This window comes from Umboniibacter marinipuniceus (genome assembly GCF_003688415.1).
Taxonomy (GTDB): domain Bacteria; phylum Pseudomonadota; class Gammaproteobacteria; order Pseudomonadales; family DSM-25080; genus Umboniibacter; species Umboniibacter marinipuniceus.
This window is the reverse complement of the sequence record NZ_REFJ01000001.1, coordinates 710,405-768,075: the sequence shown is the minus strand read 5'-3', so window position 1 is coordinate 768,075 and position 57,671 is coordinate 710,405. Positions and strand designations below refer to the sequence as shown.

Genomic DNA, 57,671 nt, shown 5'->3' with positions numbered 1-57,671 from the left:
CATCCGGTAGCTGAATTTCCGTGACATAGCGTTGGAAATATCGAAAACTCAGATTAATCCTACCAATTTCGGCTCGTTCATACACCCCCTCCTCGTTGGTACTCACAAGATGAGCTACCAGTTCGCCACGAACAACTTGATGCTGGGTAGCCACTTGGTGCACCATCGCCGATAGCGTCCACGAGCCATCTAAGGCGGGCCGAAGCTCAGCGTTACCGAAGTTCACCCCGGAATTACTGCTGGAATCCATGAGACTGCGATAATAATTGACCAACTGCGATAGCTCTGAAACCTCAGCCTGAAGCTTAACCATTTCCTCACGTGATTGCTGATTGGCTGACTCGGCCACTGACCTAGCTAAACTAGCCGCCGCAGCGCGCTCCTGGGCTACCTGCAATTTAGCCTGCTGTTGCTCTAAGGTTGTTGTCAAGGTCGCCACGTGTTGTTGCGACTGAGTCAGCGCGGCATCTGAGGTCTGGTAGCCGGTAAAGAAAGCCAACATCAGACACGCTGAAATAATGACTAAATACACTATATACCGCCCCACCTCAGCCTTGAGCGAGCGAGCAGTCACTAAGGGCTTGAAAGGCTTTCTATTTCGTTTGATCACTGTCAGTGTCCTACGGCATCAGAGCTGCAGCTTCCAGCCCCTCATTTTCAGGAAGGCCAAAACGAATATTCATACACTGAATTGCCTGTCCCGCAGCGCCTTTGCAAAGATTATCAATGACCGACATGACAACCAAGGTGTTTCCTTCGGGCGCCCTGTTTACCGCAAGTCGACAGGTATTGGTGCCTTTAACTGAACGAGTCTCAGGGTGGCTTCCCGCGGGAAGAACATCAACGAAAGGCTCATCCGCGTAAGCCTCACTGTACACCTTCTGAACATCAATTTGACGAGTTAGACGCACGTAAATAGTCGCGTGAATACCGCGCGCCATGGGCAGTAAATGAGGCACGAAGGTCAGGTCAACATACTCGCCAGCCATATCCGACAAGCCCTGCTTAATTTCGGGAAGATGGCGGTGTCCGGTGCTTCCGTAGGCTTTGAATGAGTCATGAACTTCCGTGAAGAGGTTCGCTACCTTTGCACTGCGCCCTGCACCGGTGACACCGGACGCCGCATTGACAATAATATTGTCCAGTTCAATAGCACCCTGCTCTAGAAGTGGCTTCAGCCCCAACTGCACGGACGTTGGATAGCACCCCGGACAGGCAATAATATCTGCCGTACGAATATCTTTACGATTGAATTCAGGGAGGCCATAGACTGCCTCTTTTATAAGTGCTGGCGCACCATGCGGTTGCTGGTACCACTGTTCCCAAACCGCCTGATCGCGAATACGAAAGTCCGCTGAGAGATCAATGACCACTACATCGTGTTTGGCGATGTCCGTCATCATGGACTGTGCAACCCCATGTGGTGTAGCGAAGAAAACAACATCCAGTAAGCTAATTTTTTCCGCGGTGGGAGCTTCAAAAACCAGATCGCAGTGCTGGCGGAGATTGGGATAAAGCTCCGCTACGGGCTTACCTTGCTCTGCTCTGGAGGTGATCAGTACAACTTGAACCCCATTGTGGTTTGATAGAATTCTTAATAATTCAGCTCCGGTGTATCCCGTAGCACCTACAATTCCAACTTTAAGCACAGCAACCTCGAAATATTTCGCTTCTTATTTGTAAGCTACCCTTTATAATCAGGGGAGATTAATTTTAATGAGTCCTATCATAACGTGAGCACCGCTAATATTTTAAGCTTTTTCACACGAATGAGCGCTCGATTACGAGATGTTCAATCGTGGCCTCAGCTTTTAATATTTGGCCTCATCAGCGGTATAGCCTCTGCCGCTATTATCATTGCCTTTCGAAGTTTAGTCGACTATTCACTGTTAATTAGCAACAACACGGACACGCACTTCGCCGAATACAGCCGCGAAATCGCCGCGTTGATCCCATTAATTGGTGCCATATTGATTGGGCTGGTGTTCCATTTTGTGCCGAAAGATGCCCAAAAGGTCAGCGTTGGCTATGTATTAGAAACCCTCGCGCATCGTGGCGGCGTGTTTAGCTGGCGCAACACCTTCGTACAATTATTCGGTGGTGCCGCTGCCATCGCAAGTGGTCAAGCAGTAGGCCGAGAAGGTCCTGCGGTTCATCTCGGGGCCGCCACCAGCGCCGGGATTGGCCGCTGGCTTATGCTATCGTCACCCCAACTTCGCTTACTTGCTGGGTGTGGTGTGGCGGCAGCCATTGGTGCGTCATTTAATACGCCAATCGCGGGGGTCATTTTCGCTATGGAAGTGATTCTCATGGAATATACGGCCGCGGGTCTATTCCCCATCATTGTCGCGGCTACTTCAGCCACCGCACTATCTCGGCTTGTGTACGGTGACGATCCGGCATTTCTGGTTCCCGTCCTAACCAGCGTAGAAATGGACGATACCCTTTGGTTACTCCTCGGGGCCATTTTGGCGGGGATTATCTCAGCCGCTTTCGTCGCAATTCATCGGCGAGCACGCGAATATCACCATTACACACCTATCGCTCGCTTCACCTTCATCGGACTCATCACCGCTGCGGTGGTCTACTTTTACCCTCAGGTGACGGGTGTAGGTTATGACGTGGTGCAAGCCAACCTTGATGGCTTCTTACCTATTGCCCTGCTGGTTGGTTTATTACTTGGAAAGTTACTGCTAACGCCGTTGGTTACTGGCTTAGGGATGCCCGGCGGACTTATAGCGTCCACCCTGTTTATTGGTGCCTGCCTCGGCGGCATTCTTGAGCAGTTGAGTGGTGGCGGCGCCGATATTGCGGTTTCAAGCTATGTAATTATTTTTATGGGCACGGTGATGAGCGCGGTTCTCAATGCCCCCTTATCCGCCTTGACCGCCGTACTCGAACTGACCTACGCACCCGATGTACTCATGCCAACCATGGCCTCCATTGTGGTAGCCAATATTGTTTGCCGCGAAGTACTTAAACAACCCGGTGTATTCGAGCGCCCCGCCAAAGAACAGACACCTTGGCGAAGGTGGGCACTGGCTACGCCGGCAAGCCGGGTGATGTCACGTAAATGCAGCTCAATTCGGCTGGAGGATTTTCGCGACGAGAACCATTCCGCAACCCTGCTACAACAATTTAGCGAAGATAAACCAAAGTGGATTGTCATGACGCTCGCCGGTGAACCTATTCATGTGATGCGCCGTAATCTATTTGAACCACTGCTGGAAAAACATGATGGTCAATCGGACATCAGTTCAGCCTTACCAAAACAGAATATTGTGAACACTAACATTACCGCCTCCGCTTGGGATATCCTCAAGGGAATGAAAAAGCATGATGCCGACATCGCACTCGTTCGCCGCTTGCACGGTAAGCTGCGTGGCGAAGTGCTTGGTATCATCACTAAATCTGGCATCGAATCTAAATTTAAGGAATAGTCGTGACGGCTTATTTAAGTTACAAAGCGTTGCACCTCATCGCCATGGTTTGTTGGTTTGCAGTGCTGTTTTACCTACCACGTTTGTTCGTTTATCACGCCGCGGCGGAAGACGAAGTGGGCAGAGAGCGGTTTAAGATTATGGAGCGCAAACTCTATCGCGGCATCGGTACGCCATCAATGATTGCCACACTGGTGTTCGGCATTGCTATGTTGATGGTGAACCCCGCCTGGCTTCAACAGGGATGGGTTCATGCTAAGCTGCTGTTAGTATCATTACTCGTTATTTATCACTTCAGCTGCGGCTACTTCATTAAGCAGTTTGCCGCCGATAAAAACCAGCGTAATCACGTGTTCTTTCGTTTCTTTAATGAAGCACCCGTATTGGCGCTAATCGCCATTATATTTCTAGCTGTCATAAAGCCCTTTTAGCGCTGAAGGCAATGCCCATCGCACTAAATCTGGCACTTATAAACTCGGCTAGCAAAGCAGGTTTTTACAGGCGATAATGCTAACTATTAACTCACGTTTCTTACTCGTTTTAGGATTTTTATGTCTCGTTCTGACAGTCTATTTAGCTCGGCCCAACGCCACATTCCCGGTGGTGTAAACTCCCCCGTTCGCGCCTTTAAAGCCGTTGGCGGCACGCCCGTTTTCTTTGAGAAAGCTGCTGGCGCTTATGCGTATGATGCCGATGGCAAACGTTATATTGATTATGTTCAGTCTTGGGGCCCTATGGTACTAGGTCACGCTCACCCGGCGGTGATCTCGGCGGTCATTGAAAAGGCCCAAGATGGCCTGTCCTTTGGCGCTCCAACGGAAATTGAGACCACCCTAGCCGATAAAGTCTGTGAGATTTTCCCTGGCATGGATATGGTTCGTATGGTCAGCTCTGGCACTGAGGCCACCATGAGCGCCATCCGTCTTGCCCGTGGTTATACTGGCCGAGATAAAATTGTTAAATTCGAAGGCTGCTACCACGGCCACTCAGACTCGCTGCTAGTTAAAGCGGGCTCTGGAGCTCTTACGCTAGGCGTTCCTAACTCGCCGGGCGTGCCCGCCGACCTCGCTAAATACACCCTCACCCTGGAGTACAACAATATTGACGCAGTGCGCACCTTGTTTGCTGAACAGGGGAACAGTATTGCGGCAATTATCGTTGAACCCGTAGCCGGTAATATGAACTGCATTCCACCAATTCCTGGCTTCCTAGAATGCCTTCGTGAAGTGTGTGACGAAACCGGAGCAGTATTGATCATTGACGAGGTGATGACGGGATTCAGGGTGTCGCTAACCGGCGCTCAGGGACACTACGGCGTTCAAGCTGACCTCACGTGTTTAGGTAAAGTCATTGGTGGTGGTATGCCAGTTGGCGCATTCGGCGGTAAGCGCGAAATCATGGAGCACATTGCTCCGCTTGGCCCGGTCTATCAAGCGGGAACGCTCTCGGGCAACCCCGTTGCCATGGCGGCAGGACTAAAAACACTTGAGCTGATTGCTGCCGAAGGCTTCTACGATGAACTGAATCGTAAAACGCAGCGTCTCGTCGCTGGTGTACAAGCCGCTGCCGACAAACACGGCATCCCGTTCACAACCAACTCAGCTGGCTCAATGTTTGGTTTCTTCTTCAACGAAGCCGATAAGGTCACTAATTACCAGCAAGTCATGAGCGGCGACAACGATCGCTTCAACCGTTTCTTCCACGCCATGCTAGAGGAAGGTGTCTACTTAGCACCTGCCTGTTTCGAGGCTGGTTTCATGTCACAGGCTCACACTAACGAAGATATTGACGCCACCATCGCGGCCGCAGACAGAGCAATGGAGCGAATCTAAAATGGTACAGTTCACCCGCGGTCCTTTTCCAGCAACTCGACCTCGTCGATTAAGAGCGAATGCCTTCAGTCGTCAGCTAATGCGAGAGAACACGCTAACGCCACACGACTTGATCTTTCCTGTGTTTGTACTGGAAGGCACCAATCAACGCGAAGCCATTGCCTCAATGCCAGGCATTGAGCGTTTAAGTATTGATTTACTGGTGAAGAAGGCAAAACACCTTCACTCCCTTGGCGTTCCTGCACTGGCGTTATTTCCCGTGACACCTAGCAAGGTGAAAAGCCTTCACGGTGATGAAGCGTTCAACAAAGACGGACTAGCACAGCGCGCAATTAAAAGCCTCAAGGATGCCGTTCCTGAACTGGGCATTATGACCGATGTTGCACTTGACCCTTTCACCACCCATGGCCAAGACGGCATCATTGATGACAGCGGTTATGTACTCAATGATGTCACCGTTGACGTGTTGGTAAAGCAGGCTATTTCACATGCTGAAGCCGGTGCTGATGTGGTCGCGCCGTCGGACATGATGGATGGTCGCATAGGCGCTATTCGTGGTGCTTTAGAAACTCACGGTTTTTGTAATACCGCCATCATGGCCTATAGCGCCAAATATGCCTCGGCCTATTACGGGCCATTCCGAGACGCCGTGGGTTCCGCGGCAAATTTGAAGGGTGGAAGCAAAGCCAACTATCAAATGGATCCCGCTAACCTCAATGAAGCACTGCATGAATGTGCTTTGGACCTTCAAGAAGGCGCGGACATGATTATGGTTAAGCCGGGAATGCCCTATCTTGATGTAGTGCGTCGCGTTAAGGACGAACTAGCGGCACCAACGTTTGCCTATCAGGTTTCCGGTGAGTATGCGATGCACCAAGCCGCCGCCGCAAATGGTTGGCTAAATGGCGAGGCTGTTATGATGGAGAGTTTGATGGCATTCAAACGCGCCGGCGCCGATGGAATTCTCAGCTACTACGCCGAAGCTGCCGCTGAACTGCTCAACCGCTAAACTAGGGCTTAGCGTGTGCTCGCGGATGAATCGCCCAGGACGGCGCTTGAACCGCGAGCGTTCTGGCCTTTATTCCTCAACCAGTTGAATCACACTGGCCGCGGCTAGCTTCGCCACCAATGCATACTGCTCTTCCTCGGCTAAACCCGGAAGGTCCGAGGCTACAAATTGCTCGCTGCGAAGCACCTCGTCTAGGGCGGCACTCGCAGATAGCTCAAAATGCATATGACCACCGGGCGATACCAATGTTAGCCGATCCCCGTCTTCAAAATACTGCGCCAGATAGTTGTCACGAAGCTTGTAGTGTTGCGATGGTTTCACCTTATCTGGCGCAAAGACGGCATCCAGCAGTCCACCTCGAATATCCGGTTTTTGTCGCTGAATAAAATCGCCCGCAAAGTAATCCAATGCGTGCTCCAAATTGGCTTCTTTAGCGATAATATCAATCAAGGTTTTAAAGTGAGCTTTCGCTTCCGTATCATCAAAGCCCTCGGTAGCGAAATGAGGCGGTAACGCCTGGCGAAATTCTGGATGCTTCACCGCCACCTCGGAAACGGCCTCAATCACTAAATCGGCCCAATTCTTAGTAATCAGTCCAAGCGTGATGTGCAGTGACGGCTCGTCGCCATTGTTCGAAGCATCGTGCATTACACCCTTGGGGATATAGATGGTTTCCCCCGCATCCATGGTGAATTCTTCCGTTAACTCACCGGGTTTATGTACGTTTGAATTAAATCGTTCGCCACGATAGGCCAATTTCACTGGATGATCATAGAGCTTCCATGCCTTCGAGCCCGAAACCTGCATAACGAAGACATCGTGGGCGTCAAAGTGAGGTCGAAAACCCTGATAGCCTGGTGGCGTTAGATAGATATTGGTTTGCACATGGCAATTAAAGACCGCCTCAAACTGACGACAGAGATCCGCCAACTTGGTATCGGCTTCATGAAGCTGAGAGAGGATTAAGGTTGCCCCAGCACGGTATTCACGAATCACCGCACGTAGATCAATTGTGCCATTGTCGTAACAGAACTCAGCACGTTTCATTCGCCGATCTGCTCTAGCCATATCAATCGAAGATGCTGGCATTTGTGCATTGGCCAGTAATTCATCCAGCGTGGCAATATCTAAGACCGCATTCAGCGCGCTGAGACTTGCCTCAGAGGCAATAAATCGCTGGTGTTCAGCTTGATACTTTCCAGAGAGAAAGCCTTCAAGGTCTTTCGCGTTAGGGAAAAGGCTGTTGAAGACTGAACTGGTGTTAGCGACCATGAATTAAACCTGTAGTGTGAGTTATTTGGAGCGGTGATAAAAAAGGGGATCAGCGCTAGACACCGTTACGGTCTCAATCGCTATCCCCTCTTATTAAATATCGGGCCTACTAGAAGGTTGAGCAGCGGCCGTCGCCTGCATCGTCATTGGGATCGCTGTCAGTACAACCTTGCTCAATCTCTCCGCCTGAACAGCTTCGGCCATTACCAACGGAATCCGCACTGCTTCCCGTGTCTGAATCGCTACAGCCTGATTGGCAGTTACGGCCATTGCCCGCGTCATCGGAGTTGTTGCCAGTGTCCGAGTCAGTACAACCTGATTGGCAGCTACGGCCATTACCCGCGTCATCGGAGTTACTGCCAGTGTCTGAATCTGTGCAGCCTGATTGCGACTGGCAGTTACGGCCATTGCCCGCGTCATCGGAGTTGCTGCCAGTATCTGAATCAGTGCAACCTGATTGGCAGTTACGGCCATTGCCCGCGTCATCGGAGTTGCTACCAGTGTCCGAGTCAGTACAACCTGATTGCGACTGGCAGTTACGGCCATTACCCGCGTCATCGGAGTTGCTACCAGTGTCCGAGTCAGTACAACCTGATTGCGACTGGCAGTTACGGCCGTTACCCGCGTCATCGGAATGCTTGCCCGTATCAGAATCCGTACAGCCAGACGTCGTTTCACAGTGGCGACCATTATTGGCGTCATCGGAATTCTTGCCCGTATCAGAATCAGTACAACCGGTTTGATTTCCTCGACCACGATTTGATCTATCTGCGCTTGAACCGGTGTCCGAATCGGTGATGCCCGTGACACCTTCCCCCACGCCGTCGCTAGGATCGCTATCAGTAGCCGCTTTAGCCTTTGGAGTGACGGAGATTGCAGTGGTTGCTACGGCTCCGGTAACAAGACCTAGGAAAGATCTACGCGTTAGATTTCGTTTCATTGTTCACTCCGCAAGCTATTTTCGACACCGCGATCCTAATGACCTTATATGGTGATTATATTGGCCACAATACTACCGCTATCACAACAGGTGACCGAGCCTAAATTAGTATTTCAGTGTACCCACTAGCAGAAAAAATCTCAACACGAGCCAATGCTTTGACTATCCTTGATAGCGGTAATTAATGCCACCTTCGAGGCTTATACGGATGACGAACAGCTCGATTTCTGTTAACTTCAATCGCGGTTTAGACATCGTTTGAGCGCGATAAAAACTGATTAACGTGCGCCCAAACCCACACACTCATTCTAAGGAGCTCTAACCAATGAAAGTTAGTACCCTTTTCCTGGCCATCGCCGCAGCAGCTTCTATTACTGCCTGTGACAATGCCTCTCAAACTGCCGGTTCTACTGGCGATTCTCAGGCAAAAGCCGACTTCGCTCGTCTTGATGCATTCCCTAGCCAGTACGTTGCACCCGAATCAGCGCCTGTATTGATTACCAATGCAACGGTACTCGACGGCCTAGGCGGTCTTTCCGAGGACACCAGCGTGCTACTTAGTAACGGTAAGATCGTTGCCATTGGCACTGACCTTACCGCGGATGAGGGCACTCAGATCATCAACGCTGAAGGTCGCTGGGTAACCCCTGGAATCATTGACGTACACAGTCATCTTGGTAACTACCCTGCGCCATCGGTTGACTCATCTCAAGACGGTAACGAAATGACGTCACCCAACACCGCGGGTGTTTGGACTGAGCATTCGGTTCACCCACAGGATCCTGGTTTCACGCGGGCTATCGCAGGTGGTGTTACAGCACTGCAGATCCTTCCTGGCTCTGCCAACCTTTTTGGTGGCCGAAGCGTGGTCTTGAAGCCAATCATTGGTCGTAATGTTATGGAAATGAAATTTCCTGACGCGCCTTACGGCTTGAAGATGGCCTGTGGTGAGAACCCTAAACGTGTCTACGGCAACCGCGGTGGCCCCATGACCCGTATGGGCAACGTCGAAGGATACCGTAACGCCTGGTTAGCCGCGCAGGATTACAAAGCAACTTGGGACGACTACGCTGCCAACGGTGGCGATGAACCTTCTCGAGACCTCCAGCTAGAGACGCTCGCTGGGGTATTAGCCGGTGATATTCGCATTCACAACCACTGCTACACCGCCGAAGAAATGTCGATCATGATCGACCTTTCCAAAGAATTTGATTACCAGATCACCGCCTTCCACCATGGTGTTGAGGCCTACAAAATTGCTGACCTCCTTGCTGAAAACAACATCGCCGGTGCGCTTTGGGCTGATTGGTGGGGATTCAAAATGGAAGCCTATGACGCATCGCTTTCAAACATTGCATTAATGGACAAAGCCGGTGCAGATGCCATTGTTCACTCGGATGATGACATGGGCATTCAGCGCCTTAATCATGAGGCCGCTAAGGCGATGGCAGCCGGTAACCGCCATGGCATGGATATCTCTATCGAGCACGCCTGGCGCTGGTTGAGTTACAACCCGGCTAAATCACTCGGCCTTGAGCAGGTAACTGGCTCGCTGGAAGCGGGTAAAAACGCGGACGTGGTAATTTGGAGTGGTAACCCATTCTCCGTTTACACACTTGCCGACCAGGTCTTTATTGACGGCGCAATGCGCTACGACCGTTTTGACGAAGCGAATCAGCAGACCGCTGATTTCGAAGTCGCACAACCTGCCTTGGAGGATGCCCAATGATCCGTTCAACTCTGGCACTAGCCCTAATTGCTAGCAACGTAGCAATGGCCGATAACATTGCCATTATCAACGCGAAGGCCGTTACACAATCCGCGCAAGGCACACTAGAAAACGCAACCATTCTGATCCGCGGTGACGAAATTGTCGCCATCGGTAATGGCGTGAATATCCCGGCGGGAACCGCCGTAATTGATGCCGCTGGCCAATACGTAACACCAGGGCTAGTGGGTACCGCCGTGAACTGGGGTTCAGTGGAAGTCAGTGCTGAATCTAGCACGGTAGACGCCTACTCAGATGAATCTGGTGCGGCTACCTCTATGCAGTATGCCATCAACCCAGACTCTACTCGTCTCCCGCTAGCTTATCGCTTTGGTTTTACTAGAGCGGTTGTTGCGCCAGGCGGAGGAAGCAAGGTCTTCTTAGGCCAAGCTGCTGCTATCAAGACTTATGGCGATGACATCGTCACCGCTGCTGACATTGCCCAGTTCGTGGATGTTGAAGAATTTGGTAAAGACGTTTCTGGCGGTACGCGAGCGGCGCTCTGGGTCAATCTTGAGCGTGTCATGGCTGACGCTAAGCACTATGCCAACAACCCACGTGATCGCTACAGTAATGCGGGTAGCTATGTACTCTCGTTGGACAGCTTAGAAGCACTTCAGGCGGTAATTAGTGGCGATGTACCGCTGGTCTTCGATGCAAATCGCATGAGCGATCTGCGTCTTGTGATGGACTTTGCGGAGCGCCATAACCTTAAAGCCGTTATTCGTGGTGGTGCCGAAGCTTGGCGCGTTGCTGACGAACTGGCTGCGGCTGACATCGCCGTCTTAGTCGATCCATATCTTAATCTTCCCTATGGCTTCGACCAGCGCGCAGCTCGCCTAGATAACGCGGCATTGCTCAATGCGGCCGGGGTGACTATCGCTTTTTACAATGGCGAGCCATACACTGGTCAAACGTTGACCCAGGCCGCCGGATTGGCGGTGGCACATGGCTTACCTTGGGAGAGCGCCGTGGATGCGCTAACGGTTAACCCAGTCGATATTTTCGGGGGAGCTTACTCTGCGACCATGGAAATCGGTCAGACCGCTGATGTGGTCATTTGGAGTGGTGATCCGCTTGAATTAACCAGCGCTCCAACCACCGTGATTATTGATGGCGAGCAGGTTGATCTGACCACGCGTGAAGAAGCGCTAGCTAAACGATACTTTGATATCAATCAAGCCGAGCCATTCTCATACAACTAGTGGCTCAAAGCGGATTGCTTAAGGCTTTTTGAAGCCTGAGCAAAGCTGGTGTCTAACAAGGCGTTGACTACCTAAAAGTTCTTCAAGAGCTTTGGTATCACCGCCTTTTTTAATGGCCGAGCAAAGTGCCTAATAGACCGTGTCATCTTCCTCATTTAACACGTCTCGGACGGCGACAATGAAAAGCGCTAGAGGTGAAGCCGTTCGGCTCAGCAGTAACTGTTGATTCGCCGAAGAGAGCTCCTCGGGAAAATTGACATAGACCACCGAATAGTCGCTACGCCGTAGCTGAAGGCTTTGATAATATTGGTAGACCTCAAGCGTCACCAGAAACTGTTCTTCAGACATCAACTCGATAGGAAGAATAGAGAACAAACGTAACACTCGTGCTTCATTGAGTGCACAGCGCTCACCTAACTCCGTCTGACCATAAAGTGATTCACAGCGCGCCACCTGAAAGCCAAGCCACGCTATCTTTTGAGTTTCATCAAGGCCCGTTCGGAACTCAGTGAAGGATTCACGACCCTCTAAGTTAGGAAGCTCCGCGGAAAAATCTACTCGCTGGCTGAAATCGTAATCCATTTGTGCCGTTTGATTAGCTGCCATATCCACTTTATTTGCGCAACCCATTGCGAATACTACAAAAATGATAAGTACAGCTTTCATACACCCACCTAAAATGATTATTGATCATTTAAATTTTAGTTAACCACGTCACATTTTGTATTTTTTTTGCCTAGGTTTTATCCGTAAACCCCAAGTAGCAGAAAAAATCCCCTAGGATAGAATGCCATTTTCAACTATCAGTGAGCAGCAGTGACGAATGAAGAAATTATTGGCCCTAAGCCTTGGCATATTTGTTTCCGTGGGCGTAATTTACAGTGCAAATAGTTTTATAGCCGAACTGGTCGCTGAGCAAATGACCTCATTGGTAAACCAACATAATGTCACTGCGCATGCTAACGGAGATCCTCATCGGCTTCAGGCACAACGTACCGATCAATTTTTCGGCGCGCACTATCGCTTCAGCCTGTATCACGAAGACGGCAAGGCCAGCTTAATTCAGTGTTTTACTGGTGAGGCCTCCATTCGTCACACCCCCCTTGACTGGGTTCAATTAACCGCCGCCAGCGCTCGTATCGAAATCAATTTTGAAGACACTAACAACTGTCCCGCTTTCGCCGAAGACACTATTGAGCAGCAGCTCCTCGATCTATTTGGGAACCAACTAATTGTAGGTAAATTATCCTTAGGCTTTCGCCAAACACTCTCGGGGGAGCTATCAACGCCTGGGGTCAATTTTGTTGAGGATAATATCGCGCTCACTTTCGCACCCATCCACTATCTATTTGCCATTGAGCAACAGGGCTTCGAGCAACACCAACTGAACTGGTCTGGCTTCGAGTTTCTGGATCATAGAACCCGCGCAAGTGCCTATGCGAAGGGCATTCACTATCAAAGTAGTTTAAGTTTCAACGGCCGGTTGCTTACGGAAGCACACAGCCAACTCACCTCTGGAGATATTTGGTACAGCGACGGCCAACGTCGCAGCGGCCTCAGCACCTTTAACAGTGACTTCTCTGGCGTAGTGAGCAACGGTTTCATGCACGGAACTGGGTTGGTTCACGCTGACGGCTTGATGCTCAACAACCTGCCGCTGGGTAATTTCACAGAGGCCCTTAAGCTTGCTGACTTTCCCTATCAGTCATTCCAGACCCTAGCACTTTACGATGGTCAATTAGCTCCAACTGACTGGCAAAGCCAAATGCTTGAGACCTTAGCTGGCACCCAGCTTTATATCGAAACCCTCTCACTAGAACAAGGTTCCGCAAAGCTAAACGCTATGGGAGAAATAAAGCTCGTCACAACGCCAGAGAACCCGCTGGAATTGCACCTAGATGTGGCAATTAATGAAGCATTCATTAAACATTTAGCGGACATCCAGACTATTACCAGCCAGTCTTTCATCACGCCAAGCTCCGCCGCCTTTGAAACTGAGAGTGCGCGAGCCCGGAGGCAACTTGAACAGCTTTTCGAGCAGTATGCCGAAGCTGGCTTTTTGAACCGAGATGGTTCTCAAGGATATGAAAGCCCGCTTTCGTTACAAGCAGGCAGTTTGCTACTCAATGGAATTCCGCTAGCGCCAGCGGGTAATTAGAACCGCTAGCGCTAGCTGAAGCGCTTAGTTAAGACCAAGCACGTTGGACATGGAATAGAGGCCATTAGGCTGGCCTTGCAACCAGCGTGCTGCTTTTATCGCCCCCTTAGCAAAGGTATTTCGACTCGACGCTTTATGGGTTATCTCTAAACGGTCGCCATCGCCAAGAAACATTACCGTATGATCGCCTACTACGTCGCCGCCGCGAACCGTAGCAAATCCAATTGTCTCGCTATCGCGTTCACCAGTGAAGCCCTCACGGCCATAAATTGCCACATCATTGAGGTCACGACCAATGGTCTCGGCAATCACTTCTCCCATTGCCAATGCGGTGCCAGACGGTGCATCCTTCTTAAATCGGTGGTGCGCCTCTAGGATCTCAATGTCGTAGTCATCCGCCATGGCCTGCGCGGCCATAGCGAGTAGCTTATGAGCCACGTTCACACCAACGCTCATATTAGCCGAAAAGACAATGGGAATACGTTGCGCAAAGTGGTTGATTTGTTCGCGCTGCTGCTGGTTGAAACCAGTGGTTCCCAGCACTACCGCCGCGTTCATTTCAGCACAGACCCTTAGGTTTTCAAGACTGAGTTCAGGCTGACTAAAATCAATAAGCACATCAAACTGCTGGTGCGCCAATTCGTCCGAGCTTACGACCGTGACATCCAATTTACCCACGCCCGCTAACTCACCCGCATCCACCCCCAACAGCGAGCTGCCTGCTCGTGCCGTGGCTGCGCTTAGGTTCATATCGGCGCTCTCGGTCACAGCGCTAATCAAGGCGCGGCCCATGCGACCGCCTGCGCCTACTATGGCAATTGTTGTCATGATACGTGCTCTTTATCTATTTGCTAGCAGTCTACACCCAAACCAAGCTTAGGTAAAAATGGATCCCCTATAGCTCCTATACCAAGGCGGAATAGTAACTTAGCTAGGATTCATAGGGGCTTAATTCCTCACACCCAAATTACAGCCAAAAAAAAGGATGCTAAATAGCATCCTCTTTTCTAGTTGGCTTATTCGCCGGCGAAGAAACTCTTCACATCGTCAAACCAGCTCTTTTTACGCGGTGAGTTTTTATCACCTTCCAAGCTATCCCGGAACGCCTCCAAGATCTCAACCTGCTCCTTGTTGAGCTTAACCGGTGTTTCCACCTGCATCCGACACATCAAGTCACCAGCCGATCCGCCACGAAGGTCTACCACACCTTTACCACGGAGACGGAACATTTTACCTGACTGAGTTTCCGATGGAATCTTAAGCTTAACCTTACCATCTAAAGTAGGTACTTCAATCTCGCCACCTAGGGCGGCATCAACAATACTTACTGGAACGTTACAGTAGAGGTTCTTGCCATCGCGCTCAAAGATCTTATGCTCGCGAACATGGACCATAACATAGAGATCACCCGTTGGGCCGCCATTTGGAGAGGCTTCACCTTCTCCCGATAGACGAACGCGCGCACCCGTATCAACGCCGGCCGGAATGGTAACAGAAAGCGATTTCTCAACTTCTTTCTGGCCCGTTCCTCGGCATGAGTAACATGGATCTTTAATGACGGAGCCACGGCCATGACAGCTTGGACAAGCTTGCTGAACCGCAAACATACCCTGCTGCATACGAACCTGACCATGCCCATTACAGGTACCGCAGGTCTCCGGCTTAGAGCCATCCTTTGAACCTGAACCATCACAGGTATCACAGTCTACATCCGTTGGAATCTTAATGGTCTTCTTAACACCATGAACCGCTTCTTCAAGCGTTAGCTCAAGGTTATACTGAAGATCGCGCCCTGGCTGTGGACCACGCTGACGACGACCGCCACCGAAAATATCACCAAAGACGTCGCCGAAGATATCGCCGAATCCAGCGCCACCGCCACCGAAGCCGCCACCACCTTGACCGCCCTGTTCAAACGCGGCATGACCGTATTGATCATAGGCGCCACGCTTCTGTGAGTCGGAAAGGATTTCATAGGCCTCTGAAGCTTCTTTAAACTTCTCTTCAGCTTTTGGGTCATCGGGATTACGATCCGGGTGATACTTCGCAGCAACCTTACGATAAGCTCGCTTTAGGTCTTTCTCGGTTGCGTCGCGCCCTACACCAAGCACTTCATAATAATCTGTTTTTGACATCAAATTTTGCCTTTATCCAATAACGCAAAAGGCGCAAACAAGAAAGTTTAACTTCTTGATGCGCCCTGCTTTAGCTCACGCCTAGGCGCTTACTTCTTTTCGTCTTTCACTTCTTCAAACTCTGCGTCAACAACGTCGTCGCCTTGAGCTTGTGTGGCGTCGCTTGCCTGGCCTTGCTCGGCTTCAGCTTGCTCTGCGTACATCTTCTGTGCCAGACCTGAAGTGGCTTCAGTCAACTTCTGAGTTGCTGCTTCCATCGCTTCCTTGTTGTCGCCTTTGGCGGCTTCTTCTGCTTCAGTGATCGCCGCTTCAATAGCTGCTTTCTCTTCATCAGTAGCCTTATCACCGGCTTCTTCAAGTGTCTTCTTCGATGCGTGTGTTAGACCTTCAAGCGCATTACGTGCTTGAACAACTTCTTCGAAGGCCTTATCCGCTTCAGCGTTAGCTTCCGCATCTTTGACCATTTGTTCAATCTCTTCATCGCTCAAACCAGACGAAGCTTTAATCACAATGGACTGCTCTTTGCCGGTTGCTTTGTCTTTCGCGCTAACGTTAAGAATACCGTTTGCATCGATGTCGAAAGTTACTTCAATCTGTGGCATGCCACGCGGTGCTGGCGGGATGTCAGCCAAATCGAAACGTCCCAGTGACTTGTTCTGTACAGCTTGCTTACGCTCACCCTGAACAACGTGGATCGTTACCGCTGTTTGGTTGTCATCGGCCGTTGAGAAAACCTGCGACTTCTTAGTAGGAATCGTAGTGTTCTTCTCAATCAACGGTGTTGCAACACCGCCCATTGTTTCAATACCTAGCGATAGTGGAGTCACGTCCAAAAGCAGGACGTCGGTAACATCACCAGAAAGTACCGCACCTTGAATTGCAGCACCCATTGCTACTGCTTCGTCAGGGTTAACATCTTTACGTGGCTCTTTGCCGAAGAAAGCAGTTACCTTCTCCTGAACAAGTGGCATACGAGTCTGACCACCAACCAAGATAACGTCATCGATCTCAGAAACGCTTAGATCTGCATCATCAAGTGCTTGGCGAACCGGCGCTAGTGACTGCTCGATAAGCTTCTCTACCAGTGACTCAAGCTTTGAACGAGTCAACTTAACAACCAAGTGCTTAGGACCCGTTGCGTCAGCAGTGATGTACGGCTCGTTGACTTCAGTTTGTGAGCTAGAAGACAACTCAATTTTCGCTTTCTCAGCAGCAACCTTCAAACGCTGCATTGCTAGCGGGTCACCTTTCAGATCAATACCAGACTGGTTCTTGAACTCGTCAGCCAAGTAGTTGATTAACACTAGATCGAAATCCTCACCACCTAGGTGCGTGTCACCGTTAGTAGAGAGTACAACAAACTGAATGTCGCCATCGGCTTCATCAATTTCAATGATCGAGATATCGAAAGTACCACCACCAAGGTCGTATACCGCAACTTTGCGCTCGCCCTTTGCTTTGTCTAGGCCGTAAGCCATTGCTGCCGCAGTAGGTTCGTTGATGATACGCTTCACTTCAAGACCAGCAATCTTACCGGCATCTTTGGTAGCTTGACGCTGTGAGTCATTGAAGTAAGCCGGAACGGTTACCACAGCTTCGGTTACGCTTTCACCAAGGTAGTCTTCAGCTGACTTCTTCATCTTCTTCAGCACTTCAGCAGAAATCTGCGGCGGAGCTTGCTTTTCGCCTTTCACTTCAACCCATGCGTCACCGTTGTCGGCCGCTACGATACCAAATGGTACTAGGTTAAGATCCTTCTGAACTTCGTTATCCGTAAACTTACGGCCGATCAGACGCTTAATGGCGTAAACCGTGTTGTGTGGATTAGTTACTGCCTGGCGCTTTGCCGCTGCACCAACTAAGGTCTCGCCGTCTTCAGCGTAACCAATAATAGATGGCGTAGTACGGTCGCCTTCAGCGTTTTCAATTACCTTAACCTTGTCGCCTTCCATTACCGCAACACAAGAGTTAGTAGTACCTAAGTCAATTCCAATGATTTTGCCCATAGTGGCCTCCAATCAAATTTCGGTTGGTGTATTGCTACACCGTTTATCAATCTATGTAACTTAAATGGGGTTTAGAAAAACTTTTTCAACCCTCATGTGAATCTTTTTTTTAACCCGCTGCCTTTGAAACAACCACCATTGCAGGGCGAACGATACGTCCATGCAAGGTGTAGCCTTTCTGCATCACATCCATAACGGTGTTCGGCTCTAGATCCGGGTTAGGCACCATGGTCATTGCCTGGTGTAGGTTCGGGTCAAACGGTTCGCCCACTGGGTTAACCGCTTCAACCTTGTGCTTGGCCAAGTTATCAATGAAAGACTTCAAGGTTAATTCAACCCCTTCAGCCAGTGGCTTAACCGCTTCGTCATCGGCATCGATGGCGCTCAGCGCGCGCTCTAAGTTATCGGCAACCTGAAGAAGGTCTTTAACCAGCTTTTCCTGGCCGTACTTATGAGCGTTCTGAACATCAATCTCCGAACGACGGCGAATATTGGCCGCTTCTGCCTGAACACGAAGCATCTGGTCTTTCAACTGACCAACCTCTTCACTCAGCGTTTCAATCTGCGCTTCCAACATTTGCTCAGTGGAAAGCTCAATGTTTTCCTCCGCAGCAACTTCCTCGTTGACTGCTTCTTGCTGTGCTTGATTCTCTAAATCTTTATCGCTCACGATTTACTCCGTTGCAATTTCCTATCGATGTTAGCTATATGGATGCTACAAATTATTTTTCAAGCCCCGCTTGCCAAAAAATCACCAACAGGATACTGTATATAAAAACACTGTATGGAAACACAGTTATGTTAAGTGAACTATCTATCTCGCAATTCGCCTTGGTCGAATCACTCAATCTAGAATTTAGCCCAGGGCTCACTGTCATTACAGGCGAAACCGGCGCCGGTAAATCCATTATGTTGGACGCCCTCAGCCTAGCACTTGGCGCCCGATCTGACGCTGGCTATGTGCGCCATGGCGCCAAGCGCGCTGACATCTCGGCCTGCTTTGACATTCGTGAAAACCAAGCCGCTATTGATTGGCTAAACGCCCATGAGCTCATGGATGAAGATCACTGTATTCTTCGCCGTGTGGTCTCCGCAGACGGTCGCAGCAAAGCATTTTTAAATGGTCGCCCTGTTGCCGCCTCACAGCTCAAGCAGCTCGCCCCCCTTTTGGCAGAAATCCATAGCCAACACGGCCATCAGGCACTCCTCAATACTAACCATCAATTAAACTTGGTGGATGAGATTGGGCAACTGAGTACCCAAAGAGCCAGTGTTGCTCGTTACGCGGCTGAATGGCGCAAGTATAAGAAGGAGCTAAAACTTCTAACCGCCAACCCAGAGGAAGGCATCGCTCGCAAGCAATTACTCCAGTACCAAGTGTCTGAGTTGGATGCCTTGGCGTTAGCGGAGGGTGAAATTGAAACGCTGGAAGCACAGCAGCAACTGCTATCGCACGCACAGGCATTGATCACTGCCGGTGAGGAGGCGAGTTCCTTAATTGACCGCGATAAGGGCATTCGGACCCAGCTACAAAACGCGCTCAACGCCCTGACTTCCATGCCCGTTATCTCCAATGCCGCTGAATCGGCTATCGAGCTACTCAATACCGCATTGATTCATACTGATGAAGCCACTTCCGAGCTCCGTCAACACCTCAGTGACGTGGAACACAACCCCGAGGCACTTCAGTCCGTGACTCAGCGCCTAGAATCAATTTATGCCGTTGCACGAAAGCACAAAGTGATGCCCGAGGCGTTACTGTCGCTGCACCTTGAACTGAGTGATGAGCTATTGGCACTCTCGGGAATAGATACCCAAGTTGAGACGCTGCAGCGCGCAATGGCGGAACTGGAAGATCAGTACTATCACGCCGCAGACAAGCTAGCTAAGGCACGCGTCAAAGCGGGACAAACGCTATGCAGCGCTGTTAATAAACTTTTCGGCGAACTAGCTATGGATGGCGCGCAACTCAAGGTTGAATGGCAACCAACCAACTTAAGCGATCTCTCACCAACCGGCACTGAAAGCGTTAACTTCATGGTACAAACCAACGTGGGGCAACCCTTTGGACCGCTTAATAAAGTGGCCTCGGGTGGTGAACTCAGCCGTATCGCTCTGGCAATATCAGTGGTTACGGCAAGTGTGGCAACCGTGCCAACACTCCTGTTCGATGAGGTCGATGTTGGTGTGGGGGGAACAACTGCCTCGAAGATTGGTCAGCTCATGCGTAAATTAGGGGTTAATCTTCAAGTACTGAGTGTGACCCACCAACCGCAGGTTGCCGCGCAGTCGCATAATCATTGGCACGTTTCCAAAGCCACCAAGAAAGGCAACACACATTCAACACTTCGTTATTTATCACCGGAAGAGCGCACCGAAGAGTTAGCAAGAATGCTAGGCGGTAGTGAAGTGAAGGAACAGACAAGAGCGAACGCTCGTGCATTGCTCGAAGAGGTCGAAGACCTTAGTGAGCTAATGCATTAAATTCTTTCCAGCGCTAGTGAGCCAAAGAGTTGTTAGCTCTTTGGCTTGACGTAAAGTACCAAGGAGTGATCACTAATTTCGTATCCGTGTGCGGCGGCAATTTCTTCCTGTAGTCGCTCAATTTCCTCTGAGTGAAATTCAATGACCTTCCCAGTATCCACACATACCATATGATCATGGTGATCACCGTCATCCAATTCGAAGACTGATTGGCCACCGTCAAAGTTTAGCTTCTGAACCATGCCAGCCTGTTCAAACTGAGTTAATACCCTGTAAACCGTTGCAATACCAACGTCATCACCCGCATCACGGAGTTGCTGATAAACATCTTCTGCACTTAAATGACGGTTCGGGGAACTTTCGAGTACTTGAAGTATTCTAACGCGGGGATGGGTAACTTTAAGACCCGCTTTTTTTAACTCGATATTTTCGCTAGGCATTTATGGACCTTTTGCTCTTCTATGTTGGCTTTAGCTTAGGTATTATCACAACTCACTTGAAGTACTGGATAACCGAATAATGAAAAAGTATACCTTTATTGTACTAGCTCTCGCTACCATATTAGCCGTGAGCGGCTGCTCGCGCTTTCGGGTGTACAAAATTGACATCCAGCAAGGCAATGTCATTTCGGCGGAAAAAGTTGAACAACTTGAGATAGGCATGGACAAATCGCAGGTTCGCTTCGTTTTAGGCACGCCACTGGTGGCGGATACCTTCAACGCGAATCGCTGGGATTATTTCTGGAGCCTTAAGGATGCGGATGAGGTAACTCGAACCAAGCGCCTTAGCCTCAAGTTCGACAATGACCTGCTAGTAGAAATTGACAGTCAGCTAGACGCACAAATTAGTTCTGACGAATAACGCTTTAAGGCACTCCGCCATGCGCTATCAATGCGAATGGCGGACTACTCAGCCGCCTTCTTCTCTGCACGCTTACGCCGCGCCTCTTTAGGGTCAGCTATGAGTGGACGATAGATTTCAACTCTATCCCCCGCTTTAAGTTCATAGGCATCAGGGCCTTGTTTCGCACTAAAGGCTTTACTGAAAATTCCCATTTTATCCGTTTGCAGATTGATCTGCGGGTATTCCTTGGTAATCCCGGACAGCTCAACCGCTGCTAATGCTGTGGTGCCCACAGGTACCGACAAACTCTTTATGGTTTGTTTATCCGGCAATGCATACGCCACCTCAACGGTGATTGTATCGCTCATGACTTTCCTAACCTTTCATTTGCCCGCTTCACGAGGGCGTCCAACATTTCATTTGCAGTGTACTCAAATAGCTTAGAGGCAGCAGCCTGCAAAATACCGCTATTCATTTCAAACTCAAGATTCAAGTTTACCTTACTCGCCGTCTCATTCAGCGGCAAAAATGTCCACTCACCCGAGAATTGCTTGAACGGCCCATCTACCAACGTCATCACCATTTTAGTTGGTTTAATAAGTTGGTTACGCGTGGTAAAACTTTGCTTCACTCCCGCCCTACTTAAATGGAGCCGAGCCTCCAAATGATCCTCACTGCGCGACAGCACATCCACGCCTACGCAGCCCGACATATACTGAGGGTAGTCTTCCACTTGGTTGACGAGCTCGAAGAGGTCGTCAGCGGCGTAAGGCAATAGCGCCGAGCGTTCAATTTTGGGCATGGTCATCTCATAGGTTCCTAAGGCTAGCAAAGCATACCAATGCCTCCAAGCAATTGCGACCATCACGAAGGCATATCCTTATAGCCCAACGATTAAGTCCGTCCTGCGTCTACGGCTATCCACTGCGAAAAATTCTGGCTATTTTCAACGCTGCGTTTAAAATGCGAGCCATGGCAAAAAAGAAACCCAAAGCACAATCAGGAACCATTGCACAGAATCGCCGTGCGAAGTTCGACTATCACATTTCCGACAAGCTAGAAGCGGGTATCTCGCTCCAAGGTTGGGAAGTAAAAAGTGCGCGTGAAGGAAAGGTCCAACTGACCGATACCTACGTAGACTTCCACAATGGGGAAGCCGTGCTGCTTAACGCTCACTTTAACCCGCTAAACACGGTGTCCACGCATTTTGTTGTTGAGCCGAATCGGGTCCGCAAATTACTGATGCATCGCAAAGAGATTGAGCGTTTTCGTGACGCCGCTCAGCAAAAAGGCTACACCATTGTTTGCACGGCAATGTACTGGAAGGCTCACCTTATTAAGGTAGAAATTGGTCTGGCGAAAGGTAAGCAACTACACGATAAGCGTGAAACTCAGAAGGATCGCGATTGGGATCGTCAGAAGCAACGCTTGGTGCGCGAAACCAACTAAGCGCACGATGATCTAGTTTTTCACCGCCTGCTCCATTAGAGTAGTAACAAAATAATAATTAGAGGTTGTTGTATGGCTGCTCGGGGTCAATTTTCATCACGTTTAGGCTTTCTTATGGCCGCAGCGGGTTCAGCTGTCGGACTTGGCAATATCTGGGGATTTCCTACTCAAACGGCCAGTAATGGCGGCGCCGCATTCGTTCTTGTTTATCTTGCGCTAGCTTTTTTACTCGCCTACCCGGCACTCATGGCAGAGCTAACCATCGGACGCGCAAAACGCGCCAACGTGGTTGATGCGCTGGGCAGCGTCAGTACCGGCAAGACGGCCCACTATGTGGGCGCTACCGTAGGCTTAGCCGGCGTATTAACCGCCAGCTTAATCCTCAGCTTCTATGCCATCCTCGCCGGGTGGATGATGTCTCATATGATCGAGCCCATCGCAACCCTAGCGGGCGCAACCGAGACCGGAACGTGGCTCACCACCCAGGGCCCCGGTAGAGATATTATTTTCACCATACTTTTCTCCATCCTAACTATGTTGATCATTGTAGGTGGTGTGCGCGACGGCATTGAGAAATGGTCAACGCGCCTTATGCCAAGCTTAATCACTATTCTGATTGCTTTGATTATCTACGTGCTCATGCAACCTGGCGCAATGGATGGCTTGAAGTTGTACCTCGTTCCTGATTTCTCGGGCATTACTAACCCCGACCTACTGTTGAGCGCAATGGGACAAGCCTTCTTCTCCTTGAGCCTTGGCGTGGGGACAATGCTGATCTACGGCTCCTACGTTAGTGAAAAAGAAAACTTGCCAAGACTTGGCGCCTCATTAACGCTAATTGATACGGGAATTGCCTTTACTGCCGGCTTGTTAATCATCCCCGCAATGTTTGTGGCGCAGGAGTACGGCACCACCATTTATAGTGAGGCCGGTGAGTTAGCGGCAGGACCAGGACTTATCTTCGCCGTGCTTCCTTCGGTATTTGATGGTATGGGTGCCACGGGTAGCTTCGTTGCTATCGCCTTTTTCCTACTGATGAGCATTGCGGCATTAACTTCGTCAATCTCAATGCTAGAAGTACCCGTTAGCTTCGTAAGTGAACACTTTAATATCGAACGTAAAATTGCCACCTTCGCAACGGGAACCGCGATCTTAGCGTTCAGCATTCTTATTGCACTAAACTTCGATACCATGTTCGGCTTTGTCGCCGACCTCGCTACCGTTTACCTTGAGCCGCTAATTGGCCTAGCCTTCTGCATCTTCGCAGGCTGGTTGTGGAATCGCAATGAAGCGATGAAAGCCATTGCAGCAGGCCACCCAGACGGTGAGTCTGCTTGGTTCGTCAAGGTGTGGCCATGGTACGTTAAAGTGGTCTGCCCGGCGCTGATCATCACTATGTTGTTCCCAACCGTTCAGAAACTATTTTCCTAAGACACTTCTATTAAATAGAACGCTAAAGTAGCTAAGCGCACATAGGCTTAGCTACTGTTTTAGGCGTAGCTACTGTGCTATCTCACTTGCTTAACAGACCACTTTGCTAGACGATGCGAAGCAGAAAAACAGCACCCCCGCTCCAATTCCAACATTTCTAATCACTCAGCTAAAAAAATGTGACTTGCATCACACTTTTTAACGCGATATATTTTTATTAATTCGAAAAAAATATGCGATTAATAAGAACAATAACGCCAACTCATAATGTATTGAGAAGTAGTCAGTGATTAGACAACTTCAACAAGACAAGAAGAGTTCTGTTTGCGCTAAGGAATAGCTACTCATGGTAACGTTTGCTCCTTCACCTGATGAAGGCTTGTGTCATAACGAGCTCAATCATCTTGATAATCTGGACGACTTCCTCTTTCGCTTACAGCGTAAGGCGATTGATTCCGAGGAGATGATCCAGGGACTCACCTTATTTGGTGAAGAAATCGGCGCATCTAAGGTTGATTTAATCACCTACTCTACACATCGCAACAGCATCAAAGAGCATTGGCACACCCACGCATCGGGCATCCGCGATTGGCTTTATCGCTGGCCCTACGGCGCGTTCCGCTTTCAGCCCATCACTGACGCCCTAAAGTACGCCAGCCTAAACGTCTCAACGCTCACACAGTCTTTGGAACTTCGGGGTTTAGAGGCGCCTTCAGGGCTAGAAAAAGCCTATTTGTCTTGCCTTAATATTTCGGACTATTGTTCCATGTCCTTCAATATTGGTAACGACCTGCGCGCTATTTTAATTTTCTCCCGCAGCGCCATAGAAGCTAAATTCGATGCTCACGTTGTAAGATCACTAGAGCGCTTAGCGGTCAAAGTTAAACAGAGTTTTACCGCCTATTGGCTAGAAGACGGCGCGGACACCAAGTCATCCGTTCACGGCGAGGCCATTCAGGGGAAAACTCAGCCCTGTGTAGTATTAAACTCAGACCAATCATTACTGTATAGCTCACGGAGCTTTGCGGAATTTAGCCAAAGCTCGCAACTGATTCGTGCTACCGACAAGGGCCATCTAGTATGCAGCGATCAAGACTTTTGCGATAGCCTACGTCAGGCTTCGGACCTTGCTTTGAGCACGCCTGAGTTATCGGAGCTTAATGCACTGCGGGTTGTCCCCGTACCCAATCAGGAGGGACTGTTCGCACTGGTCTCACGGGCTGAATTTCAAAACCTAGACGCTACTCAAATTGAGTTTTACCAAGGCGAACTTATTCCAGAACTAACAACCTCTGATATCACAGAAAACCTGCGTTCAACCCCCAAAGAGGCAGAACTCTGCCGTGAATTGGTACGATCCGGCGATCTGGTGAGCGCCGCTCACCGCTGTAATATGAACTTGAAGGACGCTAAGCTCTTTTTAAATTCCTTACTAACTCGCAATCGCCTCAACAATATCAAGGAACTCCAACAAACCATCTATCAGCTTTTCCGTTAACGGCTCTAGTTCTCAAACGCTCCCTCAAACCCCACCGGTAAGCTGTACCCGTGCTTAGGCATGGGGTAATCTAGAGGAAAAGTTTGAGAGCTCAATATGAATCCCGTTAGCCACTATACTCAGTCCGTTTTTGGACGATACGCTTCTAATCGCCTATTAAGCCTTGATGTCCTCCGTGGACTGGCAGTGGTTGCCATGATTGTGGTCAACACCCCAGGGGACTGGGGACATGTGTACGCGCCCTTGCTACACGCAAGTTGGAATGGCTGGACCCCCACTGACGTGATCTTCCCGGCTTTCCTGTTTATCATGGGCATGTCCATAGTAGCCAGTGGTTTAGATACCAAAACGCCAGACCTAAAGCTTTATGCCAGTATTGCTTCGCGCGCGCTCAAACTATTTGGTTTAGGGCTGCTCATTGCCGTGTTCTACTATCCCTTTGGCCAAGAGGGCTTCAACTGGTGGGAGTCTCAGGTTGAAGAGATCCGAATCATGGGCGTATTGCAGCGGATTGCCCTTGTTTATATTTTCTGCACCGTGATTGTGCTCAACAGTAAACCGCTAAGCTGGTTAGTTAGCGCGGCTGCACTGTGTGCCGCCTATTGGGCGATGATGATGTTGGCACCCTATAGCGTGTTGGGTGTGGATATGGCGGGCACTTTGGCCCACGGCAATAGCTTCGCGGCCTTTATTGATGACTTCTTCCTGGGCAGGGAGCATGTGTACTTTGATCTCATTGTGCCCTTCGCCTACGACCCCGAAGGACTACTAAGCACCTTAAGTGCCACCAGCACCGCACTGCTGGGTGCCGTATGCGCTAAATTCTTTATCAACAAAGAGGCCAGCAGTATTTTCTGGGTAGCGCTGTCAGGCATTGTACTCTTTGTGCTAGGCGATTTTCTGAGCGAACAAATCCCCATTAACAAAACCCTCTGGACACCGAGTTTCGTGTTGGTGACCGCTGGGGTGAGCTTGGTGATTACTGCCGCCTTTATGCTGATTCTGGATCAACTTGAAGTCCGCGGTTGGTCAGCGCCACTGGTAGTCTGCGGTACCAACGCCATTGCCATCTATGTCTTGGCGGCACTACTCAGCCGATTACTGATCATGATTCCAGTAGCTGACACCTCACTTCAAGGCTGGCTCTACAGCACCCTATTCCAACCCGCATTCGGTGATAAGCCAGGGTCGCTGGCGTTTGCATTGGTATTTCTCGTAGTGTGTTATCTGCCAATACATGCAATGTATAAGCGCGGCATCTTCTTAAAGGTCTAAAACCATGGAATCCAAGAAAGTACTCAGCAAACAACAGATTGCCAGTTGGCTAGTATTTCTTGTAGCAGCCCTCGTGGTAGCCTGGACCCCATGGTTTACGGATGCGGCTCACGCGCTTATTAATATCACCATGCTGGACGCCTTTGGCATCTTTGCTACCGCAAAGCTCATCAACGGTGCCATCTCAGTGGTGCAAAGTATTAGCGTATCCGTGAGTGTATTTGCCGGGCTCGCTATTCAACCAGGTGAATTTCTAGACCCCCTTAATGACTTAATCGAAAGCTTCTCCTGGATGAGTTTGTTAGCACTTGCTTCGCTTGGAATGCAGAAGCTATTGCTACTAATCACCTCAGGAAAATATTTCAACGCATTACTAAGCCTAGCGGCTATAGCATTGGCCTTTAGTTTACTGCCCCGATATAGGCATCACTTTGAGTTCTCCAGAAAGCTGTTGGTGTTCGCCTTTGCCTTACGATTTATAGTACCCACCACCCTACTATTAAGTGAAGCAACCGATTGGCTGTTACTCTCTGAGTTTCGCTCTGCCTCACATGACGAGCTAATTCAAAGTCAGGCCGTACTCACCAGCATCAGCAACACCTACAAAGTACCCGAGCCACAACCCTCAGCCAGTATTGAGCCGGTGGAGTCCACTCAGCCTAACGATATTCCGTCACCGGCAACGAACGCCAACGGAACACCTGCACCCGCTAGCCCAACGCTGCCAAATCCCGCCACTACTCGCCCGGCCTTTACTGAAGATCCCATTGGCTATTGGAACTGGGAGCCACCTAGTACTGAAGTAGATCCTCACGATAGAAATTGGCAGCAAATAGCACAGGAATTGGAGGCATTTTTGAGTGACGAGGATGCTTTGAATCAAAGCCTTCAAGCCACTACCGTTTCCGTGGTTGATCTGACAGTGATCTTCCTTCTACAAACCCTACTAATCCCCCTCTTGTTTCTGTTTGTAGTGTGGCGGCTAATACGAAAGTGGTGGGCTTAATTAAACCTCCCTCTGAGTAGAAGCCACCTACTTAAACGCTTCCACCTAGCACAGCAATTAGCTATACTGCGCGGGTTCAAGAGAACATTTGGGGCCGACTTGGATTCGACGACGGTAACAAAGTTTTCTGGTGCATGCCGTGATGACAGCCAATCACGTTAATCCAAAGCTGTATTTGTTATAGTTGCAAACGACTCTAACTATGAAGGTTACGCACTAGCTGCATAAACCTTTAATAGCGGTTCGCCCGCTATCGGTCATCAGCAAGGTGCCAGTATCGCGCTGCTGACTGTCATATAGAACTGGATCGTAACAAGGTTTGCTTGAGGCTGCGTTACTAAACTTTTATCAAGATCGCCAATAACGTCCTGTCCCTCGGGCTGTTTGCGGTTAACTTAATTGAGGGAGACTAAGCATGTAGAGCCGAAAATGGCGTACTGGCGGACGGGGGTTCAACTCCCCCCGGCTCCACCAATTTCTTCTTTCGAAGCGAGTCAACTCGCTTCAAATCTCCTCAAATCAAACCTCAAAAACACCGATACCACTGGGCTCTAGTGCATTTTGCGAAGTCAGCTTGGCTCAAATCTCCTCATCTTGGCTCATTTAAGCGCAGCTATTTTTTACACACAAAATACACACATGCGTTACACACAACCTACACAAATCACCACTCTCGCTATGCCAGTAAATATGTGCCGCCGAGGGACTCTGATCACTTTTCAACCAAGTTATATCCACCAAGATCAGCCGATAGCATATCGCCACAGGCCTTACCAATACTAAGCAACGGCGTTTTTACACACATTCGAAAAATATTCTATTACGTGGCGTACCGGTCGGTTGCTCAAATCACCTCATTTCTCCTCAAATCATACTTTATCTACTCACCCGCTTTTTGGGGTATTGACAAGTACTCATACGTGTTCGAATTTACTAGCCAGCAGGGAGCATATTATTGATGAAAAAATTCAAACTAACACATCGAGAAGTATCGACAGCAAAGCCCAAGGCGAAGGCCTATACGTTACGCGATGGCGGAGGATTAATCCTCCGCATCATCCCAAGCGGTGCGCGCAACTGGGTATTAGAATACAAACGTCCGGATGGAAGGAGATCAAGTGCCGGACTAGGCGGTTTTCCTAGTCTTGGTCTAGCCGAAGCCCGGCAGGCCGCTAGTAACTTTCTTGCGCGAGTCGCCGAAGGCGTTGACGTTGTTCTTGAATCGAAAAAGTCTCGTGCTGCTGAGCTCGAAGCACTTAACACCTTTAAAGATGTCTCGCTTAAGTGGATGGATTTTAAACAACATAGTATTTCGGCCGACCACCTCGTCGATATCCGTCGACGATTAGAAATGCATGTCTTTCCGGCGCTTGGCAATATTCAAATTACGGAGATTAACGCACCCCTGGCAATTAATTCGTTAAGGAAGCTTCAGCGCGACGGTAAGCTAGAAACCCTTAAACGTGTCATCCAAATCATCAATCAGATCATGCGCTATGCCGTAAATAGCGGCGTTATTGAACACAACCGACTCGCGGAGATTTCAGCGATTTTCCCGCCTCCAACCAAGACGGCTATGCGATCGATTCGGCCAGAAGCGCTGGCGGATTTCCTGGCAGATATTGATAAAACTCAATGCCATCCGCGCGTGAAGCAATTACTCTACTTTCAGCTGGCGACAATGCTACGACCAGCCGAGGCGGCTTGCGTTGAATGGGAATGGTTTGATTTTGACCGAAAGGTACTCACTCTGCCACCCGAAGTGATGAAGATGAAGCGGGAGCACAGAGTACCGTTGAACTGTTACTTATTGGATATATTAGATGGAGTCGAACGTCACAAGGCTTCAGAATATGTCTTTTTTGGCGTAAAACACCCTCGCGAGCATATCAACAGCCAGACCGTTAACGCCGTAGTGCGACGGGCGGGCTGGGGCGATAGACTCGTCAGCCATGGTTTTAGATCGATTGCCTCGACCTACTTGAACGAAGCAGGTTTCAACGCAGATTGGATTGAGGCAGCATTAGCACACGCTGATGAGAACGAAGTACGCCGGGCATATAATCGAAGTGACTACTTAGAACAACGAAGATCAATGATGGCCGCGTGGGGCAAAAAAGTCCTTGACGGGGTCAATCACATGGAGTAAAAATATTAATACTGGCCAGACTGGTCATAAACTCGTAGCTGAGCGAGCTGAAGTCAGCATCTAATCGCTTTTTAAATAAAGCCGCTTCGGGATAGCCGAAGATTATTACGTTTAGTATTAAAAGTACTAGTACGAATCCAGAAAGCTTTAAATTACGTCCGTGAAGATAGTGCCTGTATAGGTCTTATAACACCGATTTGATTTATTCTTTCAAACAGCGACGGCTTATTCGAGCTACGCTGTTAAATAAAAGTAGTTATAAAAATTTATTACTACTTACGACGGGCACCCCTGCCTGTTACTTTAAGATAGGTCCTTTTTTTTATTAGAAGTCGCATCATTTTGGATTTTTCGCTTGGGCGGACGATAGAAGTGATTCGGGATTTCCCATAAGAAAAATCCAATTCGAAAAGTCCCGCTAGATGTTTAGTTCCGTGCGTCTCGCGTCGAGATAGCTTTTTGAATCGACTTAATCTTACCAAGCCCCCCTTCTCAACCTAATACGCGCTAGTTACGACTTTCCGCGTTCGCGAAAATCTTCCTCTCGCTAAACCTACGAAGACGCGTTCGGGCCTTAACGGAACTCTTTCAATTAAAAAATCAATTTTTAGGGTGACTTTTATGAACAAAAATAAAGATCTACTTTTACTCCGTAAACCGCATGTGGCGGCGCTACTCTCGATCTCTACTTCGACGTTAGATAGATGGGTTGCCGGCGGAATTTTCCCGGCCCCGCTTAAGTTCGGATCCTACAAGTCCTGCGCGATGTGGCGCTACGAGGATTTACTTTCCTGGGTGGCGGCGAATGATTGAGGAGTTTTTGGGGAGCCGCAGGCGGCTGCCTGTGGCTGCCGCCACGCTACGAGCCGACGAAACTCGGCTCCAACTCTTCGTCGATTTTCTAAGCGCCGAAGAGTTGAGCCTGGAGGAGATAGAACGCGAAGATATTGAGCGCTTTTCGCGCTCACTATCATGGTACTCGACTGCCTACGCGCATAACGTCCTTTCGTCCACGAACGGCTTTTTAGCCTTTAAAGGCCGAGAGGATCTCGTTATTTCGCCAGCCGACTCGTCCGAACGAAAACGCGTGAGGGTAAGGGTTCGTCCTTTACGTTTCAATCTCGCGAACATAAGGAAAGCCGCTTTTGAGGCCGGCGAGCTATCGCCGCGTCTCGGCAGTGTAGTGATGATTTGTGCGCTTCTAGGGCTTCGTCTACGCGAAGCCATTTTACTCGAAATCCGCGAGTCGCTTCGTTCATATCGAACCATTGGTAGGGTCGATGTTATTCACGGAACTAAAGGCGGAAGGTCTAGAGAAGTCGAACGCCTAGTGACACCTCTTGAGGATATCGAGGAGGTACTAGTAGAAGCCCTACCTCTAGCGACTAACCAACGGGGGAATTTATTAGGAGAGGATGCTAATAGTGACTATTTCTATCGGCTGTGTGAGCGGAAGCTACAACCCATCTTAAAATCAAACGGGATTGCTTGTATCCACGACTTACGTACCTACTTCGCAGTTACGAAGTTTGAACGCGCGGCTGGCCACCTCGCACCCATCAACACGGACACTGTTCCCAAGAACTACAACAAAGAGCACGATCGCGCCATTCGACTAGCCCTTTCAGAGGAAATGGGCCACTCGCGCTGGCAAATAACCAATTCTTACTTAGGCACTCTACGGGGGAAGAAAAGATGAGCGGCGCTATTACTCATTTTATCAAAAAACAAAAATCCATCGCTCGACGAGCGTTAGCGACAGGATCGAGAACAGCGATCCATGCCAAACTCCTTGCTGCCGACCGTATTCACGAGGCTATCCTCGATCACTGGGGTATCGACTCGGTCAGGTTCGGTGTTAAGAAAAAGCACTATATCTGGTTTTTATCCGAGTACTGTTCCGAGTATAAGCCGTCCTATCGCTACCGATATTACCGCCATATAGAAAAGATTCTTAAAGAAAGAGGGGTATGGTGGCAGTGGAAAGATGATTTGGAAGATGGTGAGTGGCGTAGGCCCTAGTGTAATCTACTTTAATAGGCGAGGAGAGTCCTTTAGCTCCGCCTGTCCGTTCCCAACTACTCGCGTCAAATATGAAGCGATAGAGGAGCAATTATTGCTAGGAATATCGTGTGAGTGCAGTGCCAATGAGCCAATACACTCTAAGACGTCACCTTTCAACAACTTGCTCAGATACCAAGTCATACCTGTAATGAACAATTTCGCCGTTAGTCAATAGTAGAATAGCCATCTCAATAGCCTTCAGCGGAGCAATGAACCACTCTCTAGGCTTGCACATCTTTCCAGTCGAATCTGCAACTTCAATATCTAAGCAAGCTTTACCAAAAAACGTGTGCAGAAGGTTTTCGAACTTCTGGGCATTCATATTGAAACATTGATATGACGAAACATGATGTACAGGGGCCATCAAGTAGGTTGGTTCTTTGGCCGCATTAGCAATGCGCTTTTCAACAGAGGTATTGGCATAACCAATTTTATATAGATTTTGGATTGAGCTAATCTCAGGATTAACACTCAAAGATTGGAGAATATAGATGTAGCCAGATGCCTGATCATCCTCTTTGATGCCTAACATTCCATCCAAAGCATTCTCTGATTTAGGCATTACCCGCCTGCCCGTTTCATCTTTATACAGTTCAGTAGCTAACGACCGCAGTAACATATTAGATTCTGTGCCGTTTTCAAAGATGAGGTGTAATTTGGCATTGACCTTACCATTCTTCTTAACACGCTCTTCCGTATCAGCGACATAACACATGACACCGTGTAGAACGAAGAACTGGCCCTGCTGAATTTGTTGCTCGCCGGTGAACTTATGTTGCTCACGTTCACCCGATTTTAGATCGGCATGACAAGCTTTAAATAGATCTTCGTATTGCTCAAAATCTTTACATCGCTTGCGCTTAGCAATCTTGCTAGGCATATCAATAGACTGGGGGACATGCTTCATCGTAAAGATACTTTCAGCACCATCATCTAACAACCCTAAAGCATCATCAGAAAAAATATCATCTAAAGATTCTATTTCTTTAGGCTCGGTCACTACCGCATATTCAGCTTCAGGTTCAGCCACCTCTTCTAGCGCTATAGCAGGCAGAAGACCATGTGCATCAAATTCGCTTAACGCAGCACATTGCTCTGCATTATCACGAATGGCATTTAGCCGTTGATTCAGCATGTACTCAGGTACATTGGCCATATCCGGCTCTGGCTCGCGGCCCTTAGCGGTTACAAAATCATTAATCTCATTGAATTTAGCTAACAGGTGCTCATCGGCTGTAGGCGCGGAGGTTTTCGCCTTTACGGTTAGTAGTCCCAGCTCATCATTGGCAGTGGCAAATTCAAGAAACTCATCCAAATCCATTATGCATTTGCCTCTTGAGCCTTCTGGCGCTTCTGCTCTTTAATCCAGATGATGCACTCAGCGAGGCGGCGCTCAATCAAATCTGCCGCGTTCAAATCAGGCTGGCGGCCTTTCTCTTTTACAAAGGCATTGACCTTGGGCCAGAGAATTTTCACCTCTTCAAAATCCATTTTAATACGAGTGGATTCAATGGACTCCTGAATCAGTTTCAGTACATTGGTCGTAACCGATTTAGATAAGATTTCAAACGCTTTTTGGAACGAGTTGATGCTGTCAATCAAGTCGATATTCAAATCGTCAATATTGACGAATTTATCCGCCATCTTGATGAATTTCTTATCGCCTTCTTCCTTAATCTCACCAGCACTAACGGCTGAATCCACCACCACATGCTGGCGCACTTCTTCCAACTCTTCGGCGGTTAAGTCAGGGTATTTAGTTTGAATGATCTTGGGGATCAGAACCTTATTCACCACCTCAGGATCAACCGCACCGGCTGATGCAGCGATGATTTTTTCATCTTGCAAAATAGCCGCTTTCAAATCGGCCAGGTCTTGCTCAACAATATCTTTAGTGCGCTGGGTGCTTGGTTCTTTAAAGCCGCCCACTTTCATGGTGCCAGGTGGTGTAGCCTCACCATCGTCAGGTAGCTTGGTTTTAAACTTGAAGTTAGGAGCCAGAACCTGTTCCATCAATAACGAGCAAGTAATGGCTTTGAGCATATTGTTAACGGCAATCTTGACCTGATCATCCGCTGCATCAGGCTGAGCAATCAGGTTGGTAAACTGCGCGTGGGTCTTGTTGTCGCTGTCACGGGTACAGCGGCCGATAATCTGGATCACCTCAGTGAGGGAGCCTCGATAACCCACCGTTAACGAGTGCTCGCAGTAAGACCAGTCAAACCCTTCTTTAGCCATACCTAGGGCAACAATCACGTCCATATCATCCACGCTATCAATATTGCGCAGATACTCCACAATCTTGTCGCGATCTTTGGCGTCGTCATGCACCAGGTCGGCCATCTTAATCAGCTTGCCATCCCCCTTACGCTTAATGGTGATCACGCCGGTCTCACTATCTTTGGCAACAAAGTCACCAATGGAGTCGATAATGGCATCCACCTCATCGTACTTATCTTTGGTGGATTCACCCGAGTTGACACTAGGGATATGAATGATGGTTTTCTTATCGGTATCTAATACCTCATCAATGGCATCTGTATAGCGGCCCTGATAAAAGTGATAGCCAATACCTAGGGATTTCAAATACTGGTAGCCATTTAGCTGCTCGTAATAGTTAAACGTGACCTTGGCAAACTTAGCTTCATCTTCCGGTAAAAGCACCGGTACGCTATCACCACGGAAGTAAGAGCCAGTCATGGCAACAATGTGGGCGCTGCTATTGGCCATTAATGAGCGCAGAGTTTCACCCAATACGTTTTCACCATCGGCTGAGACATGGTGAAACTCATCAATCGCTAACAGGACATTATCAAAGTCGGAATCTTCTAGCTCGGCACAGGCGAAACGCAAGGTGGCATGGGTGCAAACCAAAATTTTGTCGTCACCCTTAACAAACTCTTTTAGCGCCTTAACCTTGCTGTTATTGCCATCGCCACCTGGGATACATAGGTTGTTTTTCTCTTCAAGCTCCCAGTCTCTAAAGAAGCCATATTTGCTTAATGGCTCGTTACCGAAGGAGCCGCCAATAGAGCGCTCAGGCACCGCCACAATGGCTTTTTTTACACCCTGGTTATAGAGTTTATCCAAGGCAATAAACATCAGGGCACGAGACTTACCAGAAGCCGGTGGTGCTTTGATCAATAAGTATTGGTTATCTCTGGCTTCATAGGCGCGAGCCTGCATGGCCCTCATCCCCATGTCATTGGTGGAGGTGCTTTCGCCGGTTTGGGCGTAGGTGACATCGATTAGGTTAGGCATTTTGACCTCCTGTCATTTTTTTATACAGCTCAAATAATACAGCTAACCGCTCGTCGTCATTTATAAACTCTTTCTTTCGGTAAATCGAATCTACAATTCTGTCATTTTCTTCGTGAGCCGCACGTAAGCCTTTTGGCATTTCATTTGGGTCATACAGTTTGGCAAGAGTTTTCTCTGGATAATTAGCTCTAGCCGACAAAATATTCATCGCGCTAATCTTTAGCTCGTTCTTATCAGACTCACTTAAAGTAGGAACAGGAAACGTGTGATAGCTATATTGCGAAGAGTAGCGATAATCTGACTTCAAACGCCCAGCAGTCACATCCACCCAAACCATGTGCATTTTTGAGTTAATCAAACTAAACACATATGGGTCTGGATCAAACAAAACTTGAGCGGAATCCGCAATCACAACATTATTATCTAGATAACCGACCGGAATATATTCACGCCTCTCCGAAGAAACTCTAGGTACGATAATCTGAGATTTATCAGGTTCATTTGCAAACTCAAATTTATGCGGAGAATCAGCTTTATTTCTTGCATTATTCCCTCCATTAAGCCTAACCTCACGAACTTTATCAAAACGTCTCTTTAACTGGTCTATAGATTCGGCATCCAATCGTTCATCATCACTAATCCAGAGACACCATCGCTCGTTCCCTCGTATATATTCACTTGATCCAATAAATCTTCTAACAAATTTTGAGGCATTAGGAGCTTCTTCCAACAAACACTCCTTTTCCTCTGGACTCAGAACGAGATAACCACCATCCAAAGGCTTATTGCCTGAAGTCATTTTCGGCAAATCTGATATTGGCCTCGTTGCTTTAACAACTATCGTATCCAAGCTATCAACAAGGTATGAGTTTATGTTTCCAACAATTACCGAAACCCCTTGATAATAGATTCTTTTAACCTTATCAGCGCTATGCCTCATTCCAATAATGGAACAAATGACTCCTGCATTTCTCCTTGCATTGTTACTCCACTTAAAGCTCTTATGTGCAAAACCAATCTCTACACCAGCTTCATATAGCTTTGGCCATAGAATTTCAACCTGAGCCCCTTGACATAGAGAGTTAGTTGTAACAAAAGAAAAACTACTTTCCTTGTTGATAAAGTAAGCAGCCTTATAAAACCAGCATGAGATGTAGTCTTGTTTCTTATAATTTGATGTTCCCTGGAATACAAATTCAATATCATTCTTTTGATCTTTACTTTGCAGGCTATGACCTAAGTAAGGAGGATTACCAAGAATGTAAATTTCACCTTTATTACTGCATACATCAGTCCACTCGATACGAGTGGCATTAGCACAAATAATGCTGCCACCTTTCTGCAATGGCAAAGATGGTAGCACTTCACCAAACTCAGTCTTAAACTCCACATTCATCTGATGCTCAGCCAACCACAAAGACAATATGGCGACCTCATGGGCAAAGTCATCCAGCTCAATGCCGTAAAATTGAGACAGTTTAATAACCGAAAAAGGCTGAATAACCTGAGCCATTACACCTGACTTAAGATCTTGCTTTTCATCATACAATTCTTGCAGGCGTTTCAGTACCTCCATCTCAAGCTTGCGCAGTTCTTTATAGGCAATAATCAGGAAGTTTCCGGAACCACAGGCAGGGTCGAATATTTTAATTTCACCTAAGCGCTGTTGCAGCTTGTGCAGTTTGGTCGCACTATTCTCAACTTTTTCCAGCTCTTCGTAAAAGTCATTCAAAAACAGCGGTTCAATCACCTTCATGATATTGGAAACCGAGGTATAGTGCATACCCATACCGCCGCGCTGGTCTGGATGAACCACGGCCTGAATCATCGAGCCGAAAATATCGGGATTGATATCAGACCAGTCCAGCTCACTTCCGCATTCGATTAGCATGCGGCGAGCCTTGGCAGAAAATACTGGTGATAGAATATCATCGGCAAATAAGCCGCCATTCACATACGGAAAGCTGGCTAGATAATCGGGTAGCTCGCCACGGTACCCATCGGCGGTATTTAAAACAGAGAACAAACGGTTCAAGTAATCCGGTAGATCACTACCATCGTCTTTAGTATGAGACTCGATAGCACGGCTAAATTGGTTGTCAGCAAAGATCTCGGTATCTTCAGCAAAGAAACAGAAGAGTAGGCGAGTTAAGAAGACATTGAGGTTGTGTAGCGCCTCGGTATCGTCTTTATTCGACTCATCAAAGTTATCACCCTTGATAAGGTCAAACAGCTTTGCCATTTTTTCCGCAGCTTTTATATCTGCAGGGTTTTCACCTTGGTAAACCGCCTTTTCCATACCCGCCCAAGGCAGGAAGAAGTCAAACTGCTTGGGTAGCTCGTTTAGGTTGATATCCAGTGAATCAGATGTTTTGGTATCGACCGCCAAGAGCTGATCAAAATTGGTGACAATAACAAAACGAATCTTATTGGTAGTGACCAGCTTTTCTTTGCGCATCTGGTCAATTTCAGTGTGCAGGGCGTCGCCTTCTACCTGCTTGAAGTACAGATGGCGCTTCCAGATAATTTCATCGTGGCGAGGGCTATTATCTTTGGCGGAAAGGTTACGCTCCCCTGAGCGCAAACGAGTGACCGACTGCTTGCGGTGACCATAGGCCAATAGCAACTCATAGATAAAATCTGATTGTTCCATGTCACCTGAACTCATGCTATTGAGTAATGATCTTACGTTTTCTTCAATTTGAGTGATATTCATTAACTACGATCTCATTCATTCTTGGTTGTTGACGACAGTCTGGTGAGCGCCCCGTGCTATGCCATTTGCAATGTGCTTTTTCCATGTACCGGGCTAAAGCCATGAAGTGCTGTTGGCCACATCATGCGCGCAACGTTTGGTGTTGGAGTGGCCACATCAAAAGGGACCACCCATAAACGCAGGTTTGAACCACCCGCCCCTTCATTAAATTGAAAACAGGACTCTATAGGCTGGCTAAAGGTTGCTGTAGCGGGGTAGATAAGCACGATATCCCCCGCCCCTTGTAAGTATTTATGTCCATAGGCAAACATCTGATAAAAATCGGCCTGTGATAAACCTAACTTATCCGTGCCGTTATTCTTCTGGCTATCTAGCAGCTTCCATTTGGTATCCATAACTAGCACGGTGGACTTGCCTTGCTTGATTAACAAGTCGGGTTTTAAGCGGAACCAATTTTTATCACCAAAACTTACAAGGTGTTGCGTTTCCCCCTTTGCCTGCTCATTCAAACGATAAGGGGCCGGCAGTTGCTCCGCTAAAACTCTTGCTACGTAGGCCTCAAAAACCGCCTCCATGGGAAACAACAATGAAATGCCTTTGGCCTGACCCGCCATCGCTATCGGGCTTAATCCTTCGAGAATTAACTTAGCCCAGGCTAGTGGTTGACGGTAATACTCCATGCCACGTGTCATTTTTACGACTGCAAAATCCTGCTTCACATTTTTGCTGGTAGGCACATCGGAAAAGGCGAAGCTTAATTCACGGCATAGTTTCTGTTGACTGTTGACGTGGGTATAGGCGGCCACTTTTTTTAAAGCAGTATGAATCAAACGGTTTATTGGGCGATCATTCAGGTATTCGTCCTGCTCTACATAGAAACGTTGCTTATTAACAAGGTTGTGTTTTAACTGTTTACTCGGCAGTAATTTACCCTTTAGAAATAGTACATTATCTTCACGTGACAGGTATTCTGAACGTAAACCACGCTTTATTAGCTGGTTGACTGAGGCTAAGAATTGGGAAATGAATATATCTAACAGCGGCAGCTTTGATGTCGCCAGCGATGACTCTGCTGAAGCAATATGACGGAAGTATTTCAAAGACCTAAGCATATTAAGTAGTGCTGAACGCGACTCACTAAAGGCCGCTATTGAAGATGCACTTTGCCCGACAAAGCCATCACCATAAGCCGGTGCAAGTTTTGCAATTTTGGGCAAGATTTCTAGTTGCTCTGTGGTGGGTAATTGTAAAACGCCTACATAGTTACGCACTTGAATTGCCCGCTGCCCACTAATTTTTGTTAATTTCAGAAAACCAGATTCGGCGTTAGTGCTATCTAGAGCTAGATTCTCTAAATAACGGAAACCTTTCTGACTAACCTGAACGGCTGACGTGGCAGGTTTTGCAGTAATATGTCCGTATTCAAAGATCGTATATGCCTTCATGATTCAACAGTGGCCTCGCTGACGCTCTGAGTGGGTACTTCCTCTATCTCCCCACCGCTGATGATTTGGCTGTAGGCACTAGGCCGTTTAAAAGCGTTTGTGTTTATGCTGTAAGCCATTTGAGCGTCACTGTACTCATCTGACTGATAGCTCTGACCGAACAGGGCATCTAAATTGCCGGTGAGTTTGTCTTCTAGCACAAACTGTAGGCGTGGATCTTTTTTCTGGTTATCGCCTAATACCAGACGTATTTTGCTCCAGTCCTCAAAGAAGTACTCTTCAAGTAACGGAAGTACTTTATTCCTGAATACATTTTGCAGGGCTAGCCAAGCCGCCTCTTCACTTTCCTCTAAGGCGCGCTTTACCGGAATAAAAAAGGCATGACCCAAAGTATGTTCGCGATCATAGAGGTATTCTATCCGCTGGTTCATTATCGAGAGTAACTCTTCTAAATTACAGCCTTTGACTTCCGCATTATCTAACACATCGGGTTTTGGCATCATTTCAATAAAATCAAAGCGGCGACGGAGGGCCGTATCCATCATCGCCAACGAGCGGTCAGCGGTATTCATGGTGCCCACCAAGTATAGATTATTAGGTACTCCGAACTCATCTTTTGAATAAGGCAGGCTTACGGTCAGCGCCTCTTCTTCGCCAAGACGTTTTGAAGGCTCTATGAGCGTTATAAGCTCACCAAATATTTTTGAAATGTTGCCCCGATTGATTTCGTCGACTACCAATACATAATTACCGGTTGCGTTGTCCGTTGCCTGATAGGTTGCTGGTAGCTGATAATGGGTAATTAAATACTGGAGAACACCTTTAACGTAAGATTTGTTATAAAACTTATCAACGTTGATACCGCGATAGAGGTTTTTTATGCTTTGAATGGATACGGGGTAGCCACGCGTATTGTCTTCGTTTTTACTGTCAACAGGAAATACGCGTAATGTGGTATGACCGTGATATTCGACATAGAAATCGCGACTAGTGGAGGTTTTCAGTTTTATGCGCTCTTTATCGTCAATATCTGCGATAAAGGCTTTTACACAAGCATCTAATGTATCGTTATTAACCACACCTGCCTGAGCTTTAATACAGATGGCCTTGAATGTACCGTCTTCAATTCTATAGCTGATTTGGCCCTTGTCATCGGTATCTGCTCGTAAGCCTTCAATAAACTCCTCATACCCATAGCTTTGGTGGAATGTGACAAAGTCTACACGACCCTCTGCTTTGAGCTGTTCATAGCGCTCTTTTAAACGCTCTCTACTCTCGATGTTTTCCTCCAGGAATTTCGGATCAAGTATGCGTAGAACCCTATTCAAAGTTTGGTATGTTTTACCCGTCCCAGGAGGGCCGTATAAAATGCTATTGAGCGGGCCGTTAGACAGTGTTGCTTGTCTTTTCTCTAAGTCGACCTCTAGCTCTGGCGCCTCATCATATAATGTGACTTTAACCTTGGGATCAATCCAGCCGTCTTTAAGCGGTGAAATATAGAAGTCAAGTTTATCGCTTTCTAGCTCTCTTTCCTGTTCGGTACGGATTTTATGGATGGCCTTATCAATATCAAGCTCTGTCATTTTCCGTATTTCTTTGGGAGTTTTCCCTAGAAACCCTCGGACAATTTTTTGCCTCTCTGAGCGACTAAATATACGTTCGTATACATCTGGAAACAGCAGATAAAGCAGCATATAGCGAAATTGCCGATGCCCATAGCCATCCAACTGATCGACCCATTCAGCACATCCCCAGGCATCAGAAAAAATCGTTTTCACCTCACCTTCGTACTCAAACAGACGGATAACCAACTGAATAAAGTAAATCAATTCACGCCAGCGGTTAACATTATAACTAGGGCCGCCGCTACCAATACCCTTTAGGGTTTGATCTGATAGGTACGGCGAATCCATATCGAGCTCTTCACCGGACCAAGCCCATATGTTCATTATGCTTTTACGCTTAGAAATGACACCTGCATTACTAAGACACAGCACCATAAACCAGGTCATTTCGGCTACCAACTTCTTAACTGGACCTTCCGTTTCTGACAAGCAGGCTTCAAGCTTTTCTATATATTTACCATCGCCCTCATCTAGACTATTTGTAAAATTCTCATCTAAGGCTCGAAAATTTTCTAGCGTCCAAATAGCATCATCGGTGAATATCGACTTTCTTTGGTATATACAACGGGCCAACCAATCTTGCGCGGCATTAAGTTGAGACGTTGTATCTTTACTTCCGCAGTAACGGGACATGTAATTTCCTTCTTCTAGAAGAGCTAAAAAGTAAAATTCAGCACATCAGACTAGCGCTAGTTGCCCTGTCCATCAACTCATTCTGACGAGACTAACTCTCTTTACATAGCAGGCCAACATCCACGAAAGCTCGAGCTAGCTTATCCGAGGGGATATCTCACAATGAATACGTGATGTGGACTTAAAACCCTAAGGCTCATTCTCGCAGTTCAAAATTCTGCGATTCGACTAGTGAGCGTTCCGGCAACTCAATCGGTCGCTCGGTGGTGCTCCATGATATTTGCAACTCGCGAATGACAGCTATATAGGCCTGATGCCTGTTTTGGTTACCTATTAAGTGACGAGCAGCGCGATAGCGGGAGTAATTCCGATTGAGTTTGAAGTCGTCTCGATTCATGTAAGTCCTTTTACTTGAGAGTTCGATTGTTATTCTATTCTTAAAGACTAACGAAAAGTCGCTCAGATGTCGCTCCCTAACTTCAAAGGCGTTAAGAAGCAAAGTGCCAACGGAGTGTTTAGTTGCTCTTGCTTTCTAATATGGCAGTGACCTGCCGTTTAGCTTACGCCTAGTCACGGAAAGCCGCCTCACAATTCAACCTATTCAAATAGCTCCGGATATCTACTCAGCAGGTCAGCCCTGCTGAGGGCTCGTAAACTTTTCTTTGGAACCTGCGTACAACGATATTTATGAAATAGCGACGGATTGTATGAGTCGAAACCTTCTAGCTCCCCTGTAAGAGTGAACTGACCGCAAAATTCGCATTTTGAGTCCGCAGGAATCGATCTCGCCAAGAAATAACAATTAGCACAACGGCACGCATCCTGCCGCTCTTCTTGGAAAATTTCGTTATCAATCGTCGCAAGCTGCCGAGCTCGTTCCTCGATTTCACCTTTATATAATCCCTTGCCTACTCTCTCTAATTCTTGCTGTTCCTCTAGTAACTCTCTGTCCTTTTCCTCTTCGAGTGCTAGCCTCTTTGCATTCTCTTCTCTTTCTCGCAACATTTGGTCTACATTGTTCTTCATCGAGTTCGAAGTAAGTAAATAATTCTCACCGTGGCGCGCGATCATGGACATTGATACAAGGTGCTTTAGGTACTCTGAAACTGGAACGAATGGTGAGATGATCTTTCGGTTCTCTTCCTTAGACAGGTACCAAGCTCCGTAAGAGTCATCTTTGCCGCGTTTTCGAGTCTGCTTTTTTGCTTCGTATCTAGCGATATTAAGTCGTTTCATTACTGGGTGTATTCCAACAGTCCGGACTAAGTGACGCTTGACGTCGTTTGCCGAAAACTCCGGCTTCCTTCGCAGATTTAAAAAGTCCAATACCACGTGCTGCCAATCTTCATTCCGAACACCAAATATCCAGCTACCTTTAACCGGCATCCCTGTAATGGGCCAAGGTGCCGAAACTGACAAGTTAGAAGCGAGCTCTTCATCTATCGGCATGGCCTTTAGCCGCTGTATCTCTTCACCAGAATTAAACATATCGAGCCATTCGAGCTCCTCCGAGAGTTCGTCACGGCGCTTCTGCCTTGCGGCATCAATACGGCGCTGTTCCGCTTCTGCCACTTTTCGTTTGAATTCTCTTTGCCTTTCAGCTTCGACCTGTTGCTTACGAATGGCTTCATTGCGCCGAGCTTGCTCAGCCTTCAGCTCATCAAGCCTCGAAACGTACTCGTTTTCGGCTCTGGGGTGATTAAGCCATTGTCCGTTCTCGGGATTAAATACCGCGGCGTTTATTGCTTCGTCGTCGTACAAACGATCCGAGTTATGAAGCTGCGAAAGGTCGACCTCAATGGCAGGTACATCTTCGCGCTTGAAAGCGCCGAGCTTCTCTGACTCGTTTTCGTGGGTCACGGTGATTTCGATGAACAGGTCACGCGTTTCAGTAGTACCGACACAATCAATTCGATACTGACTCCAGGATACTTCCAGCTTCACGCTATCGAACTGATGTCTCTGAGCTTTGCGAGCCACTGTATCGCCATAGATCCGTCCCCCATCAAGTAAACTAAGCTCGGGGCGTTGCTCGTAGCTCGGAAGCATCACGCTTCCTTTGGCGAGGATTAGATCTTGCGCGTACTGATGTAGATACGTCATGGTGTCGTAGTCACTGCACTCGAATCCAACAGCGTGAGCAAAGTGCTGACGTTTCTTTTTACCTCGATTTTTCGCTACAAGCGGTCGACCACAGTTAGGGCAAATGCACCCACAACTGGCTCCGTTCTCGACGTTATTCACGTGAACTAACACGCCATCTTTTTTTCCAAAGGGAATCAGCATGGTCGACTACCTCCGTGTTTCGCTTGACCATTCCAAAGAGAAATGAAAATATGACATCAATAACGACATGTAAATACTGTTTACATAAACATGTAAGATTAATTGACGGGTGAATGACTCATGGGATGGCCTTTAAGGTGGGACCTTCTGTTTAGGTACCGACTGATCGAAATTATTGCGAAATGGGAAGGCCGGTTAACCACCACTCACCTTACTAAAGGTTTTGGAATCAGCCGTCAACAAGCATCCAAAGACATCAACAGCTACTTGGCGGGCATCGCGCCAGGCAACCTCGTCTACGACAAGCACGCTAAAGGATACGTCCCTAGCAGTACCTTTCAACCTGAATTAACAGTCGGCACATCTGATGAATACCTGCATCTGCTGGCGCGTAGCTCCGACATTTCGGCCAGCTTTGAAGAGATCGACATGGGGTTTCGAAGTACGGTTTCGATCAAACCGACCAATCGCAATATCGACCCCGAGATACTCAAGCCGATTGTTCAGGCGATACGTGAAAAGAAGCGCGTGGACATCAATTACACCTCACTCAGTTCAGGTGAGATGAGCGAGCGAATTGTTTCACCTCACTCGCTGGTATGCACCCCCATTCGTTGGCACTTTCGAGGGTATTGCGAAAAGGCACGGGACTACCGAGATTTCGTGCTAAGCCGCGTACATGGTATTCCCGACATTAATGACAAAGCGTCCTTTACCGAAAGCAGCGATCAGGCCTGGCGCCAACGCAATTCTATAGAAATCATTGCTGACAGACGACTTACCACGAAGCAGAAGTCCGTAATTGAAAAAGACTACGGAATGATCAAAGGAAAGCTGATCATCGATACTCGATCCGCTTTGATAAAGTACGTACTGGATGCCTACAACATTAACCCTGAGCTGAAGAACGACAGTCCATTATCGCAGCAGATTGAGGTGGGGAATCTGGAGGAGATTGCTGGGTGGTTACCAGTGCCAACTGGTACGGTCCTTGTGAACTCTGACAGCTAACGCCTTGCTCACCATAAAATTAGGAACGTAACCAGTAATCTTCCCGAGTGAAGTAAGTAACCGAACCTTCCGACTTGAATTTAGCGTTAAAATCATCACTGTACATAACATACACAGCGTAGTGATCACTTTCGTATAGAGCGTCCGCTATCGAGTGTTCTACGATTTCTATTGGCTTCGAATAACTGTGCGAGCGGTTAAACGCCAATCTAGTATCTCGAATTATCGTTCGGCACCAACTGACAGGCGGAATTCGACGACGCCGATAAGAAGACGTTCACCATTTTGCGAACTGCATTGCCTAAAGATTGTCCCTGACTGTCGGAACTGCCAACTTCAGTATTCTCAATCGAGACGGGCATGAAGCTGAAACCATTCAGGCATCCGGATCGGCTATTTGTGTACTAGAGCATCTCTCACTAACCGCTGTAAGACGAATTCAGTTCGAGCCAATTCCAACTAACTCGCTCAAAAAACTGTTCCGTATTCGAGTTACAAGCGAGCTTTAATCAACGTTAACTTAAGTACTTGCCTGGCCTTTGAGGCTGGGCATACCTGTTCGGACTGGCGTGCGTTCTTCTTTGACACATTTTGACAGTGATTGAGAAGGTCGGCACTTAGCTATAAGCCACTAGAACAGTGCATTCTCACCTTAAATAAAAAAGCGTCTCTTTTTGTAAGTAAGCACCGAGAACAACAATGAGGCGCTTCAAAAAAAACCTGTAAACTCCCTCATTCTGCATCAACTACTATTGAGCTACTGAAAGCCTTCAACTTCTCCTCCATGCGACTACTAAGTGATCGTGTTGATGCATAATGGGGTAGAACCCCGACTCTATTTTTGACGTCTTCATGATTCGATATGAATTTAATGTAGTAATTTAGCAGCTCAGGTTTCGTTCCCGACCTTTGCAATTGTTTTTTAACTCTTTCTACATACTTCTTAAATTCAAGGTCATCATCTCGGCCAGGGTTCCCTGCGTAATAAAGCTCCCCAGCGAGCCACACCTGCGACTTGCCAATTTGTGAAAGCAGCGTCCTAATTTCATCTTGAAGTTCTCGTGTCCCCATTCGTCCCCACACCCTCTGTTACCTTCAAATTGCTCCCCTAACGAGGGGATGCATTTCACTAATCAATAAAGGATTTATCCTATGAGTAAAACAATGAATAAAGCCGCTGCTTCACGAATTCAATCATCTGCGGCGAAGGCCAACCACGGGAAAATTGCTAAAAACTCATTCCCGTCTCGAGCTCAAGCCGCCGCGAATAAATCGACCACCGCTACTCAAAAAAGTAAGTAAAGGAGCTCTTAAAATGAACACAGACAATATGAGTCACGACGAGCTAGATCTTTGGTCCGATATCAACAATCCCAATAACGAAGCGAATATGGATGATTGGGCAGACCACCATAACCCAAACAACGACGACTACTTCGGAGATTAATCGACAGCTAGCTCGGCTCAGTCGAGCTAGCGACACTCTCCAATTTTTGACTGCAAGGAATCTAAAAAACCGTCCTCGTCGACTAAAAAACGAGTATAAGAAATCTCATTCATGGCCTCTTCGAGCGCGCAAAGGCAAACCCTCTGTTTTGTTTCATAACCTAAATTGCTAATTCGTGCTTGTGCAGAGTTAATACAGGCGTTGCTAACGGCATACTCGATCTCGAGTGGATAGCGATTATCTGATATGGCGTAATCAATCAATTGACTTCCGCCATAGATAGCCGCCAAACTCAGCCCTACCGTTTTCAGTGGCTTTTTTATCGAAAATTTCTTGATGACCTTAGAACACTCAATACAAGCGATCCTTACACTAACAGCCCCGGACGAATTACATGTACATTTTGTAGTCACAAACCCTCGATATTTATTCAACATTTGGAGGGGGAAATATTATCGTAGCATCAATTATTTATCATTAAATAATTGATCCATAACCAATATTGACGTTAATTAGAGGCTACCAACCAACCAACCTACCTGGGGGAACTTAGGTATTTGGAAACGGGCGTTTAAATGGTGTTTTCGGAATTCCAACTGTAACTTATGGAATAGTACCCGTTGATTCTTTGCTTGATCTTACAGGCTAGGGAACATTCGCTACCCACATTTAGTTGTCGAAGACTAAAGATAAACCTTTCGCGCGAAGCCACTCGTCCACTATCGAGTGTTCTTCAGTGGTCGGAGATCTATTGCATACACCTCGAATCTGGTCCAACTGCCAGCCCAACGCAGACCTCCTTAACCCGATTGTAACGTTATAGGGTTCTCGCAGGTGGTATACCGCATATTCCCCTCGTTGGACCTTCGTCACGTATGACGATATACAGTGACGCAGATTCCTCCCTTCCTGCATCACTTCGTCAGGTGTCGCCAGCCAACAGATGTCACTCGTCGGCTCGACTGGAGGGGGTGGAAAAGCAATAGCTATCCCACGGTCGTCACGGAGCAACATCTCTTCGAACAAGCGCCCACGGTTCCACTCCCTTGCCCAACGGTCGTGGCAGGCAACAACCTCTGGCCATGTCTCGCATCTCGCCAAAGCTTGTATCGCTCGCCCATCGCTCATGGCAATCGCATCATCAAGTAAACGTAGTTCTTGTCGTTGAAGACGAATCAATATGCCAAAAACTCGTTGATTCACCGCCCAAGAGTAGCGATCAGCAATTAAGAGACTAGGAAAGCAAAGAGCCTGTTGATGGCTCAGCTTCAACACCAACGTCGCATCTTGAAGGATCGTGAGCAGTGCGTTACGACGAAATGGATCGATCGAAGCCACATCTAGCCGCTTGAGTAATTTAACTGCAGCCTTGGGTGCCCTCGGCGCAATTTGGCGCAGTATATTCAGTTGTTTCGCGTGAAGCTGATCCAAGAGGGTATCTATTTCTCCTGGACGGCTTTGTAAATACGAGTAATTTACCCACGCCCAAAGGTAACAAAGAGCGGGATTACTTAGTAATAAGTCTGCAGCATCCCTACTATTGGCAACACAGTGAAGAACGAATAGCTGTATCGAGGGTAGTTCCAAGCAGCTATTGAGTATTGGTTTCGGAATTGATTCAATCCAATACTCGGCGTAAACGTTTTTTTGCAAGATTTCTAATGAGATAGGGATATCAAAGAGATATACCTGTTCTTTAGGTTGGTCTCCATCAGCCCCGTTGTAGACCTCCAATCTATCTGACCAGGTCTTGACGATATTTACGCAGGGATATCCGAGTGCGTCGGATGCGTCGAGTCTAAGATCTCCGTTCGACAGACAGCCCAACAATAGCTCAGGTTGCATCGGCATATAATAATCCCATTATCTTTTTGCAGGCATTTGAGTGGCTCCTCTGTGAGAAGCCACGCACCATCAATTCGGTAACTTGGGGCTATGAGATGTACTTAGCGCCACCAAGAAAACCACCGGCTGCTGCAATTTGTCTCTTTAACTGATTACTATCGGGAATTTGTAGCCCCAACCATCCACATAGGCTTTGAAACTCATCCAAAAACAAAGATTCGTGTTCGTACTCCATTACCAGAACACGACTCCCCTCCGGTGGAATCGATATGTACTCAAACGACCACTCATCTTGGCTCGACTGAAAATCAAAATCATTTTTGATGTAGTGATTGCCGGGGCTTTCGTCGGGCGCAATTACCACCCTCGTCGCGAGCTTGAACGAACTGGTTCGAAAAATATTTACTTCAATAAATGCCCGCTTACCGAGCTCATATGAAGCAGGAAGCAATTTTCTTACTGCCGAGCAGCCGTAGCTTTTAAGCCTGAAGATACTCTCGCCCTCAATCACTAGCTCATAATTCGAAACTGGCTTAGATGTCGTGACTGCATCTTTAAGCTCGGCAAGCCCCTCGTAGATTTCCCCGGTCATATACCAACCGCATTCTCTTGAAGGCGCACCACATTCTTCAATCATCGCTTTCGTCACCATTGACGGAGGGTTTAATTTACCCTTAGCATATTCTGAGAGCCGTGACTCGGGAATATCTAAAAATTTAGCCAAGTCCTTTTGAGTGTTTCCTCGAGCTTTATATACATTGATCGCGTGCTTTACTATGGCTCTGTCTGACTTCTTGTTCATAACTTTCACTCTCATCTAAAATATTGAAGGTCAACATTACCGCCTCCCAAACGTTATATCATTACATTTTTTATGTAATTTTGCGTAATTTATTACACAACGTTAATTTATATCAATAAAATTTTGTTCCACTAGCTCAATAGATTTCCTGTCTGTAATTCAATTCACAATAGGCCTGACAGCACTCGTTTTTGACAGGTTTTGACAGTAATCAGCACTTGATTTGAGGCCCTCAATACCAGCTATTTCAAGGCCCCTCTTATCCTTATAAAAAAGCGTCTCTTTTCTCAAACCTACCGTTTTAGAGAGTTGTATAAAAACCTGATCAGTCCTGCCAGCTCCTCGACTTGCATATTTCAGATCTCTGAGATGATTAATTTGACTGCACGCAATTTCGCGTTCGGCATTCATTTTTTTAGAGGATTTTTCTATGACTTGTTTAACTAAAACTCTGCCACAAACTAAGCAACTGATCGCAACGGAAATAAAAGCGGCATTCGGTAATGGAGTGAATATCGAAGCTGCGAACGATGCTACTAACCTACTTTATGCTCTGGGCGTGACACTCCCTCGTAATGGTGAACGTGTATCGCTCCATGCTACCGCTCAACACCTAGGCATAACAATTCAACGACACTGGAACGGAGCTAGTCGCGAAGCCATCACTAAAGTTAAAGAGGCGCTTCCCTTGTGCGACGAATCCTGCACATGTGCAGTTGAGGCTTACCGAATAGAACTCGAATGCGAGCTTCGCAAAACAGCAAAGAAAAATAAGAGAGTTAAAGAATTAATGGTTACCCGTGATGCATCGAAGCGCCAGTACTTTGTGCATGTACTCGTCGACATTGCGGATTCCGAGCCCGAATGGACTAAATGGGCTCAATCGGGCAAGAAAGATTCCATAAGACGCATCAAAAAACTCGGCAATCAGAAGTCGCCTCGTGGCCAACATTTGACGACTGCCTACTTCGCGGAGATTGAACGTGAAGCCAACGAACGGCTTTCAAAGGTCGATCCGTGGGGCGTATTTAGTATTCAATCGATTCGCCCCCATGATTCATCCAAGGGGCGCTCCCAGTTCATGGCAAACTACAAACAAATGGAATATTTTCCGCTTCAATTAATGTTTTTGAATACACCCGAAGCGATCACTTCAATGAATACATTACGAAGCACGAAGCTCAGCGAGAACTCGATACTTAAGATGATTCAGTGCCGAACGCTGCAACTGCGGCTACGGTTATCACTTCGAGCCAAAGAGCTTACTCCCGGCAATTTCGTGTATTCCGTTCGAGGAAAGGAAAAGAAATGCCTAACGTTGACGGACGTGTCTCAAAACTTAGAGCTTAAGGTGTACCCTAGCAACGACGAAGTTGGCGTTCCGTCACTGCGTAACATCGATCAGTTCGCTCATGTAACGTCTAGCGAATACGTCGTGTATGCATATGCCTTTCGGTATGTATTGAGTGAAAACTTTAACGTACCGCTGATTAAGTTTGGATATACGAAGATCGACTGGCGAGAAGACGACAGCCGAGATTATCTGAAGCGAATCATCCAGCAACGCGGGAGCTATCTCGATCAGCTTTCGGGTGACACTAAGGACGTCGTATTAATCGGCTACCAGGTATGTGATAACGCCCTGGCAGCGAAGAATCTCGAGCAACGAATCAAACGCGAAACTGAGCCTTTCGATTTTCAGCGTTTTGCCCCTGAGGAATTTGTTGGCCGAGTTCGAAAAGGGTCGGAGCTCCGATCTACCAAAGCACGCGGGACGGTGCTAAAGCTGCTATCGGATGATAAAACATCTCACGCGGCGTGAAATTTTTATCTATCAGTATCGGCCTCTCGAGGAGAGGCCTTTCTTAAAAATCTTACTTAAATTATACGAAATAATTAGAGTCAGTGATAAAACCTGAACTTTAAATTCTCCTCGAGAACGACTCTGCCCTTGGGTACCTATTAAGCGTTTAGTTTACTTTGCGTAGCGCTCGAAACCGTTCCTCAATATCACGTTGCTCCTCTTCCCAGGTTTCCCACGGGTCGAAAAACGGGTGCTCGCAGATTAGCTGCTCGCGAATTTTGCGCTTGATCTCGTAGTCGGGATCGATATGCCGGCGCTGACCCTGACCCATCTGAATCTCCGCTACCAGTATTTTCTTAATAGGTTTTATCAGCCACCTTGATAACTCCGAGGATATTGGTGGTATACCGACCGCTGTTTCACGATCATGCTTCCAATTATCAAACTGAATCGTACCCCTCAAATCATGAAGAGTTACTAGCATAAAGAGCGCGGTAAATATGCTTAAAAACCTTACAATCGTCACCCGTTTACAAATAAACATCTTTAGCGCAACGGCCAAACAAATCAGCGTAAAAATCGTCTCAAGCACTACTAAGGGACTGGTGTAGTGACTGCGCCCTAACCACCAAGCGCCGAAATCGCATCGCCCCCACGACACGGCCACGCCGACAAAATAGAGCCACGTTAATAACATCAACGCCATTGCGACACAAAACATCATCCAATCGTTGAGATCGAGCTGACTTTTAATCGCTTTAGATTGCGTGCGTTTAGAGATTCGATACATCCTGAAACGGGCTGTGCACGTTACGACGCAGCTCGATATCCTAATTGTTATTGATTATTCCCTTAGCGTATCGAACGAAGTATCTAAAGGCTAGAGGAAGCCGATGACATCTATGTATTTTGGGACGGTATTCAATCCTCGTATTACGCTAGCATTGAGTAAAAGTATACCAACGACTTTCCCTAGGTCCTTTGGCGTCACGACGTGGTTTTGGGCTTGCGAGCCAAGCAAATGTCATGCGTGCTTTCCAACGCACACACAAATCGCCGGCCCACCCAAGCGAGTATCCACCGCCACACACTCCGTCCCGTCGATGAAGCAATAATCTGCCGAGTAGACTTCGTTGGTATCACTATACCGTCCCTCAAGCCCGCCACTTATGTGCGTGTTGTAATAATCGACCGACCTGCCATTTTCATCCGTCGCGCGTTCAGCGCAGCTCTCACAAGCCGTAAAAGGAAACGCCGACCAGAACTCCACACTGGCACCGCAAAACGGGCAACAGGCGAAACGCCGCTTGGTATCGTGGGCACGTTTAGCGTGACTCGACGATCGCTCGACACCCTCCACGGATATCGCTCGCACTTCCCTCACCAACTCATCCCACGAGCCATAGCTCGAGCTGCCATAGCGCAGCCAAATACCTCTGAACTCGCATTGCCCATGCACAGTACCATCATCGATGAGAACATCGCCTTCAATCATTGATTTGTTGTAAGCAATAATCATTTTATGCGCCATGTTCAAACCAAAGTGCTTCTCGATCCAAATGCGCTTTTCCATATAGCTCAACGGATTGTATACCGACGGCGCTGTCAGAAACCAAACGTCGTGCCCCTCCTCGATGAGCTCTTCCACACAGCGCACCGCCCCAGCGATCGGGTCTAGATTTCTAAAGAAGTCGACTTGGCTTTGAGGATACTGAATGCCTGGCACGGCTCTCCTCGCACGACTAAACGCCTCGGAGTAATTGGCGATGGTGTCGTCCATATCAACTAATATCTTTAGCTTCATCAGTTTATGACTTGATACTTCCGCTTCTCTGCTCATCGATGACTTTCTCCTAATCCCTGGCTCGCTAATCGCGCCGCTGTCCTATGTATGTATTCTGATTTAGCAATCGTCCCACGCCAATGCGATGGAATGTTACTCAAGCCGTAAAAAGCGCCCGCCAGTTGCCCTACGATCGCCGCCGTTGTATCAGCGTCGTCACCTAGGTTTGCCGCCAATAACACCGCGTCCTCGAAGCTGTCGGTTACAAAGAAACAAAACCGCGCCGCATTGTAACTTTCAACAACGTATCCGGTTCCTCGAAGACCAAGCTTTGCCCATTGTAATCTTGGAGCAGCCTTAATTTCTTCCCAATACTCGTGTTCGTCGGCAGTAGCTAGAAGCTCCATGATCGCGTCCTTCGAAATCGCGTTAAATAGACCAAGCAGTAACTCGGCCATATCCGCACTCGCGTCTAAACAGGCGCTCGCGCCATGAGTCGTTCGAGTACTGTCTATCGCATATTGAACAGCCAGTTCAGGATTGTTAGCAAAAAACATCACTACGGGTGCAAGACGCATTAGTCCGCCGTTACCCGCCGAGTACGGATCTGAACTTCCACAAAAAGGGAGGCTAGGGTTTCGGCGAAAACGCCGAAGCGCGCTACTGACTGTAATACCGATATCGAAACATCTTCCGTTACTGCTCAAATAGCCTTCGTCCTGCCATCGGCAGTATCGATTCATTTGGTCGCTCGCGCTAAAACCTTCACAGGTTAACAAGCTCTCGGCAAGGCACAATGCCATCGAGGTGTCATCAGTCCATTCACCTTTACTCAAATGAAATGGGCCACCACCCATCATGTCCGTTATCGGATCAAAGCTTCCGGGCGGTTTAAATTCGAGCGTGGTGCCTATCGCGTCGCCGACCGCCAAACCGACAAGGGCTCCAACCAATCGATCGTGCTTGTGATTGTTCTTCATCATGCCACCATCAACCCTTCTTCACTCGCCACCCGTACCTCAACCCGCGTACCGGAGTTAAACGCGATAGCATCTTGCTCCATGCCATCTGAGAAGATCACACCGGACTCGGGCATTAGTGAGGCCACACTGAAAGCGGCTTGTTCGTGAATCTCACCGTATACCATCTCAGTCGAACTCGACACACTCGGGAACGGCTCTCGAACACAGAATGAAAGCCGATTCGCATCCCAAGGACGCGCCAACTTATCGGGACTAATAGCTTTCCCGGTGATTGCCATCGCGCCGGTCATGATCGAAGTGTACCAACCGGTCGATCCAAATCCGGTTGAGATGATAATGCCCGAGGAGCTTTGTATTTCAGACTGGTTTGCCCAGCTCAATTCATAACGAGCCGATCCGTGTGACTTTGGGCCGATGAATAAATCATTAACGGCGAGCATTCGTTGGCCGTCATTAGTTAACGCCTCGGCTAACCTAACTCTGTCGAACATTACCTTTGCGTTAAGCGTATCGCTCAAGATATTGGATAGCTCAGCTAGCTTAAACCGAAGCAATACGCCATCCCATCGACTAGGGTCTGGATTAACCCCCAACACTGGCAAACCGTGGGCATACTTTAGGGTGTTTGCCACTAAGCCATCCTGGCCGACCACCACGATCACATCTCCTCGGCGGAATTTAAATTCAGCGAGCAGACTTCGTTCTAGCTTTTGAATCGGTGCGAACTGCCCCGAAATTGCCATCGCTTCTTGCAACTTCGCGTTATATAAATCGTGCTCAGCTAAGTAGTCAGCTGGATCGGCATCACTGTGCTCGAGATAAAACCGCGCTTGGCTCCACGTATTAAAACGCGACACTAACTCCTCGAGTCGCGTTTTACGGTGCACCAAGATCACTCGCTGCTTCATGCTTCAGTTCCTTGAGCTTGCTGAAGGCTGCTGAGTAGCTCAGGAGAGAAGTTGATGTTGCCAACCTTGTCGGCGTTCATGGCGAGCTGTTCTATCGCAGAGGCAATTAACTCACCAGGCCCCATCTTCGCAAGTGCAAGCATTCTTAGTTGCTCAGCTGGAAGTGACGCGGCTGCCTCTAATTGTGCCTTAATACTGTAGGCTTTTACGTCAGCCCGGATATGATCGTTGGCGGCTTCAAGTTCAACTTGCTCGTTGCGGACACGCTCTAGATCGATTTTGGCCGCAAGCTCCAATTGGTCGTTCTCGGCTCTAGCCTGACTGAGTTGCTGCTCGTTATCGAGTTGGTTACGAGCGATCTCTTGTTCTTTTAATTGAACTGCGAGTTCGTTCGCGAGCTCGGCGTCTTTGATAGTACCTTCTTGCTCTACGGCCGCTTTGCGACGACGATAAATTGCATCATCCGCCTTTTGAAGCAACAGCTCGCGCGCTTCGGCTTCAAGGGCTCGCTGAGTTTCTTGATTTGGCTTGATGTCATCTATGATTAAATCAGTGACCGCTATACCGATGTTCTGTAATCCTTCGTGCGATATTAAGGCGGCCAGAGCCTCATCGCGCAGCGCTGCGCCAATGTTTAACGCATCTTTTAGCTCAAGTCCCATCACTCGCTTTTGAGCAATTTGCTGAAACGGCTTTACTACCTTGTCATTGAGCTTCAAAGGGTCTTCCGACACATACGCCTCACCGTTCGGCTTTAGCGTGAAGTTCATTACCTCTGCTAAACGTTCGGCATCGACGACTTTAAAAATGAGCTGTCCTTGCACAACTACCTTTTGAAAGTCGTGGCTTTGTAGGCTAAAGATGTAATGCGCTTCTTGCACGTTGACCGGAATAGCCACCACCGAGGTAACTGCTGCGTTATAAAAGAAACTAAGTCCTCGGCCACTCGCTGCGTTCTTACCGTTTTTAACTTTTAGTACATGAGTTGCTGGATCTGCTTTGTAGTAATTTAATAAAATCATACCGCCTCCTTTATTGGCGTTAAGCCCTTTTATCGAAATTAAAGGCTATACGCCAATATATGTCAAGCAGTAAATGGCGATAAGCCATAAATAGTGTTAGTCTGTTCATATCTTCAATAAAGAAAGTCCATCATGAACGAACGTGAGTTTCTAAAACAGTACGATAAAACTGCTTTTGATCAGCCGATCTTCAGCGTCGATAATGTGGTATTCACGGTAGCTAACGGCGGATTAGAGGTACTGTTAGTTCAGCGAGCTGAGCATCCCTTTAAAGGTCACTGGGGATTACCGGGTGGTTTTGTTGACCTACAGAAAGATCTTACACTCGACGATACGGCTCTTCGCAAGATAAGAGAAAAAGCGGGTGTAGAACCCGACTATATCGAGCAACTCGAAACCCTTGGCTCGAGCCAACGCGACCCTCGCGACTGGTCGATTACCACAGTGTTTACCGCGCTCATTTCGAAGCAACGTTGCGTTCCTACCGATGAAAACGTGTCGTCGGCCAACTGGTTTCCAGTAACAACGCTTAGCGAACTCCAGCTCGCATTTGATCACCTAGAAATCATCGAACGTGCTCTTAAGCGATTAAAGAACCGAGCCACTTATTCTCTAGTGCCATGTGCGCTTCTTGGGGAGACTTTTACGCTTGCTGAGCTTCAGCACGTACACGAGCTGATTTTAGGCAAGAAGCTCGAGGCCAAAGCCTTTCGACGGCGCGTTGAGAATTCAGAACAATTTGAAGAAACGGGCGGCATGACTTCCGGTCGAGGACGACCGGCGGCTTATTATCGATTAAGGCCTGGGGCTATGGGGTTTGAGTTTGTGAGGAGTGTGTAAACGTGACTAGTGAGAAATTTATAAGAGTGTTGATTCTCTATATTTTGAGTTGCGCGTCATTGGCATTTAGCGAATCAGACTTGTACATCAATAAAGTAAGCATTGATCTATGGAGTGATAATAAAAATGAGTATAGAAAGAGCCAAGGCATTCGCCACTAAACATCACAAAGGGCAAGTCGATAAGGCGGGCGCCGATTATATGTCGCATGTAGTACAAGTCTATGAGAATGTCTGCCATGCGGGCGGATCTGAAGATGCAAAGATTGCCGCTCTACTTCACGATGTCGTCGAAGACACCGCTGTTGAAATTGACGAGATCGCGCGTGAATTTGGAAGCCGAGTTGCTGAGATTGTAAAGTTAGTTACCAAGCCCAAGCCATTTCATGAGCAGAGTTACTTTGATGCAATTAAGGTCGACGAGGACGCACGCATAGTGAAACTAGCTGACCTAAGCCACAACAGCGATTTATCACGAATCACTTCGCCTACTGAAAAGGACATCGCTCGAACAAAGAAGTATCACCGCAAGATTGCGTTCTTAAAGGACGAGATTGAGGTGATTAACTAGGTCAACGCTAACACCTGAGCACCATAATAATAAGAAATATGAGGATTTTAGAAACATGTGGGACATTATTTCCTCCGTCGCTACTGCGATTGGATCAATACTTACTGCTATCGGGGTATTCCTAGCAGGTCGTCAATTGCGAATCGCACAAACACAATCGATAACAGAATTCGAAGATAGCTTTGATCAGCAGTATCGCGCGCTTACCATGGAGATCCCTGTGGACGTTCTATTAGGTAAGCCGGTTAAACCAGAAGAAAGAGAAGACGTGCGCGAACTCATCTTTAACTACCTAGACTTAGCCAACGAACAGGTTTTTCTTCGTTCAGAAAACCGCATACTCGATGCCACCTGGCGGAGCTGGAAAGAAGGCATCAAGTCGAACCTTTCAAAGCAAGGTTTTGAGGAAGTCTTCGATGAAGTTCGAGGCGTAGCAGGCTTCACTTATCTTGAAAGACTCGTTGAAACCGAGTTTCAGACTGACCCAAGGCAGTTTAGATAACTCGGGTTAATTGGCTGAAACTTTAAGTCTGCCAAAAAGCTATTTTTTCACTGAAAATACACCGCTACCATTCAAGGGGTGCGAATTGACCTACAACAATCAATGCCTAGCCCCTTTGTATGACGCGCCGATCACTTGAAGATTTTGATCTAGCTGAATAACTTCTCCATAAATACGGTAATAGTCGAAAGTACCACCCTCCGCCCACATCTCTTGATACTCCT

The 57,671-nt window shown here is 47.8% G+C and carries 49 protein-coding genes and 1 other RNA gene (1 of these 50 cut by a window edge); 25 read left to right on the top strand and 25 right to left on the bottom strand.

Translation table 11 applies throughout. The features are described from left to right. A protein-coding gene (locus tag DFR27_RS03475; RefSeq protein WP_147434510.1) for a DUF6776 family protein crosses the window boundary here: on the bottom strand, positions 1-532 show its 5' portion. 95 nt of this gene lie to the left of the window's left edge; the window shows 532 of its 627 coding nt (coding positions 1-532); it begins with the start codon at positions 530-532; its stop codon lies beyond the left edge, outside the window. A gap of 88 nt (positions 533-620) precedes the next feature. Next, positions 621-1,649 carry an N-acetyl-gamma-glutamyl-phosphate reductase gene (gene argC / locus DFR27_RS03470; RefSeq protein ID WP_121876049.1) on the bottom strand — a complete coding sequence of 343 codons (1,029 nt, stop codon included), beginning with the start codon at positions 1,647-1,649 and terminating at the stop codon, positions 621-623. Between the two features lie 120 nt (positions 1,650-1,769). Between argC and DFR27_RS03465 the strand changes: the two genes are divergently transcribed. From DFR27_RS03465 to hemB, 4 genes are all read left to right on the top strand, one after another. After that, a complete protein-coding gene (locus DFR27_RS03465; RefSeq protein WP_147434509.1) occupies positions 1,770-3,440 on the top strand; it encodes a chloride channel protein in 1,671 nt (556 codons plus the stop codon). 2 nt (positions 3,441-3,442) lie between these two features. Next, entirely contained in the window at positions 3,443-3,871 is a 429-nt protein-coding gene (gene hemJ, locus DFR27_RS03460; protein ID WP_281269005.1) for a protoporphyrinogen oxidase HemJ, read from the top strand. Positions 3,872-3,991: 120 nt separating this feature from the next. Then, positions 3,992-5,272, top strand: coding sequence for a glutamate-1-semialdehyde 2,1-aminomutase (gene hemL, locus DFR27_RS03455; protein ID WP_121876047.1), 1,281 nt, complete (start codon positions 3,992-3,994; stop codon positions 5,270-5,272). Position 5,273: 1 nt separating this feature from the next. Further along, entirely contained in the window at positions 5,274-6,281 is a 1,008-nt protein-coding gene (gene hemB, locus DFR27_RS03450) for a porphobilinogen synthase (RefSeq protein ID WP_121876046.1), read from the top strand. A gap of 69 nt (positions 6,282-6,350) precedes the next feature. On the opposite strand, the gene DFR27_RS03445 is transcribed toward hemB, so the two are convergent. Beyond that, positions 6,351-7,553 (bottom strand): cupin domain-containing protein, encoded by a 1,203-nt coding sequence (locus tag DFR27_RS03445; protein ID WP_121876045.1) that lies wholly within the window; start codon positions 7,551-7,553, stop codon positions 6,351-6,353. A 109-nt stretch (positions 7,554-7,662) separates the two neighbouring features. Continuing rightward, positions 7,663-8,493 (bottom strand): hypothetical protein, encoded by an 831-nt coding sequence (locus DFR27_RS03440; RefSeq protein ID WP_211327546.1) that lies wholly within the window; start codon positions 8,491-8,493, stop codon positions 7,663-7,665. A gap of 325 nt (positions 8,494-8,818) precedes the next feature. On the opposite strand from DFR27_RS03440, the gene DFR27_RS03435 reads away from it, so the two are divergent. Both DFR27_RS03435 and DFR27_RS03430 read left to right on the top strand, forming a co-directional pair. Next, the gene (locus tag DFR27_RS03435) at positions 8,819-10,222 is read left to right on the top strand and encodes an amidohydrolase (protein WP_121876044.1); all 1,404 of its coding nucleotides are present in this window, start codon (positions 8,819-8,821) and stop codon (positions 10,220-10,222) included. Continuing rightward, complete coding sequence (locus DFR27_RS03430; RefSeq protein ID WP_121876043.1) at positions 10,219-11,466, top strand: amidohydrolase family protein; 1,248 nt, start codon at positions 10,219-10,221, stop codon at positions 11,464-11,466. The genes DFR27_RS03435 and DFR27_RS03430 overlap by 4 nt, the downstream gene beginning before the upstream one ends. A 129-nt stretch (positions 11,467-11,595) precedes the next feature. Here the strand turns inward: DFR27_RS03430 and DFR27_RS03425 are convergent, their stop codons facing one another. Then, entirely contained in the window at positions 11,596-12,132 is a 537-nt protein-coding gene (locus DFR27_RS03425; RefSeq protein WP_121876042.1) for a hypothetical protein, read from the bottom strand. Between the two features lie 157 nt (positions 12,133-12,289). On the opposite strand from DFR27_RS03425, the gene DFR27_RS03420 reads away from it, so the two are divergent. Next, positions 12,290-13,624: a DUF945 family protein gene (locus DFR27_RS03420; RefSeq protein WP_121876041.1), complete on the top strand. Its 1,335-nt coding sequence runs from the start codon at positions 12,290-12,292 to the stop codon at positions 13,622-13,624. Between the two features lie 24 nt (positions 13,625-13,648). On the opposite strand, the gene dapB is transcribed toward DFR27_RS03420, so the two are convergent. From dapB to grpE, 4 genes are all read right to left on the bottom strand, one after another. Next, a complete protein-coding gene (gene dapB, locus DFR27_RS03415) occupies positions 13,649-14,455 on the bottom strand; it encodes a 4-hydroxy-tetrahydrodipicolinate reductase (protein ID WP_211327559.1) in 807 nt (268 codons plus the stop codon). Positions 14,456-14,640: 185 nt separating this feature from the next. Next, positions 14,641-15,759 carry a molecular chaperone DnaJ gene (gene dnaJ, locus DFR27_RS03410; protein ID WP_121876039.1) on the bottom strand — a complete coding sequence of 373 codons (1,119 nt, stop codon included), beginning with the start codon at positions 15,757-15,759 and terminating at the stop codon, positions 14,641-14,643. A gap of 89 nt (positions 15,760-15,848) precedes the next feature. Beyond that, a complete protein-coding gene (gene dnaK / locus DFR27_RS03405; protein WP_121876038.1) occupies positions 15,849-17,765 on the bottom strand; it encodes a molecular chaperone DnaK in 1,917 nt (638 codons plus the stop codon). Between the two features lie 109 nt (positions 17,766-17,874). Then, positions 17,875-18,435 carry a nucleotide exchange factor GrpE gene (gene grpE / locus DFR27_RS03400; protein ID WP_121876037.1) on the bottom strand — a complete coding sequence of 187 codons (561 nt, stop codon included), beginning with the start codon at positions 18,433-18,435 and terminating at the stop codon, positions 17,875-17,877. A gap of 128 nt (positions 18,436-18,563) precedes the next feature. Between grpE and recN the strand changes: the two genes are divergently transcribed. After that, complete coding sequence (gene recN, locus DFR27_RS03395) at positions 18,564-20,249, top strand: DNA repair protein RecN (protein ID WP_170150765.1); 1,686 nt, start codon at positions 18,564-18,566, stop codon at positions 20,247-20,249. Between the two features lie 32 nt (positions 20,250-20,281). Here the strand turns inward: recN and fur are convergent, their stop codons facing one another. Next, complete coding sequence (gene fur / locus DFR27_RS03390) at positions 20,282-20,689, bottom strand: ferric iron uptake transcriptional regulator (RefSeq protein WP_121876035.1); 408 nt, start codon at positions 20,687-20,689, stop codon at positions 20,282-20,284. 79 nt (positions 20,690-20,768) lie between these two features. Here fur and DFR27_RS03385 point away from each other — a divergent pair, with 79 nt between their 5' ends. After that, positions 20,769-21,110 carry an outer membrane protein assembly factor BamE gene (locus DFR27_RS03385; protein WP_121876034.1) on the top strand — a complete coding sequence of 114 codons (342 nt, stop codon included), beginning with the start codon at positions 20,769-20,771 and terminating at the stop codon, positions 21,108-21,110. A 44-nt stretch (positions 21,111-21,154) separates the two neighbouring features. Here the strand turns inward: DFR27_RS03385 and DFR27_RS03380 are convergent, their stop codons facing one another. Both DFR27_RS03380 and DFR27_RS03375 read right to left on the bottom strand, forming a co-directional pair. Further along, the gene (locus DFR27_RS03380) at positions 21,155-21,460 is read right to left on the bottom strand and encodes an RnfH family protein (RefSeq protein ID WP_121876033.1); all 306 of its coding nucleotides are present in this window, start codon (positions 21,458-21,460) and stop codon (positions 21,155-21,157) included. Then, entirely contained in the window at positions 21,457-21,900 is a 444-nt protein-coding gene (locus DFR27_RS03375) for a type II toxin-antitoxin system RatA family toxin (protein WP_342766691.1), read from the bottom strand. The genes DFR27_RS03380 and DFR27_RS03375 overlap by 4 nt, the downstream gene beginning before the upstream one ends. A 164-nt stretch (positions 21,901-22,064) precedes the next feature. Between DFR27_RS03375 and smpB the strand changes: the two genes are divergently transcribed. The 10 genes from smpB to DFR27_RS03325 all read left to right on the top strand — a co-directional run bounded on the left by smpB (position 22,065) and on the right by DFR27_RS03325 (position 31,922). Beyond that, positions 22,065-22,541, top strand: a complete 477-nt coding sequence (gene smpB / locus DFR27_RS03370) for an SsrA-binding protein SmpB (RefSeq protein WP_121876113.1) — start codon at positions 22,065-22,067, stop codon at positions 22,539-22,541. A 72-nt stretch (positions 22,542-22,613) separates the two neighbouring features. Further along, positions 22,614-23,972: a sodium-dependent transporter gene (locus tag DFR27_RS03365; protein WP_121876032.1), complete on the top strand. Its 1,359-nt coding sequence runs from the start codon at positions 22,614-22,616 to the stop codon at positions 23,970-23,972. A gap of 346 nt (positions 23,973-24,318) precedes the next feature. Beyond that, positions 24,319-25,470 carry a hypothetical protein gene (locus DFR27_RS03360; protein WP_121876031.1) on the top strand — a complete coding sequence of 384 codons (1,152 nt, stop codon included), beginning with the start codon at positions 24,319-24,321 and terminating at the stop codon, positions 25,468-25,470. 96 nt (positions 25,471-25,566) lie between these two features. Then, the gene (locus DFR27_RS03355) at positions 25,567-26,745 is read left to right on the top strand and encodes an acyltransferase family protein (RefSeq protein ID WP_121876030.1); all 1,179 of its coding nucleotides are present in this window, start codon (positions 25,567-25,569) and stop codon (positions 26,743-26,745) included. Positions 26,746-26,749: 4 nt separating this feature from the next. After that, the gene (locus tag DFR27_RS03350) at positions 26,750-27,751 is read left to right on the top strand and encodes a hypothetical protein (protein WP_121876029.1); all 1,002 of its coding nucleotides are present in this window, start codon (positions 26,750-26,752) and stop codon (positions 27,749-27,751) included. A gap of 90 nt (positions 27,752-27,841) precedes the next feature. Continuing rightward, positions 27,842-28,225: a transfer-messenger RNA gene (gene ssrA / locus DFR27_RS03345) on the top strand. Positions 28,226-28,709: 484 nt separating this feature from the next. Next, positions 28,710-29,900, top strand: coding sequence for a tyrosine-type recombinase/integrase (locus tag DFR27_RS03340; protein WP_121876028.1), 1,191 nt, complete (start codon positions 28,710-28,712; stop codon positions 29,898-29,900). Between the two features lie 621 nt (positions 29,901-30,521). Further along, positions 30,522-30,713 (top strand): helix-turn-helix transcriptional regulator, encoded by a 192-nt coding sequence (locus DFR27_RS03335; protein WP_121876027.1) that lies wholly within the window; start codon positions 30,522-30,524, stop codon positions 30,711-30,713. Further along, on the top strand, positions 30,706-31,599 hold the full coding sequence (locus tag DFR27_RS03330) for an integrase domain-containing protein (RefSeq protein WP_121876026.1): 894 nt from the start codon (positions 30,706-30,708) through the stop codon (positions 31,597-31,599). The genes DFR27_RS03335 and DFR27_RS03330 overlap by 8 nt, the downstream gene beginning before the upstream one ends. After that, positions 31,596-31,922 (top strand): hypothetical protein, encoded by a 327-nt coding sequence (locus DFR27_RS03325; protein ID WP_121876025.1) that lies wholly within the window; start codon positions 31,596-31,598, stop codon positions 31,920-31,922. The genes DFR27_RS03330 and DFR27_RS03325 overlap by 4 nt, the downstream gene beginning before the upstream one ends. A 148-nt stretch (positions 31,923-32,070) precedes the next feature. On the opposite strand, the gene DFR27_RS03320 is transcribed toward DFR27_RS03325, so the two are convergent. The 6 genes from DFR27_RS03320 to DFR27_RS03290 all read right to left on the bottom strand — a co-directional run bounded on the left by DFR27_RS03320 (position 32,071) and on the right by DFR27_RS03290 (position 43,930). Continuing rightward, positions 32,071-33,285 carry a GIY-YIG nuclease family protein gene (locus DFR27_RS03320; protein ID WP_121876024.1) on the bottom strand — a complete coding sequence of 405 codons (1,215 nt, stop codon included), beginning with the start codon at positions 33,283-33,285 and terminating at the stop codon, positions 32,071-32,073. Next, on the bottom strand, positions 33,285-35,225 hold the full coding sequence (locus DFR27_RS03315) for a DEAD/DEAH box helicase (protein ID WP_121876023.1): 1,941 nt from the start codon (positions 35,223-35,225) through the stop codon (positions 33,285-33,287). The genes DFR27_RS03320 and DFR27_RS03315 overlap by 1 nt, the downstream gene beginning before the upstream one ends. Then, positions 35,218-37,941 (bottom strand): DNA methyltransferase, encoded by a 2,724-nt coding sequence (locus DFR27_RS03310; protein WP_121876022.1) that lies wholly within the window; start codon positions 37,939-37,941, stop codon positions 35,218-35,220. Before DFR27_RS03310 ends, DFR27_RS03315 begins: the two co-directional genes overlap by 8 nt. Positions 37,942-37,997: 56 nt before the next feature. Further along, entirely contained in the window at positions 37,998-39,386 is a 1,389-nt protein-coding gene (locus DFR27_RS03305) for an McrC family protein (protein ID WP_121876021.1), read from the bottom strand. After that, complete coding sequence (locus tag DFR27_RS12680; RefSeq protein WP_121876020.1) at positions 39,383-41,644, bottom strand: McrB family protein; 2,262 nt, start codon at positions 41,642-41,644, stop codon at positions 39,383-39,385. Before DFR27_RS12680 ends, DFR27_RS03305 begins: the two co-directional genes overlap by 4 nt. A 597-nt stretch (positions 41,645-42,241) precedes the next feature. Then, entirely contained in the window at positions 42,242-43,930 is a 1,689-nt protein-coding gene (locus DFR27_RS03290; protein ID WP_121876018.1) for a hypothetical protein, read from the bottom strand. A gap of 120 nt (positions 43,931-44,050) precedes the next feature. On the opposite strand from DFR27_RS03290, the gene DFR27_RS03285 reads away from it, so the two are divergent. Together DFR27_RS03285 and DFR27_RS12720 are read left to right on the top strand one after the other, a co-directional pair. Further along, positions 44,051-44,941, top strand: a complete 891-nt coding sequence (locus DFR27_RS03285) for a helix-turn-helix transcriptional regulator (RefSeq protein WP_121876017.1) — start codon at positions 44,051-44,053, stop codon at positions 44,939-44,941. Between the two features lie 1,315 nt (positions 44,942-46,256). Beyond that, positions 46,257-46,388, top strand: a complete 132-nt coding sequence (locus DFR27_RS12720) for a hypothetical protein (protein WP_281269004.1) — start codon at positions 46,257-46,259, stop codon at positions 46,386-46,388. 669 nt (positions 46,389-47,057) lie between these two features. Here the strand turns inward: DFR27_RS12720 and DFR27_RS03270 are convergent. Together DFR27_RS03270 and DFR27_RS03265 are read right to left on the bottom strand one after the other, a co-directional pair. Next, the gene (locus DFR27_RS03270; protein ID WP_121876014.1) at positions 47,058-48,239 is read right to left on the bottom strand and encodes a PcfJ domain-containing protein; all 1,182 of its coding nucleotides are present in this window, start codon (positions 48,237-48,239) and stop codon (positions 47,058-47,060) included. A gap of 82 nt (positions 48,240-48,321) precedes the next feature. After that, a complete protein-coding gene (locus DFR27_RS03265) occupies positions 48,322-49,035 on the bottom strand; it encodes a helix-turn-helix domain-containing protein (RefSeq protein WP_147434508.1) in 714 nt (237 codons plus the stop codon). A gap of 430 nt (positions 49,036-49,465) precedes the next feature. On the opposite strand from DFR27_RS03265, the gene DFR27_RS03255 reads away from it, so the two are divergent. Continuing rightward, positions 49,466-50,857, top strand: coding sequence for a hypothetical protein (locus DFR27_RS03255; RefSeq protein WP_121876011.1), 1,392 nt, complete (start codon positions 49,466-49,468; stop codon positions 50,855-50,857). A 148-nt stretch (positions 50,858-51,005) separates the two neighbouring features. Here the strand turns inward: DFR27_RS03255 and DFR27_RS03250 are convergent, their stop codons facing one another. The 5 genes from DFR27_RS03250 to DFR27_RS03230 form a co-directional block, all read right to left on the bottom strand. Then, on the bottom strand, positions 51,006-51,629 hold the full coding sequence (locus tag DFR27_RS03250; RefSeq protein WP_121876010.1) for a hypothetical protein: 624 nt from the start codon (positions 51,627-51,629) through the stop codon (positions 51,006-51,008). Positions 51,630-51,863: 234 nt separating this feature from the next. Further along, complete coding sequence (locus tag DFR27_RS03245) at positions 51,864-52,679, bottom strand: 5' nucleotidase, NT5C type (RefSeq protein WP_121876009.1); 816 nt, start codon at positions 52,677-52,679, stop codon at positions 51,864-51,866. Next, on the bottom strand, positions 52,676-53,605 hold the full coding sequence (locus DFR27_RS03240; RefSeq protein ID WP_211327545.1) for an ADP-ribosylglycohydrolase family protein: 930 nt from the start codon (positions 53,603-53,605) through the stop codon (positions 52,676-52,678). Before DFR27_RS03240 ends, DFR27_RS03245 begins: the two co-directional genes overlap by 4 nt. Next, on the bottom strand, positions 53,602-54,513 hold the full coding sequence (locus DFR27_RS03235) for a diacylglycerol kinase catalytic domain-containing protein (RefSeq protein WP_121876007.1): 912 nt from the start codon (positions 54,511-54,513) through the stop codon (positions 53,602-53,604). The genes DFR27_RS03240 and DFR27_RS03235 overlap by 4 nt, the downstream gene beginning before the upstream one ends. Continuing rightward, the gene (locus DFR27_RS03230) at positions 54,510-55,535 is read right to left on the bottom strand and encodes an SPFH domain-containing protein (protein WP_121876006.1); all 1,026 of its coding nucleotides are present in this window, start codon (positions 55,533-55,535) and stop codon (positions 54,510-54,512) included. Before DFR27_RS03230 ends, DFR27_RS03235 begins: the two co-directional genes overlap by 4 nt. 132 nt (positions 55,536-55,667) lie before the next feature. Here DFR27_RS03230 and DFR27_RS03225 point away from each other — a divergent pair, with 132 nt between their 5' ends. The 3 genes from DFR27_RS03225 (at position 55,668) to DFR27_RS03215 (ending at position 57,447) form a co-directional block, all read left to right on the top strand. After that, a complete protein-coding gene (locus tag DFR27_RS03225; protein WP_121876005.1) occupies positions 55,668-56,375 on the top strand; it encodes an NUDIX hydrolase in 708 nt (235 codons plus the stop codon). A gap of 126 nt (positions 56,376-56,501) precedes the next feature. Then, positions 56,502-56,945, top strand: a complete 444-nt coding sequence (locus DFR27_RS03220) for an HD domain-containing protein (protein WP_121876004.1) — start codon at positions 56,502-56,504, stop codon at positions 56,943-56,945. A 55-nt stretch (positions 56,946-57,000) separates the two neighbouring features. Further along, entirely contained in the window at positions 57,001-57,447 is a 447-nt protein-coding gene (locus DFR27_RS03215; protein ID WP_121876003.1) for a hypothetical protein, read from the top strand. The last annotated feature ends 224 nt before the right edge of the window (positions 57,448-57,671 follow it).

What these genes read in the sequence shown, in the direction of transcription:
- DFR27_RS03435 (WP_121876044.1), top strand. Translation starts at nt 8,819, where the DNA reads ATGAAAGTTAGTACCCTTTTCCTGGCCATCGCCGCAGCAGCTTCTATT.
- DFR27_RS03335 (WP_121876027.1), top strand. Translation starts at nt 30,522, where the DNA reads ATGAACAAAAATAAAGATCTACTTTTACTCCGTAAACCGCATGTGGCG.
- DFR27_RS03360 (WP_121876031.1), top strand. Translation starts at nt 24,319, where the DNA reads ATGGTAACGTTTGCTCCTTCACCTGATGAAGGCTTGTGTCATAACGAG.
- DFR27_RS03320 (WP_121876024.1), bottom strand. Translation starts at nt 33,285, where the DNA reads ATGGATTTGGATGAGTTTCTTGAATTTGCCACTGCCAATGATGAGCTG.
- DFR27_RS03215 (WP_121876003.1), top strand. Translation starts at nt 57,001, where the DNA reads ATGTGGGACATTATTTCCTCCGTCGCTACTGCGATTGGATCAATACTT.
- DFR27_RS03235 (WP_121876007.1), bottom strand. Translation starts at nt 54,513, where the DNA reads ATGAAGCAGCGAGTGATCTTGGTGCACCGTAAAACGCGACTCGAGGAG.
- DFR27_RS12720 (WP_281269004.1), top strand. Translation starts at nt 46,257, where the DNA reads ATGAACACAGACAATATGAGTCACGACGAGCTAGATCTTTGGTCCGAT.
- DFR27_RS03225 (WP_121876005.1), top strand. Translation starts at nt 55,668, where the DNA reads ATGAACGAACGTGAGTTTCTAAAACAGTACGATAAAACTGCTTTTGAT.
- DFR27_RS03315 (WP_121876023.1), bottom strand. Translation starts at nt 35,225, where the DNA reads ATGCCTAACCTAATCGATGTCACCTACGCCCAAACCGGCGAAAGCACC.
- DFR27_RS03270 (WP_121876014.1), bottom strand. Translation starts at nt 48,239, where the DNA reads ATGCCGATGCAACCTGAGCTATTGTTGGGCTGTCTGTCGAACGGAGAT.
- smpB (WP_121876113.1), top strand. Translation starts at nt 22,065, where the DNA reads ATGGCAAAAAAGAAACCCAAAGCACAATCAGGAACCATTGCACAGAAT.
- DFR27_RS03355 (WP_121876030.1), top strand. Translation starts at nt 25,567, where the DNA reads ATGAATCCCGTTAGCCACTATACTCAGTCCGTTTTTGGACGATACGCT.
- DFR27_RS03310 (WP_121876022.1), bottom strand. Translation starts at nt 37,941, where the DNA reads ATGAATATCACTCAAATTGAAGAAAACGTAAGATCATTACTCAATAGC.
- DFR27_RS03425 (WP_121876042.1), bottom strand. Translation starts at nt 12,132, where the DNA reads ATGAAAGCTGTACTTATCATTTTTGTAGTATTCGCAATGGGTTGCGCA.
- dnaK (WP_121876038.1), bottom strand. Translation starts at nt 17,765, where the DNA reads ATGGGCAAAATCATTGGAATTGACTTAGGTACTACTAACTCTTGTGTT.
- fur (WP_121876035.1), bottom strand. Translation starts at nt 20,689, where the DNA reads ATGCCTAGCGAAAATATCGAGTTAAAAAAAGCGGGTCTTAAAGTTACC.
- DFR27_RS03305 (WP_121876021.1), bottom strand. Translation starts at nt 39,386, where the DNA reads ATGAAGGCATATACGATCTTTGAATACGGACATATTACTGCAAAACCT.
- DFR27_RS03465 (WP_147434509.1), top strand. Translation starts at nt 1,770, where the DNA reads ATGAGCGCTCGATTACGAGATGTTCAATCGTGGCCTCAGCTTTTAATA.
- DFR27_RS03430 (WP_121876043.1), top strand. Translation starts at nt 10,219, where the DNA reads ATGATCCGTTCAACTCTGGCACTAGCCCTAATTGCTAGCAACGTAGCA.
- DFR27_RS03330 (WP_121876026.1), top strand. Translation starts at nt 30,706, where the DNA reads ATGATTGAGGAGTTTTTGGGGAGCCGCAGGCGGCTGCCTGTGGCTGCC.
- DFR27_RS03420 (WP_121876041.1), top strand. Translation starts at nt 12,290, where the DNA reads ATGAAGAAATTATTGGCCCTAAGCCTTGGCATATTTGTTTCCGTGGGC.
- DFR27_RS03230 (WP_121876006.1), bottom strand. Translation starts at nt 55,535, where the DNA reads ATGATTTTATTAAATTACTACAAAGCAGATCCAGCAACTCATGTACTA.
- DFR27_RS03375 (WP_342766691.1), bottom strand. Translation starts at nt 21,900, where the DNA reads ATGACCATGCCCAAAATTGAACGCTCGGCGCTATTGCCTTACGCCGCT.
- DFR27_RS03220 (WP_121876004.1), top strand. Translation starts at nt 56,502, where the DNA reads ATGAGTATAGAAAGAGCCAAGGCATTCGCCACTAAACATCACAAAGGG.
- hemB (WP_121876046.1), top strand. Translation starts at nt 5,274, where the DNA reads ATGGTACAGTTCACCCGCGGTCCTTTTCCAGCAACTCGACCTCGTCGA.
- DFR27_RS03380 (WP_121876033.1), bottom strand. Translation starts at nt 21,460, where the DNA reads ATGAGCGATACAATCACCGTTGAGGTGGCGTATGCATTGCCGGATAAA.
- DFR27_RS03445 (WP_121876045.1), bottom strand. Translation starts at nt 7,553, where the DNA reads ATGGTCGCTAACACCAGTTCAGTCTTCAACAGCCTTTTCCCTAACGCG.
- DFR27_RS03340 (WP_121876028.1), top strand. Translation starts at nt 28,710, where the DNA reads ATGAAAAAATTCAAACTAACACATCGAGAAGTATCGACAGCAAAGCCC.
- DFR27_RS03365 (WP_121876032.1), top strand. Translation starts at nt 22,614, where the DNA reads ATGGCTGCTCGGGGTCAATTTTCATCACGTTTAGGCTTTCTTATGGCC.
- DFR27_RS03240 (WP_211327545.1), bottom strand. Translation starts at nt 53,605, where the DNA reads ATGATGAAGAACAATCACAAGCACGATCGATTGGTTGGAGCCCTTGTC.
- recN (WP_170150765.1), top strand. Translation starts at nt 18,564, where the DNA reads ATGTTAAGTGAACTATCTATCTCGCAATTCGCCTTGGTCGAATCACTC.
- DFR27_RS03250 (WP_121876010.1), bottom strand. Translation starts at nt 51,629, where the DNA reads ATGTATCGAATCTCTAAACGCACGCAATCTAAAGCGATTAAAAGTCAG.
- DFR27_RS12680 (WP_121876020.1), bottom strand. Translation starts at nt 41,644, where the DNA reads ATGTCCCGTTACTGCGGAAGTAAAGATACAACGTCTCAACTTAATGCC.
- DFR27_RS03325 (WP_121876025.1), top strand. Translation starts at nt 31,596, where the DNA reads ATGAGCGGCGCTATTACTCATTTTATCAAAAAACAAAAATCCATCGCT.
- DFR27_RS03290 (WP_121876018.1), bottom strand. Translation starts at nt 43,930, where the DNA reads ATGCTGATTCCCTTTGGAAAAAAAGATGGCGTGTTAGTTCACGTGAAT.
- DFR27_RS03385 (WP_121876034.1), top strand. Translation starts at nt 20,769, where the DNA reads ATGAAAAAGTATACCTTTATTGTACTAGCTCTCGCTACCATATTAGCC.
- DFR27_RS03285 (WP_121876017.1), top strand. Translation starts at nt 44,051, where the DNA reads ATGGGATGGCCTTTAAGGTGGGACCTTCTGTTTAGGTACCGACTGATC.
- DFR27_RS03265 (WP_147434508.1), bottom strand. Translation starts at nt 49,035, where the DNA reads ATGAACAAGAAGTCAGACAGAGCCATAGTAAAGCACGCGATCAATGTA.
- dnaJ (WP_121876039.1), bottom strand. Translation starts at nt 15,759, where the DNA reads ATGTCAAAAACAGATTATTATGAAGTGCTTGGTGTAGGGCGCGACGCA.
- DFR27_RS03255 (WP_121876011.1), top strand. Translation starts at nt 49,466, where the DNA reads ATGACTTGTTTAACTAAAACTCTGCCACAAACTAAGCAACTGATCGCA.
- hemL (WP_121876047.1), top strand. Translation starts at nt 3,992, where the DNA reads ATGTCTCGTTCTGACAGTCTATTTAGCTCGGCCCAACGCCACATTCCC.
- DFR27_RS03245 (WP_121876009.1), bottom strand. Translation starts at nt 52,679, where the DNA reads ATGAGCAGAGAAGCGGAAGTATCAAGTCATAAACTGATGAAGCTAAAG.
- DFR27_RS03350 (WP_121876029.1), top strand. Translation starts at nt 26,750, where the DNA reads ATGGAATCCAAGAAAGTACTCAGCAAACAACAGATTGCCAGTTGGCTA.
- DFR27_RS03440 (WP_211327546.1), bottom strand. Translation starts at nt 8,493, where the DNA reads ATGAAACGAAATCTAACGCGTAGATCTTTCCTAGGTCTTGTTACCGGA.